This is a genomic window from Enterococcus sp. DIV0774 (assembly GCF_050539095.1).
In the GTDB taxonomy this organism is placed as follows: Bacteria; Bacillota; Bacilli; order Lactobacillales; family Enterococcaceae; genus Enterococcus; species Enterococcus faecalis.
The window spans coordinates 387,809-445,479 of record NZ_CP172923.1 but is presented as its reverse complement, the minus strand read 5'-3'; the positions used below and the strand labels follow the sequence as shown (position 1 = coordinate 445,479).

Annotated in this window: 54 protein-coding genes and 2 CRISPR repeat arrays (2 of these 56 running past the window's edge); of the genes, 12 read left to right on the top strand and 42 right to left on the bottom strand. The window is 37.6% G+C overall.

Going from position 1 to position 57,671, the window contains the following annotated elements:
* The 4 genes from IGL86_RS02260 to IGL86_RS02245 all read right to left on the bottom strand — a co-directional run.
* On the bottom strand, window positions 1–411 hold the 5' portion of the coding sequence (locus IGL86_RS02260) for a DUF3290 domain-containing protein (RefSeq protein ID WP_002355544.1). Its footprint begins 33 nt before the window's first position; only the first 411 of its 444 coding nucleotides appear in the window; it begins with the start codon at window positions 409–411; the stop codon falls past the left edge of the window.
* Between the two features lie 175 nt (window positions 412–586).
* Complete coding sequence (locus IGL86_RS02255) at window positions 587–2,161, bottom strand: peptide chain release factor 3 (RefSeq protein ID WP_002375932.1); 1,575 nt, start codon at window positions 2,159–2,161, stop codon at window positions 587–589.
* A gap of 173 nt (window positions 2,162–2,334) precedes the next feature.
* Window positions 2,335–3,714 carry a hemolysin family protein gene (locus IGL86_RS02250; protein WP_002363168.1) on the bottom strand — a complete coding sequence of 460 codons (1,380 nt, stop codon included), beginning with the start codon at window positions 3,712–3,714 and terminating at the stop codon, window positions 2,335–2,337.
* Between the two features lie 174 nt (window positions 3,715–3,888).
* Complete coding sequence (locus IGL86_RS02245; protein WP_002384914.1) at window positions 3,889–5,103, bottom strand: AI-2E family transporter; 1,215 nt, start codon at window positions 5,101–5,103, stop codon at window positions 3,889–3,891.
* Window positions 5,104–5,178: 75 nt separating this feature from the next.
* Here IGL86_RS02245 and IGL86_RS02240 point away from each other — a divergent pair, with 75 nt between their 5' ends.
* Complete coding sequence (locus IGL86_RS02240; protein ID WP_002373345.1) at window positions 5,179–5,610, top strand: GNAT family N-acetyltransferase; 432 nt, start codon at window positions 5,179–5,181, stop codon at window positions 5,608–5,610.
* Between the two features lie 87 nt (window positions 5,611–5,697).
* Here IGL86_RS02240 and bph read toward each other — a convergent pair whose 3' ends face one another.
* From bph to pfkB, 5 genes are all read right to left on the bottom strand, one after another.
* On the bottom strand, window positions 5,698–6,231 hold the full coding sequence (gene bph, locus IGL86_RS02235; protein WP_002355538.1) for a biofilm phosphatase Bph: 534 nt from the start codon (window positions 6,229–6,231) through the stop codon (window positions 5,698–5,700).
* Window positions 6,232–6,419: 188 nt separating this feature from the next.
* The gene (gene lacD / locus IGL86_RS02230) at window positions 6,420–7,397 is read right to left on the bottom strand and encodes a tagatose-bisphosphate aldolase (RefSeq protein WP_002375930.1); all 978 of its coding nucleotides are present in this window, start codon (window positions 7,395–7,397) and stop codon (window positions 6,420–6,422) included.
* Window positions 7,394–7,855: a fructose PTS transporter subunit IIA gene (locus IGL86_RS02225; RefSeq protein WP_010775587.1), complete on the bottom strand. Its 462-nt coding sequence runs from the start codon at window positions 7,853–7,855 to the stop codon at window positions 7,394–7,396. Before IGL86_RS02225 ends, lacD begins: the two co-directional genes overlap by 4 nt.
* A 26-nt stretch (window positions 7,856–7,881) precedes the next feature.
* Window positions 7,882–9,300 carry a PTS fructose transporter subunit IIC gene (locus tag IGL86_RS02220; protein WP_002355535.1) on the bottom strand — a complete coding sequence of 473 codons (1,419 nt, stop codon included), beginning with the start codon at window positions 9,298–9,300 and terminating at the stop codon, window positions 7,882–7,884.
* Between the two features lie 4 nt (window positions 9,301–9,304).
* Complete coding sequence (gene pfkB, locus IGL86_RS02215) at window positions 9,305–10,231, bottom strand: 1-phosphofructokinase (protein ID WP_002355534.1); 927 nt, start codon at window positions 10,229–10,231, stop codon at window positions 9,305–9,307.
* A 178-nt stretch (window positions 10,232–10,409) separates the two neighbouring features.
* Between pfkB and IGL86_RS02210 the strand changes: the two genes are divergently transcribed.
* A complete protein-coding gene (locus tag IGL86_RS02210) occupies window positions 10,410–11,156 on the top strand; it encodes a MurR/RpiR family transcriptional regulator (protein ID WP_002363162.1) in 747 nt (248 codons plus the stop codon).
* Between the two features lie 59 nt (window positions 11,157–11,215).
* Here IGL86_RS02210 and trmB read toward each other — a convergent pair whose 3' ends face one another.
* The 4 genes from trmB to IGL86_RS02190 all read right to left on the bottom strand — a co-directional run bounded on the left by trmB (window position 11,216) and on the right by IGL86_RS02190 (window position 14,791).
* On the bottom strand, window positions 11,216–11,860 hold the full coding sequence (trmB, locus tag IGL86_RS02205) for a tRNA (guanosine(46)-N7)-methyltransferase TrmB (RefSeq protein WP_002355532.1): 645 nt from the start codon (window positions 11,858–11,860) through the stop codon (window positions 11,216–11,218).
* Window positions 11,861–11,932: 72 nt separating this feature from the next.
* The gene (locus IGL86_RS02200; RefSeq protein WP_002355531.1) at window positions 11,933–12,712 is read right to left on the bottom strand and encodes a phosphotransferase family protein; all 780 of its coding nucleotides are present in this window, start codon (window positions 12,710–12,712) and stop codon (window positions 11,933–11,935) included.
* Between the two features lie 128 nt (window positions 12,713–12,840).
* Window positions 12,841–14,052, bottom strand: a complete 1,212-nt coding sequence (locus IGL86_RS02195) for an ABC transporter permease (RefSeq protein ID WP_010828555.1) — start codon at window positions 14,050–14,052, stop codon at window positions 12,841–12,843.
* 1 nt (window position 14,053) lies between these two features.
* Window positions 14,054–14,791 carry an ABC transporter ATP-binding protein gene (locus IGL86_RS02190; protein WP_002363160.1) on the bottom strand — a complete coding sequence of 246 codons (738 nt, stop codon included), beginning with the start codon at window positions 14,789–14,791 and terminating at the stop codon, window positions 14,054–14,056.
* A gap of 215 nt (window positions 14,792–15,006) precedes the next feature.
* On the opposite strand from IGL86_RS02190, the gene IGL86_RS02185 reads away from it, so the two are divergent.
* The 3 genes from IGL86_RS02185 (at window position 15,007) to IGL86_RS02175 (ending at window position 16,969) form a co-directional block, all read left to right on the top strand.
* Window positions 15,007–15,432, top strand: a complete 426-nt coding sequence (locus IGL86_RS02185; RefSeq protein ID WP_002355527.1) for an HIT family protein — start codon at window positions 15,007–15,009, stop codon at window positions 15,430–15,432.
* Window positions 15,433–15,777, top strand: a complete 345-nt coding sequence (locus IGL86_RS02180) for a YtxH domain-containing protein (protein ID WP_002355526.1) — start codon at window positions 15,433–15,435, stop codon at window positions 15,775–15,777.
* 163 nt (window positions 15,778–15,940) lie between these two features.
* On the top strand, window positions 15,941–16,969 hold the full coding sequence (locus IGL86_RS02175) for a peptidylprolyl isomerase (RefSeq protein ID WP_010713893.1): 1,029 nt from the start codon (window positions 15,941–15,943) through the stop codon (window positions 16,967–16,969).
* Window positions 16,970–17,008: 39 nt separating this feature from the next.
* Here IGL86_RS02175 and IGL86_RS02170 read toward each other — a convergent pair whose 3' ends face one another.
* The 5 genes from IGL86_RS02170 to IGL86_RS02150 form a co-directional block, all read right to left on the bottom strand.
* A complete protein-coding gene (locus tag IGL86_RS02170; protein ID WP_002355522.1) occupies window positions 17,009–17,953 on the bottom strand; it encodes a 3'-5' exoribonuclease YhaM family protein in 945 nt (314 codons plus the stop codon).
* Complete coding sequence (locus IGL86_RS02165) at window positions 17,950–20,661, bottom strand: ATP-binding protein (RefSeq protein WP_033625962.1); 2,712 nt, start codon at window positions 20,659–20,661, stop codon at window positions 17,950–17,952. Before IGL86_RS02165 ends, IGL86_RS02170 begins: the two co-directional genes overlap by 4 nt.
* Window positions 20,658–21,893, bottom strand: coding sequence for a DNA repair exonuclease (locus IGL86_RS02160; RefSeq protein ID WP_002355519.1), 1,236 nt, complete (start codon window positions 21,891–21,893; stop codon window positions 20,658–20,660). The genes IGL86_RS02165 and IGL86_RS02160 overlap by 4 nt, the downstream gene beginning before the upstream one ends.
* A gap of 155 nt (window positions 21,894–22,048) precedes the next feature.
* Window positions 22,049–22,390 carry a YlbF family regulator gene (locus IGL86_RS02155; protein ID WP_002355518.1) on the bottom strand — a complete coding sequence of 114 codons (342 nt, stop codon included), beginning with the start codon at window positions 22,388–22,390 and terminating at the stop codon, window positions 22,049–22,051.
* A gap of 62 nt (window positions 22,391–22,452) precedes the next feature.
* Entirely contained in the window at window positions 22,453–24,639 is a 2,187-nt protein-coding gene (locus tag IGL86_RS02150) for a PBP1A family penicillin-binding protein (RefSeq protein WP_002355517.1), read from the bottom strand.
* A 342-nt stretch (window positions 24,640–24,981) separates the two neighbouring features.
* On the opposite strand from IGL86_RS02150, the gene IGL86_RS02145 reads away from it, so the two are divergent.
* The gene (locus tag IGL86_RS02145) at window positions 24,982–25,845 is read left to right on the top strand and encodes an RluA family pseudouridine synthase (RefSeq protein ID WP_010710803.1); all 864 of its coding nucleotides are present in this window, start codon (window positions 24,982–24,984) and stop codon (window positions 25,843–25,845) included.
* Window positions 25,846–25,969: 124 nt separating this feature from the next.
* Here the strand turns inward: IGL86_RS02145 and IGL86_RS02140 are convergent, their stop codons facing one another.
* The 5 genes from IGL86_RS02140 to IGL86_RS02120 form a co-directional block, all read right to left on the bottom strand.
* Window positions 25,970–26,524, bottom strand: a complete 555-nt coding sequence (locus IGL86_RS02140) for a GNAT family N-acetyltransferase (RefSeq protein ID WP_002367997.1) — start codon at window positions 26,522–26,524, stop codon at window positions 25,970–25,972.
* A gap of 23 nt (window positions 26,525–26,547) precedes the next feature.
* On the bottom strand, window positions 26,548–28,056 hold the full coding sequence (locus IGL86_RS02135; protein ID WP_002375919.1) for a phosphoglucomutase: 1,509 nt from the start codon (window positions 28,054–28,056) through the stop codon (window positions 26,548–26,550).
* Between the two features lie 33 nt (window positions 28,057–28,089).
* Complete coding sequence (gene argR / locus IGL86_RS02130; RefSeq protein WP_002355509.1) at window positions 28,090–28,545, bottom strand: arginine repressor; 456 nt, start codon at window positions 28,543–28,545, stop codon at window positions 28,090–28,092.
* Window positions 28,546–28,686: 141 nt separating this feature from the next.
* Window positions 28,687–30,204, bottom strand: coding sequence for an ABC transporter permease/substrate-binding protein (locus tag IGL86_RS02125; protein WP_033625968.1), 1,518 nt, complete (start codon window positions 30,202–30,204; stop codon window positions 28,687–28,689).
* Window positions 30,205–31,158 (bottom strand): ABC transporter ATP-binding protein, encoded by a 954-nt coding sequence (locus IGL86_RS02120; RefSeq protein ID WP_033625969.1) that lies wholly within the window; start codon window positions 31,156–31,158, stop codon window positions 30,205–30,207.
* A 236-nt stretch (window positions 31,159–31,394) separates the two neighbouring features.
* Between IGL86_RS02120 and IGL86_RS02115 the strand changes: the two genes are divergently transcribed.
* Complete coding sequence (locus tag IGL86_RS02115; RefSeq protein ID WP_033625971.1) at window positions 31,395–32,408, top strand: acyltransferase family protein; 1,014 nt, start codon at window positions 31,395–31,397, stop codon at window positions 32,406–32,408.
* Between the two features lie 447 nt (window positions 32,409–32,855).
* Window positions 32,856–33,221: direct repeats of the CRISPR family, unit length 36 nt; unit sequence GTTTTGGTACCATTCTAAACAACATGACTCTAAAAC.
* A 59-nt stretch (window positions 33,222–33,280) separates the two neighbouring features.
* Here the strand turns inward: IGL86_RS02115 and IGL86_RS02110 are convergent.
* The 14 genes from IGL86_RS02110 to IGL86_RS02045 all read right to left on the bottom strand — a co-directional run bounded on the left by IGL86_RS02110 (window position 33,281) and on the right by IGL86_RS02045 (window position 48,538).
* Entirely contained in the window at window positions 33,281–33,535 is a 255-nt protein-coding gene (locus IGL86_RS02110) for a hypothetical protein (RefSeq protein WP_016630708.1), read from the bottom strand.
* A 21-nt stretch (window positions 33,536–33,556) separates the two neighbouring features.
* Complete coding sequence (locus tag IGL86_RS02105; protein WP_016630709.1) at window positions 33,557–34,036, bottom strand: hypothetical protein; 480 nt, start codon at window positions 34,034–34,036, stop codon at window positions 33,557–33,559.
* A gap of 21 nt (window positions 34,037–34,057) precedes the next feature.
* Entirely contained in the window at window positions 34,058–34,537 is a 480-nt protein-coding gene (locus tag IGL86_RS02100) for a hypothetical protein (RefSeq protein WP_010824405.1), read from the bottom strand.
* A 17-nt stretch (window positions 34,538–34,554) separates the two neighbouring features.
* Window positions 34,555–36,225, bottom strand: coding sequence for a DNA/RNA non-specific endonuclease (locus IGL86_RS02095; RefSeq protein WP_430605631.1), 1,671 nt, complete (start codon window positions 36,223–36,225; stop codon window positions 34,555–34,557).
* Window positions 36,219–36,581: a hypothetical protein gene (locus IGL86_RS02090; RefSeq protein WP_430605629.1), complete on the bottom strand. Its 363-nt coding sequence runs from the start codon at window positions 36,579–36,581 to the stop codon at window positions 36,219–36,221. The genes IGL86_RS02095 and IGL86_RS02090 overlap by 7 nt, the downstream gene beginning before the upstream one ends.
* Before the next feature lie 2 nt (window positions 36,582–36,583).
* Window positions 36,584–36,865, bottom strand: a complete 282-nt coding sequence (locus IGL86_RS02085) for a hypothetical protein (RefSeq protein ID WP_430605628.1) — start codon at window positions 36,863–36,865, stop codon at window positions 36,584–36,586.
* A 191-nt stretch (window positions 36,866–37,056) separates the two neighbouring features.
* Window positions 37,057–37,686: direct repeats of the CRISPR family, unit length 36 nt; unit sequence GTTTTGGTACCATTCTAAACAACATGACTCTAAAAC.
* Between the two features lie 93 nt (window positions 37,687–37,779).
* Window positions 37,780–38,439, bottom strand: a complete 660-nt coding sequence (gene csn2, locus IGL86_RS02080) for a type II-A CRISPR-associated protein Csn2 (protein WP_002364832.1) — start codon at window positions 38,437–38,439, stop codon at window positions 37,780–37,782.
* Window positions 38,440–38,769: a CRISPR-associated endonuclease Cas2 gene (cas2, locus tag IGL86_RS02075; RefSeq protein WP_002364833.1), complete on the bottom strand. Its 330-nt coding sequence runs from the start codon at window positions 38,767–38,769 to the stop codon at window positions 38,440–38,442.
* Entirely contained in the window at window positions 38,766–39,632 is an 867-nt protein-coding gene (gene cas1 / locus IGL86_RS02070) for a type II CRISPR-associated endonuclease Cas1 (RefSeq protein ID WP_010713907.1), read from the bottom strand. Before cas1 ends, cas2 begins: the two co-directional genes overlap by 4 nt.
* The gene (gene cas9 / locus IGL86_RS02065; protein ID WP_033625576.1) at window positions 39,633–43,646 is read right to left on the bottom strand and encodes a type II CRISPR RNA-guided endonuclease Cas9; all 4,014 of its coding nucleotides are present in this window, start codon (window positions 43,644–43,646) and stop codon (window positions 39,633–39,635) included. It lies immediately after the preceding gene.
* Window positions 43,647–44,118: 472 nt separating this feature from the next.
* Window positions 44,119–44,352, bottom strand: coding sequence for a hypothetical protein (locus IGL86_RS02060; protein WP_002355504.1), 234 nt, complete (start codon window positions 44,350–44,352; stop codon window positions 44,119–44,121).
* A 144-nt stretch (window positions 44,353–44,496) separates the two neighbouring features.
* A complete protein-coding gene (pepV, locus tag IGL86_RS02055; RefSeq protein ID WP_002371462.1) occupies window positions 44,497–45,912 on the bottom strand; it encodes a dipeptidase PepV in 1,416 nt (471 codons plus the stop codon).
* A gap of 133 nt (window positions 45,913–46,045) precedes the next feature.
* Window positions 46,046–46,780 carry a pseudouridine synthase gene (locus tag IGL86_RS02050; RefSeq protein ID WP_002355501.1) on the bottom strand — a complete coding sequence of 245 codons (735 nt, stop codon included), beginning with the start codon at window positions 46,778–46,780 and terminating at the stop codon, window positions 46,046–46,048.
* 108 nt (window positions 46,781–46,888) lie between these two features.
* Window positions 46,889–48,538, bottom strand: coding sequence for a putative polysaccharide biosynthesis protein (locus tag IGL86_RS02045; protein WP_002364837.1), 1,650 nt, complete (start codon window positions 48,536–48,538; stop codon window positions 46,889–46,891).
* Window positions 48,539–48,741: 203 nt separating this feature from the next.
* Here IGL86_RS02045 and IGL86_RS02040 point away from each other — a divergent pair, with 203 nt between their 5' ends.
* Both IGL86_RS02040 and IGL86_RS02035 read left to right on the top strand, forming a co-directional pair.
* On the top strand, window positions 48,742–50,262 hold the full coding sequence (locus IGL86_RS02040; RefSeq protein WP_080280108.1) for a UDP-N-acetylmuramoyl-L-alanyl-D-glutamate--L-lysine ligase: 1,521 nt from the start codon (window positions 48,742–48,744) through the stop codon (window positions 50,260–50,262).
* A gap of 128 nt (window positions 50,263–50,390) precedes the next feature.
* Window positions 50,391–50,813: a cytidine deaminase family protein gene (locus IGL86_RS02035; protein ID WP_002364839.1), complete on the top strand. Its 423-nt coding sequence runs from the start codon at window positions 50,391–50,393 to the stop codon at window positions 50,811–50,813.
* 140 nt (window positions 50,814–50,953) lie between these two features.
* On the opposite strand, the gene IGL86_RS02030 is transcribed toward IGL86_RS02035, so the two are convergent.
* Window positions 50,954–51,526: an alpha/beta hydrolase gene (locus IGL86_RS02030; protein ID WP_002358653.1), complete on the bottom strand. Its 573-nt coding sequence runs from the start codon at window positions 51,524–51,526 to the stop codon at window positions 50,954–50,956.
* 30 nt (window positions 51,527–51,556) lie between these two features.
* On the opposite strand from IGL86_RS02030, the gene IGL86_RS02025 reads away from it, so the two are divergent.
* A complete protein-coding gene (locus tag IGL86_RS02025; protein ID WP_025194067.1) occupies window positions 51,557–52,531 on the top strand; it encodes a ring-cleaving dioxygenase in 975 nt (324 codons plus the stop codon).
* Between the two features lie 112 nt (window positions 52,532–52,643).
* On the top strand, window positions 52,644–52,817 hold the full coding sequence (locus tag IGL86_RS02020; protein WP_002355495.1) for a hypothetical protein: 174 nt from the start codon (window positions 52,644–52,646) through the stop codon (window positions 52,815–52,817).
* A gap of 75 nt (window positions 52,818–52,892) precedes the next feature.
* Here the strand turns inward: IGL86_RS02020 and IGL86_RS02015 are convergent, their stop codons facing one another.
* From IGL86_RS02015 to IGL86_RS02005, 3 genes are all read right to left on the bottom strand, one after another.
* Window positions 52,893–53,363: a C-GCAxxG-C-C family protein gene (locus tag IGL86_RS02015; RefSeq protein ID WP_002384891.1), complete on the bottom strand. Its 471-nt coding sequence runs from the start codon at window positions 53,361–53,363 to the stop codon at window positions 52,893–52,895.
* Between the two features lie 52 nt (window positions 53,364–53,415).
* Window positions 53,416–54,144 carry a YebC/PmpR family DNA-binding transcriptional regulator gene (locus IGL86_RS02010; protein ID WP_002361233.1) on the bottom strand — a complete coding sequence of 243 codons (729 nt, stop codon included), beginning with the start codon at window positions 54,142–54,144 and terminating at the stop codon, window positions 53,416–53,418.
* A gap of 130 nt (window positions 54,145–54,274) precedes the next feature.
* Entirely contained in the window at window positions 54,275–54,784 is a 510-nt protein-coding gene (locus IGL86_RS02005; RefSeq protein WP_002366143.1) for a VanZ family protein, read from the bottom strand.
* A gap of 127 nt (window positions 54,785–54,911) precedes the next feature.
* Here IGL86_RS02005 and IGL86_RS02000 point away from each other — a divergent pair, with 127 nt between their 5' ends.
* Complete coding sequence (locus IGL86_RS02000; protein WP_161633949.1) at window positions 54,912–56,738, top strand: M3 family oligoendopeptidase; 1,827 nt, start codon at window positions 54,912–54,914, stop codon at window positions 56,736–56,738.
* Window positions 56,739–56,762: 24 nt separating this feature from the next.
* Here the strand turns inward: IGL86_RS02000 and IGL86_RS01995 are convergent, their stop codons facing one another.
* A protein-coding gene (locus IGL86_RS01995) for an MATE family efflux transporter (protein ID WP_033625571.1) crosses the window boundary here: on the bottom strand, window positions 56,763–57,671 show its 3' portion. 432 nt of this gene lie beyond the right edge of the window; only the last 909 of its 1,341 coding nucleotides appear in the window; its start codon lies beyond the right edge, outside the window — the gene reads right to left on this strand; the stop codon is at window positions 56,763–56,765.

The window sequence follows — 57,671 nt, the reverse complement described above, 5'->3', positions numbered from 1 at the left end:
ATACGTTTCTTGTAACGTATAAGACTGCTGATCCGTACTTAAACTCATTTTATAAAACACTTCGTCAATTTTAACTATGGTTCCGTCAGCCAATTGTGTACCATTGACATAAACTTTTTCTGGAGAAACCTTTTTTTCCTGTGCCACTTGTTCGACAAAATGTACCATTTGCGAAGATTGTGAATGCTGATTTTGGTTCAGTTGATAATTGGAATATTGAACCCCTAAAACAAATAATAATGATAAAAAAATAATAATACTTAATTCACGATATTTCGTTTGAATTTGATGTCGCACATAAAAACTAAACACAATGACTAGCCCGATTAACAAAGCAAAAATAAAAAAATACTTTAAGTAATCATTTAAATTAGATTGGCTTTTTAAATACTCGATGCCATAAAAATTCATGTTCTTGTCCACTCCTTGATAGGTTCGTTATAGTAAGTATTCTATCTCAAAAAAAACAATCACGCCTGCTTTAATACCTTATAAGAAGAAAAAGCTCAGCGCAATCATCTTGAGAATGATTGCGCCGAGCTTCAATCTTCTAAAGATTCAGCTACTGATTGATTACAAATTAATTTTACATCAAACTTTTCAGTTCAACATCTGGATATTTATCCGCAAACCAGCGTTCCGCAAATTGGTTTTCAAATAAGAACAATGGTTGGTCGAAACGGTCCCGTGCCAAAATGTTTCGGCTAGAGCTCATGCGTTCATCTAAATCTTCTGGATTAATCCAGCGGGCAATTTTAGAACCCATTGGCGTCATTACTACTTCAGCATTGTATTCATTAGACATTCGGTATTGGAAAACTTCAAACTGCAATTGACCTACTGCGCCAATGATATATTCTTCTGTTAAATATGTTTTGTATAATTGAATGGCTCCTTCTTGAACCAGTTGGTAAATTCCTTTATGGAAAGATTTTTGTTTCATCACGTTTTTGGCAGTCACTTTCATGAATAATTCAGGGGTAAATGACGGCAACTCTTCATATTGAACATTCATTTTCCCTTCATATAAAGTATCGCCAATTTGGTAATTTCCTGTGTCATACACGCCGATAATATCGCCTGCAACAGCTTCTGTGACGTTTTCGCGGGCATCCGCCATAAATTGTGTCACGTTACTTAATTTGACTTTTTTGCCTGTTCTACCTAAAGTCACGTCCATGCCTCTTTCAAAAACACCTGAACAAATTCGAACAAAGGCAATTCGATCACGATGGGCTGGGTTCATATTCGCTTGAATTTTAAAGACAAAGCCTGAAAATTCTTTTTCATAAGGACTTACTTCGCCACCCTCTTCTGTTTTATGCGCATGTGGCGCAGGCGCAAATTGTAAGAAGGTTTCTAAAAATGTTTGAACCCCAAAGTTTGTCAAAGCAGAACCGAAGAATACTGGCGTTTGATCACCACGAGCGATTTTTTCCTCGCTAAATTCATCGCCTGCTTCTACCAATAACTCAACATCTTCCAACACTTGTTGATAAACGCTGTTATTGCGCAATGGTAAATCGCTTGGGATATCGCCATCTTTTAAAGGAATAAAACGCTCCCCGCCATTATTTTCTGGACGATATAATTCCACACGTTCATTATAAATATCGTATAGACCTTCTAGGCCTTTTCCCATACCAATTGGCCAGTTCATTGGATAAGATTCAATATCCAATAGTTCTTCCAATTCTTCTAAAAGTTCCAATGGTTCCCGTCCGTCACGGTCCAATTTGTTAATAAAAGTAAAAATTGGAATACCACGTTTTTTAACAACTTGGAAAAGTTTTTTCGTTTGTGCTTCAATCCCTTTGGCACTGTCAATAACCATCACAGCACTATCTACGGCCATCAATGTCCGATACGTATCCTCTGAGAAATCCTCATGCCCTGGGGTGTCCAAGATATTAATCCGTTTATCTTGATAGTCAAATTGCATCACAGAACTCGTTACCGAAATTCCCCGTTGTTTTTCAATTTCCATCCAGTCAGATTTGGCAAAGTTCCCTGTTTTTTTCCCTTTGACGGTTCCAGCTTGGCGGATGGCGCCCCCAAATAATAGTAATTGTTCAGTAATCGTTGTTTTCCCAGCATCCGGATGGGAAATAATCGCAAACGTACGGCGACTATCGACTGCTTCTTTTTGATTGATCGTCATAAAATTCTCCTTATCACTTGTGATGTTTATTTATTTATTTTCTTCAGCATAATTTTTGATTAACCTTTGCTAGTATATCATGTCAAGCCTTGAGAATAAAGAGCTGCTGTTGGCTGTTTTTTAAAAGGAAAACCTGCGACATTAGTCAAAACGACTGATGTCACAGGTTATTTTTAACGTCTTGGTTCGTCATCTTCCATTTCTTTACGGAAAAAACGACGATTTTCTTCTGGTTCTTCATCGACAGTTTCTTCATCGTAGAAATGAACGCGTAAGACTAGCAAACGTGTGCCTTCCATTTCTTCAGCAGTTAACTTAATATTGCCCACTTCAAAAGAAGGTTTTTCCCCTTCATCAGGAATGGTTCCTAATGCTGTAATTAAGTAACCTGCCATTGTATCAACATCGCTCATGTGTAAATCTGTTTCAAATACTTCATTAAATTCGTCAATTAACATGCGTCCTTGAACCAAATATTCATTGTCGGCCACTTGTGTATATAAATTTTCTACTTCATCTGTTTCATCGTCAATTTCACCAACGATTTCTTCTAGTAAATCTTCCAGTGTTGCTAAACCGACAACACCGCCATATTCATCTAGTAAAATCGCCATTTGGTTTTGTGTTCGTTTTAACTCATAAAGTAAATCATCAATAAAAATGGTTTCTGGGACAAATAATGGTTCTTGGATGATCGCGCCTAATTCAATGTTTTCAAAGCCTAAATTACGTGCAGCTTTTAGTAACGTTTTGGTATGTAAAATACCAACAATTTTATCTTTGTCTTCACTATAAACAGGAATCCGAGAATAATTTTCTCCTAAAATTAAATTGATGTTTTCTTGGACATCATCTTGGATGTCAACCATGAATGCGTCTGTCCGAGGAACCATTACTTCTCGTGCCACTTTTGTATCTAATGAAAAGACACCTTGTAGCATTTCTAGTTCTTCGTTTTCCAAAACACCTTCTGTTTCAAGCATATAGCGCATTTCATCTCGTGTCATCTTCGAATCGGCATCATCGAAAGTCATTGGTGTGATTTTGGATAATAAATCGGTCGAAGCCGATAGCAACCAAACGAAGGGACGCGCGATAACTCCTAAAAAGCGGACTGCACCAGAAGTCAATTGAGCGACTTCTTCTGATTTATTCATAGCAATTCGTTTAGGGTATAATTCACCAAATACAATAGAAACGTACGTTAACAATGCTAAGATAATGATACTGGCAAGACTCTTAGCTGCGGCGCCGCCACCTAATACAGGGGCCAAACGACTAGATAAAGTCTCTGCTAATGAAGCACCAGATAGGATATTAACCAAAGTAATCCCTACTTGGATTGTGGATAAAAAGTTATTGGGGTCTTGCAATACCTTAAGCAATTTTTGAGCTTTTGCGTCGCCGTCTTCCGCTTTTTGTTCCACACGATTCTTGTTAACAGATACGACTGCAATTTCCGCCGCTGCCAAAAAGGCATTGATAAACGTCAACACGACTAATAATAGAAGTTGCGCAATTAGCGACTGACTCTCAGGGTCAGCATTATTCATAATGTTCTCTCTCTCCTTAATTGTTGATAATTCCGAGGCTGTACTTTCGTACTCTTTTAACGTTCTTCCTCTTTTTATGGTTAGGCTTAGAAACAGACACAATCAGTATTATGACAGGTTATTTTCTATCCTAATCCATAAAATCATAGCACGAAAGATTAGCGGATTCAATCATTAACCGTTATTTTCTTTCGTATTTGTTTCATTCCCTAAAAGAACGGCATTGGTAACTTTTTCACTACGACCCGCTTTGACCATATCAATAACATAGTAGATAATGGTCCGGCAGATTGCGTAAAATGGGACGCCGAGGAAAATACCTAGCAAACCTGCTAAATTTCCTGCTACCAATAAAATTAAAATAATCGTTAACGGATGGATTTTTAGAGATTTTCCGATAACGTTTGGATAAATAATATTTCCGTCCAATTGCTGAACCACTAGCACCACTAAACAACATAAGGCTGCTTTGACGGGTTCATTAAAGATGGTCACTAAGACAGCGGGCGCTAATCCTAGATAAGGGCCTAGATAGGGAATCAAATTCGTAAAGCCGGCAATGACACCAAATAAAAAGGCATAACGAACGCCAAGCAATGAATACCCAATAATCGTAAATGTACCGACAAATAAACATTCAATCGCTTGTCCGCTAATATAACTGGATAAGGTTTGGTTCAATTGTCCTAAAAGATCCACAATATCATCTTTTCTTTTCTCAGGTAAAAAGCGTTGGATCGCTGGTACTAGCTTATCTCCATCTTTTAACATATAAAATAAAATAAATGGCGCAGTGACCAAAACAATGGTGGTTGACGCCACCGTTGATACGATTGAACCTAAGCTACTTGATAAACTACTTAAAAATTGTTGGATAATATTTGCATAAGAAATATCCATTTTTTCAATATAGCTTGTTAAATCAATTTGTTTAAAAATAGGTAACTCCGCAATCTCATAAATCCAGGTCTCCACTTGTTTAAAGAAATCCGGCATACTTGATGCTAAACTAGCTAGCTGATCTGCCAACTTAGGGATAATTGTTAATAAGATCAGAACTAATGCGATGATTAGTAATAAAAATACCAGTAAGACGGCATAAATTCGTTTCATTTTCGTCTTCATTAGTAGATTGACCACAGGATTTAGTAAATAATACAAAAAGCCTGCTACTAAGACTGGGGCAAACAACGTTGAAAAGAATGTCCCAATCGGTGCAAATAAGAAATTAATTTTCGAAGCAATAAATAATAGCATGGCCACGACAAGTAATTCAACTGACCAGAAAAATAATTTCGATTCTTTAAATCGATTAATCACAGCGGCTCCTCCTTTATTTTTATTCAATTGTTGCTGTTTTATTTTATCACACCTTCCCCCCTCAGTCATTGAGAATACTTCATTGCTAGAACTTTTTCGTGGTATAATAAAATAGAAACAGATTCTGAACTTGGGGGTTTTTCTATGCATGTAGCTCAAACAAAAGATACCATGAGTGATCTTTATTTAGATGCTGTCCGGCTTCGTCAACGCGTATTCGTAGCGGAACAAGGGGTACCAGAAGAGATGGAAATCGATGAATATGAAGCACATTGTATTCACTTTGTTTTGTACACGGATCATGTAGCTGTCGCAACTTGTCGCTTGCTTCCACTAGAAAATGGCGTTATGAAATTACAACGAATGGCCGTTGAAAAAGCTTACCGTGGCGCCGACTATGGACGAGTGATTATGGAAGCGGCGGAAAATTTTGCCAAAGAACAAGGCTACCACAAGATTACTCTAGGAGCACAAGTCACCGCTGTAGGCTTCTATGAACGTTTAGGTTATCAAAAAACAGGAGCACCTTTTATGGATGCTGGCATTGAACACTACGAAATGAATAAAGAACTATAACACCAATTAAATCGGAAAATTTAGAGCTTGGAGCATTAGCCATTTTGGCTAATGCTCCAAGCTCCTTTTGTGGGCTGTTTACATCGGCTATTTTTTTGATAGCTGTTGATAACGTTGATACCAGATATCTACATATTCGGGCGAGAAGGGGCCTTTTTCGTTATTAATCCAATCCACTAAAGTCTTGACATTTTCTTTTAAAATGAAGTCAATATCTTCTGGATAATCCATTAGTTTGCTATGAAATTCATATTCATCAACGTCTAGTAAACGTTTTTCACCATCTGGAAAAACCTTGATATCTAAATCATAATCAATATACTTCAACGCTTCGTCATCTAAAACATATGGCGAAGCCAGATTGCAGTAATACGAAACCCCCTTTTCTCTAATCATTGCTATTATATTGAACCAATATTTCTTGTGAAAATAAACAATGGCTGGTTCACGAGTCACCCACCGACGTCCGTCGGATTCCGTTACTAACGTGTGATCGTTCACACCAATTAAAGAATACTCGCTCGTTTTTAGTACCATCGTATCACGCCACGTTCGATGTAAATGTCCGTCATGTTTATAACTCTGAATGGTTACAAACTCGCCTTCTTTAGGAATTCCCATAATACCCCAACTTTCCCCAAATAAAGTAAAGCACTGTTACTTTTTGGGTGTTCATACATCGATATCGAAATAATTATATCATATCTTTTGAGTTTGCGTACATTGAGTTCACTTAAAGAAGACGATTTCTGAAAAAATTTAATTCAGATGACCAATTAGTTCAAATTCAGTAAGTATTTTCAGCTTAATTACTGGATTTTTTCAAAGACTGATACTGCGCTCTCTCTTAAAACCTGATTTAATTCGTCAACATTTGTTTTACCAGTTGTTTCAAGCCACGCAACGGCTGCTTCAGCACCTTGTTGAACAAATGGAAGCACGCCGTCTGCCCAAGTTGCGCGACCACATAAGACTCCATTAAACGAGGAACCTGCTTTTTTTGCAAATTTCAATGTTTCCTGAAACATCGTAGCACTAACCCCTGCACTCAAGAAAATAAATGGAAGTTGTGTTGCTTCACTTTGCATGTTGAAAAAAGCCTGCGCTTCATCTTGGCTATAAAGACTTTCAGTGCCAAAACCTTCTACAAAATTCATATTCACAGGGACTTCTACTTTTAAAACATCAACATTATAGCGATCCTTTGAAAATTCTTTCATCGCTTCAATTACTTTGTGCGGTTTTACTTTAGCGTATTCTTTTGAAGCACTATCCGAATTGTTTGCATCATAAGAGACAATTTCTAAAAAGAATGGAATTTCTTCGGCTAAACACTCTGAACCAATCCGTTCTATATAAGCTTTCTTTCGTTCATTGATTGCTTCACTTTCGTCAACATCGTAGTAAAGTAAAAATTTACACGCGTCTGCGCCCGCTTCTTTTAAACGCTTAACCGACCAAACATCAAGACTATCGGGTAACCGTCCTGGTGTCGAAGCATCGTAGCCCGTTTTTTCATACGCAAGTAACAAACCTGAAGTCTGTGCTCGATTTTCAGCAGCAGCTAGGCCATATTCTGGATCCAACAAAATTGCTGAAGTCTCTGGTGTTAAGCAACGAGATACTAATACTTTAAAGTCACTGATTTCTTGCGCAGTCACCTCTTTGTATTTTCCCATCATGCGTTTTAAGGCCCCACGTTGATCAATGGCTAGTGCGCCAATAATCCCTTGATCATCTACCAGATTTTCTAAATGTTTACGTTTTTGTTCACTAATTTTTTTCATTCTGTTCCCTCTCCTAATTGATTATTTAGTAACGTAGCAATTTCAGCTGGCGAACTTGCTTGTTTCAGTCCAGAAGTAACTTCTTCTCTTAATAGGAGGCGCGCAACAGAAGAGAGTAATTTCAAATGTGTCGTGCCAGCTTCGGCATCTGGAATAAACAGCGCAATCACAAACTCCGTTAATTGGTTGTCAAGGCTCTGCCACTCAACACCTTGGTCCAAGGTAACGATGATAATGGCCGCTTGTTGAATCGTTACTGCTTTTGCATGAGGTATCGCAAACCCATTCATCATCCCCGTTGTTCCTTCTTGTTCTCGCTCGTTCAGCTTATTGAAAACTTCCTGTGCGTCCTGAGCAACTTCCAATTCTGTTGATTTTTTTGCTAAAAAGTGAAAAACATCCTCTTGCGTTTGTAACTGTTGATTTAAAAAAATATGATTTTCTTTAATAAAAGCCATTCCATCCACTCCTAATTCCTGTTATTTCATTTTTTTGATAACGATTGCTCTTGTTTGGCGATTCTACTTTTTTGTACAAAACCTAGCAATAAACCGCCTACCAATGAACCAGCTAAAATTGCCAGAACCCATTGAACAGCGTGAGTAACAACTGGTAAAACAAGAAATCCTCCATGAGGTGCTGGCACTTGTACCCCAAACATATACGTTAGGACTGCCGCAATTGAAGATCCGAGCATCATAATTGGTAAAACCTTTAATGGGTCTTTTGCCGCAAACGGAATAGCGCCTTCTGTAATATGTGTGGAGCCTAAAATAAAGTTCACTAGCCCCGCATTGCGTTCATTTGTGTCAAAGTATTTTCCAAAGAATAATGTAGCAAAGCCTGTAATTAAAGGTGGCGCTATGCAGGCAGCAGAAACTCCTGCCATAAAAGAAGTATTTCCTTGAGCTAAGAGTGCCGTCCCAGTAACATAGGCCGCTTTATTAACTGGACCTCCCATATCAAAGGCACACATACAACCCACAATTATTCCTAAAACCAACGGACTGGAGTTTTGGAAACTAGCTAAAAAGCTCATCATTCCTTCATTAACAGCTTTCATCGGATCTGCTAATAAAGACATAGTGATACCAATAACTGCAACGCCAATGACTGGATAAAGGAAAATTGCTTTTAAACCATCTAATGATTTAGGCAAACCTTTAAATACTCTTTGTAATAAAAGAATGAAATACCCAGCAAGGAAACCAGATAATATCCCTCCTAAAAAGCCAGTACCACCCGTGTTAGCAATCAAACCACCGACAAAGCCCACAACCAAACCAGGTCGTTTCGCAATCCCCTCTGCGATATACGCAGATAAGATTGGCACCATCATTCCCATTGAGGCATCACCAATACTTTTTAACATAGCAGCGGTAGCATTATACTGACTACTTTCTGGATCAAATGAATAAATGCCCCAAATAGCAAAAGAAAGAGCAATTAAAACGCCGCCTGCTACTACAAACGGCAACATGTGAGAGACGCCATTCATTAAGTTTTTATAAATACTATGTCCAACATTTCCTGAAGAAATTTGTGTCTCCTGTTCAAGTTCGTCCACTGCTTGGTTTTCGGCTGCAATCGATCCTTTGCCTGCGAGTGCTTCTTCAATTAAGCGATCTGCTTCTTTAATCCCCACACTGACAGGGACATCAATGATTCGTTTCCCAGCAAAACGTTCTGCTTGAACGTCTTTGTCGGCGGCAATAATGACTGCCTCCGCTCCTTGGATTTCTGCAGGTGTTAACTCATTTTCTATGCCAATCTGACCATGTGTTTCAACCTTAATCGTAATACCTTTACGTTTCGCCGCTTGTTCCAATGCCTCCTGTGCCATATACGTGTGCGCTATTCCCGTCGGACAACCTGTAGCAGCTATTAATTGATACGTAGCCATCTGTTTATTCCTCCTCTTGAATCTTTATTTGTTGCTCTAACTCCTGAACATCTGAAAAATCTGTCAATCCTTTGCGAAATGCTGTTGAACTACCTGCTGCAATACTTCTTTTTAAATTTTTTTCCAATGAAAGTCCTTGATGCCAACCAGCTAAAAAGGTACCTAACATTGCATCCCCTGAACAAGCTGTATTCACAACCATTCCAGTTGGTGAATTACCTGAAAGAACCTTTTCATTGTTCATAAATAAAGCCCCTTCACTACCTAAAGAAAGTAAAATATTTTTGGCTCCCCGCTTCAGTAATTCTTGTCCGTAAAAAATGTAATCATCCTTAGTCTGCACTTCTGTATGAAACCACTCTTGAAGTTCTTCTTCATTTGGTTTCAATAAAAATGGTTGATAAGGCAAACAATCTAAAATTTCTTCATAACTACTGTCTAAAATTAAGAACACCTGCTTTTCAAAACAAATTCGGCTAATTTCAATCAAAATACTTGGCGAAACCCCTTGTGGTAAACTTCCTGATACGCACAAATAATCCCCTTTACGTAACTCTGAAATTTTTTTCAAAAAACGTTGTACATGTTCTTCAGATAATTTTGGTCCTTTATTGACTAATTTGTATTCCTTTTGATCTTGGGTAACTTTTGTAAACACATTGATTCTCGTTGTGCCAGCGACTTCGATAAAATCAGTGGTTATTTCTTTTTCTTTTAAATAATCCTCGACATAGTTCCCAGTGAAACCAGCTTTGACTCCCAAAGCGGTATTATCAATCCCTAACATCTTTAAAATTAGGGAAACATTGACTCCTTTCCCGTTTGCTTGAATATCATCTTCCTTCGTGCGATTCACGACAAAAGGAACTAGCTCTTCTGTTTCGATAAATAAATCAATGGCTAAATTTAATGTACATGTATAAATAGTCACTGTAGTTCCTCCTTTCTCCTCTTTATTATGTCTCAAAATACCATGTAAAGGTTTTCATTCTTTCGAAAAAATATAGAAAACATTTACAATTTCATAATTTCTCTAGCTTTTTTATTTTTTTTCATTAAAAATAGGCTTATAAATGTTTTTTTAGTGAAAGAAAGAAGGGCTGGTCATTATGGAACAAAAATTGAGTGAGTCAGAGCAATATCTCTGGCATTTTATCGAAACACATATTTTAGAAATCCCTGATTATTCCATTGTAAAATTAAGCGAACGAGCCAACGTATCAACTGCGACGATTGTAAGAACCATGAAAAAGAAAGGCTATGAAGGTTTCACATCCTTCAAGCATCACTTGAAAGATAAAGAAAACCAAAATATAAATTTTTCAGCATTAGAAAAAGTAGACCGAGGAATTCGGACGGCCATTTTAAAGAATGAAGAAGAAGTAACTCGCACGATTAACATGATTGAAATTGGTAATATCGAAGATGCGATCCAAAAAATCAAAGCTTCTCGACGGATTATTATCTTTGCTAGAGGTTTTTCAGAATTAATTGCTCAGGAAATGATGGTTAAGTTTCAATTGGCTGGCAAATACTGTGAACTGCATACGGACCCAGAAATTATTAAAAATATTAGTAAAAAGTTATCAAAAAAGGATGTGGCTCTTTTTGTTTCCTTAAATGGAGAAACCCAAGAATTAGTTGTCGCTGGTAAAAACTGTTACGACTCAGAAATTGGGACTATCCTTTTAACTGCAAGCAAACACTCTAGTTTAATGAAATACATTGAAATTCCGTTCGTAGGCTTCAAATCAGAAGGCTCCTTTTTCCCCGATTATGAAGTGCGTTCACGGTTACCGTTATCCATTCTGGCAAGAATTTTATTGGATGCCTATGCTTTAAGAACGACAACTTAAGCTTTCTTAAATAATAAAAAACAAGCATTCCTTCACTTAAAATAAAGGAATGCTTGTTTTTATTTTGCAACAAAACGTGCTTCTACTCGATAAATTCGTTGACCACGACTAGAAAATTTTTCTTCGTATTCTGTCATAATGTTGCCTTCAAACTCGCTATTATGCAAATCTAGCCACACACGTTCAATAATCATGCCATATTTAGAAAAGCTACTTAATGAGTATTCGAAGAGACCTTGATTATCCGTTTTAAAATGAATTTCTCCATTCGGTTTTAAAATAATCTCATCTGTCGCTAAAAAGTTTTTATACGTTAAACGACGTTTTTCATGTTTTTTCTTTGGCCAAGGATCTGAAAAATTTAAATAGATTAAATCTACTTCATTTTCAGCAAAATATTCTGTTAATGCTTCGCCGTCTACGCGCAATAATTGTAGATTAGGTAACGGCTCGGCAACTAGCTTATCTAATGCAATCGATAAAATACTTAATTGCATATCGATACCAATATAATTAATTTCAGGATGTGCTTTAGCCATTTCATAAATAAAACGACCTTTACCTGAACCAATTTCAATGTGGATGGGATGATTATTGCCAAAACGTTCTTGCCATTTCCCTTGCCATTTTTCAGGGCCTTCTACCACATATTGTGGATATTTTGCCATATATTCTGCTGCTCCGGGTCTATTTCTTACACGCATATTTAAAATTCCTTTCTTTTAAAAACAGACTGGTGAAATTCGCCAGCCTGTGTGGATGTTAAATGAATTAGTTTAACTACTAAACATTCGTTTTAATTGTAAAATTTCTGCAGTCATTGCTCTTCTTTCGCCCTCTTGGTGATGACGAACAATCTCTTGTAAAAAGCTAAATAAACCATACCAATAAATTCGTTGAACCGTACTTTCATTCGGGATTAAACCATAAGATAGTAACCATTGATTCCAACCGGAACGAGGGACATAATGACTCAAAATCATTCCTAAATCTACCGCTGGGTCCGCGACCATCACAGAATCCCAATCTACTAAATAGAGATAATTATTCGAGACTAACCAATTCCGATGATTCACATCGCCGTGGACAGCTACATAACTAGTCTCTGGATATTCTGGTAAATGATTATATAAATAAGTGATTACTTCTTTTAAATAACTGTTTCGTTTTAATTCTTTAGGTAGTTGACGCTTATACTCTTTCAACATTGTTAGCGGGGTACAAACTTCGCCACCAATTTTTTTCAACATGTCTTTCAGCAAATTGGAATGATGCAATTGGTATAACACGTCAATCACGTCATTGCGTTTGCCAATTTCGTCCGCATGTAACAAACGTCCTTCCAGCCATTCTTGGGCTGTTAGTACGTCGCCATTCGCTGTCCGCTTTGTCCAAATCATCTTCGGGGCTAACCCTTCTTTAGACAATGCTGCAAGAAGTGGAGAAGTGTTTCGTTTAATGAACACTTTCTCTGTTTCTTTTATTCCCATGTATGTTTGACCAGTTGCGCCCTTTATCGGCTGCAGACGCCAGTCTTTATCCAACTGAAATTCCATGGAAATTATCTCCTATCTCAACACAATTTTATTGCAATTTTTACAGCAATTACCATTTTAGTCGCCAAACCTTGCTTCGTCAAGCTTCTATGTGGTTCTTTTGTAAATTTTGCTGGGTTTTCTCATCTTTATAACTTATTCAAGCGCATTGGAACATACATTTTAGTGAAAATCACAACTTCTACAATTAAGGCACCCAGAATGAGCAAGCTATTTTGCAAACTGCCTAAACGAAGGCAGACAATCCCACCAAAAATAATGGCCGCAACAGACAATGCGCCGCCAATTAACCGGCGAATTGCTGCTTGTTTTTTTTCTATTGAAATTGGATATAGCTGTGTCATCACCATATAATCAAATTGCGTGTACATGGGAATCAACTGGAACCCGATTAAATAAACAAACAATAAAGCAACTACCAACGCAATCCAGAATTCTTGTAAAAAGAAGAGTAGCACGCCACCAACCAAAATCAAACGAAACAATAAGCCGCTATATTCGCTACCTCGTAAAAAGCTCCGAATGAATAAGTAAGCATACGTGTTCTCAGATGTTTTTTTGACTACTCCGAGGAGAGGATCTAAGTATTTACGACGTTTTACTGTACTACTCACTTCAGGAATATCTGTAAACAGCTGAATGAATTTATAAATTCTATGCATTCTGTTTTGTTCTTTTTGGATCATTTTTTCCCAATCCAAGAAACTCTGTTTCATCTTATTTTGCCAAATACTCGATAAACAAACGGCCAGAATGATACCACCAATCACACCAACCCAAGGCGTCCAGTAAATGGCCCCCGTCATAATCAAGAGACTACTGATCAACCAAACGAACCACCAACTACGGTAAGTGGTTGACGAAAGATGATAGAGCCCATAGCTTTGTAAACTAAGATGTGTATAAATCATACAAACTAGCATGACCAAAAATAAAAAGAAGGTTTGAAACGACCAACCTGTTGTGACTACAATCAACGGCATCAATAGGCCACTTCCTAGAAAGCTGACCACAATCGGTAAAATTAAAGAGTAGCGCAGCGCCCGTTTCAGATAAGCAGCGAATTGTTTTTCTTTTGGTAATAAAAAAACCTTGTCTGGCTCTTCTGTCAAAGTAGCCAACTTACCAACTTGAATGAGTAGCAGCCAGCCCAATAGAATTAACGGTCTGCCCCAAACAAAATCACGAGGTAATTCTTTTAACAACTGGGAATAGTACAGACCTAATCCGCCTAATAAAAACATACAGACTAAAACAAAATGATCATTTAAAATATAGCGCAAGTACTTGGACATTTTTTTGAAATGCCGTGACAAACGTTGACTAAAAAATTCGCCCATGTTACCCCACCTTTTCTTCCTTCGTCAAGGCAAGATAAATATCATCTAAAGAAGACTCTGGTAAATTAAATTCTGCACGTAATTCAGCCATTGTACCGTTTGCCCGTAATTTCCCTTCGTGTAGTACCACAAAACGATCACAATATTTTTCAGCTGTTGCTAAAATATGCGTGGACATTAAAATCGCTGCCCCTTGCTTACGCATCGTATCCATTAATTCTAATAAAGCATGAATTGCTAAAGGATCTAAGCCTAGAAAAGGTTCATCAATAATATATAAACTCGGTTCAATTAAGAATGCACAAAGTACCATGACTTTTTGTTTCATGCCTTTTGAAAAATTAGCAGGAAACCATTCCAATTTATTGTCTAAACGGAACGTTTTTAGTAATGGTTCTGCTCGTTTGAACGCTTCTTCTAATGGAATATCATAAGCCAAGGCCGTTACTTCGATATGCTCTTTCAATGTTAATTCTTCATATAAAGAAGGTGTTTCCGGAATATACCCGATTTTTTTACGATATTCTTCAGGGGCTTGTTGCAATGTTTCCCCGTCAATCATAATTTTGCCTTTTTGCGGCGTAAGTAACCCAATAATATTTTTGATGGTGGTACTTTTCCCCGCACCATTCAAGCCGATTAAACCAACCATTTCACCAGACTTGACGTCAAAATTAATATCTTTTAAGACAGGAATATGGCCGTAACCTCCTGTTAAATGTTCAATTGTTAAGCTCATTTCTTTTGCCTCCAACCTTTTCTCTCTACCATTATTAAACCCTAAGCGAACCAAGAATTCAAAAATTACTCCCTTAATTAAATGGATTTTTTTCTTTCTCTTATTATACACGAAATGAAACGAACTTTTTAGCGAACTCACGTACTTTTTCATCCACAGAGAAATCAACTTGTGGTAAAGTAAAGGAAAGAACCTAGAGAAAAGAGGAATTTTTCATGAATGATTGTATTTTTTGTAAAATTATCAACGGCGAAATCCCAAGTTATAAAGTCTATGAAGACGAGAAAGTCTATGCGTTTTTAGACATCACACAAGTGACCAAAGGACATACCTTAATGATTCCAAAACAACACGTTGCTGATATTTTTGAATATAATGACGTTTTAGCAAGCGACGTCTTTGCTCGTATTCCTAAAGTAGCACGAGCATTAGAAAAAGCTTTTCCAGAAATGGAAGGATTAAACATTTTAAATAACAATAAGGAAGTGGCTTATCAATCCGTTTTCCATTCCCACGTCCATTTGATTCCCCGTTATTCAAAAGAAGATGATTTCTCTATTCATTTTGGCAACCATCAAGAGGACTATTCCGCCGAAGCGATGCAAGAAATTGCTGAGACCATTGCAAAGCAGGTGAACTAAATGAAAAAATTTATTAAAGGCCTCTTTTTTGGCGCAGCTGCCGGTACCATTGGCGGCTTGTTGGCTGCTCCAAGAAGCGGGAAAGAAACACGACAACATTTAATCAATGAGCTAGAGGACTATCGTTCACTGAAAAATCAAGTCACGAATGACTGGGATCAGGTGCAACGAAATTTGGCAGTTGTCGAAGAAAACGTTCCACTGGCAACTGAATTTTCAAAAGACCTGCAACAAGAAATCACTGATTTCAAATTCCAAGCGGAACCTCGGATTGCTCAAATTAAAGAACAAATTGCTAAAATCACGGCTGAATTACCTGACACACAAACTAACAAGCAAAAGTAAAGTCTTTGATGTTAATTATTTCTTTTGTTATTAAAAAAATAAAAAGTGTGACGTAAATACGAATTTTGTTTGAAACTATGCCTGAGACTCTTTCTTTTTCAAAATGAGGTATGGTATAGTTATAACAGAAATAAAACTAAAAAAAACAGGAGTGCATAAGAGAATGAAGAAAAAACTAATCTTAGCTGCAGCGGGCGCAATGGCCGTTTTTAGTTTAGCAGCGTGTTCAAGCGGTTCAAAAGATATCGCAACAATGAAAGGTTCAACAATTACTGTTGATGATTTTTATAACCAAATTAAAGAACAAAGCACGAGCCAACAAGCGTTTAGCCAAATGGTTATTTATAAAGTCTTTGAAGAAAAATATGGCGACAAAGTAACTGACAAAGCCATTCAAAAGAAATTTGATGACGCTAAAAAACAAGTGGAAGCGCAAGGCGGAAAATTCTCTGATGCACTAACACAAGCTGGTTTGACTGAAAAATCATTCAAGAAACAATTAAAACAAGCCGAAGCAATGCAAGTAGGTTTGAAAGATCATTTGAAAATTACAGATGAAGACTTAAAAACAGCTTGGGCAAGCTTCCATCCAGAAGTAGAAGCACAAATTATCCAAGTTGCTTCAGAAGATGATGCAAAAGCTGTCAAGAAAGAAATTACTGACGGCGGCGATTTCGCAAAAATTGCTAAAGACAAATCAACCGATGCTGCAACGAAAAAAGACGGCGGTAAAATCAAATTTGATTCACAATCAACAACTGTTCCTGCCGAAGTTAAAGAAGCAGCCTTCAAACTAAAAGATGGCGAAGTATCAGAACCAATTGCTGCAACAAACGCACAAACGTACCAAACAACTTACTATGTAGTGAAAATGACGAAAAACAAAGCAAAAGGCAATGACATGAAACCTTATGAAAAAGAGATCAAGAAAATTGCTGAAGATACAAAATTAGCCGACCCAACATTCCAATCAAAAGTTATTAGTGACGAATTAAAAGCGGCCAATGTGAAAATTAAAGATGATGCCTTCAAGAACGCTTTAGCAGGCTACATGCAAACTGAATCTTCAAGCTCTTCTTCAGAGAAAAAAGAATCAAAATCAAGTGATTCTAAAACAAGTGATACCAAAACAAGCGACTCTGAAAAAGCAACAGATTCTTCAAGCAAAACAACAGAATCTTCTTCTAAATAAGCATAAAAAAGAGAGTGGTCGATTGACCACTCCCTTTTTTTATTTATCTTTTGGAACATAGAAACTGCGGTTATCTAAACCAAAGATTCGTTCCGTATACTCCCCAGGCTGTGTTTGACGAATGGCCCCTAGCATCATTTGAATGGACGCATCCATGGTATCAATTTGATGTAAGATTTCCGCTTCCATAATTCTTGGTCGCACAGGTGAGCCATATTCCAACAGTCCATGGTGGGCTAAGACCATGTGCCGAAGAACGACAACGTCTTCTTCTCGATCATCAATTTTCAAAGCCAGACACGCCTTGGTAATTTCCTCATCCACCAAAACTAAATGACCAATTAAGTTCCCTGCCACCGTATATTCTGTCGTAATAGCACCAGATAACTCTAAAACTTTTCCTAAGTCATGTAAAATAATCCCCGCGTATAATAGTGACGTGTTAATTTCAGGATATTCCTTAGCAATTGCTTTGCCTAGGCGCAACATTGAGACAGTGTGGTAAGCTAAGCCATTCGCAAAAGCATGATGGTTCCGTTTGGCTGCAGGAAATTCATAAAATTCTTGTTGGTATTTCGTCATGAGATAGCGCACAATACGATTCCAATGAGCATTGGTAATTTCAAAAATCACTTGATTGATTTCCTCGACCATCTCTTCTTTTTTCAAAGGCGCTCGTTCCATATATAAACTTGGCTGGCTTGGTTCCTCTGCTGTCGCTAAACGCATGTGTAAAATTTTTACTTGGGGTTTGTTTTGATAAACTTCTCGTTTCCCATTCAGTAAAACAACGTTTCCCGCAGTAAATCGTGTAATTTCATCCTCAGAGGCGTCCCAATATTTTCCGTCAATCGTGCCAGATGTGTCTTGAAAGGTAAAGGCAATAAACTTTTTCCCATTTTTAGCTACACGCACATCGGCATTTTTAATTAGAACAAATGATTCAAAAAGTTCTTCTACTGTTAATTCACGTAATTTTTTCACTTGACGCTTCCTCCTTCTAACGCAATTACTCTTTGTTGTAAGTCCTGATAATAGCTTACCATTTCTTGGTCAGAAGAAAAACAAATGACTTGCTGTTTTTGACCAAACTTAGTAAATAATTCAGCTAATTGGGCTTTTCTTTGATGATCATAGTGTAACCAGCCATCATCAATGATAATTGGACAAACCAGTTGCTCGCCTTGGACTGCTAAAAAGGCAAAACGAACAGCCATCATCAATTGATCTTTAGTGCCAGTTGATAATTCATGTAAATAAAACATTTCTTGTTCTTTCGTCACCGCAACTAGTTGACCTTCGGCTACTTGGATTGATTGATAACGCTGATTTGTTAAAAGTGCAAAGTAGCTTGATGCATACTGTAATAAGCTGGGCAATTGTTGTTCCGAAAGCTCTGTTAATAGGTCCATTAACAGTTGCCCCGCCAGTTGATACCCAGACCAACGTTGAGCTAGTTCTTTGATTTCCGCTTTTAAAATCGCTTGGCGTTGATACAACTCATCTAAGGTACCATCCGTCATTAATTGTTGTTTTTCATAAATCAGCGCTTGATACTGTTCTTGTATTTTATTTAACTGGCTTTCTACCAGTGCTTGTTGCTGCGCCAGTTGTAAAGAACGGTCTTTTAACGTTGCCTCTGTTACCGCTTCTGGAAACAGATTGCCTAATTGTGTCGCTAATTCTTGCCCACGACCAACTTGAGCTTGCTGAGTGGTCAGCTGTTGAATCCTCATTGGAACATCAGCGATTGATAGAATCCGATAACGAATTAGTAAAGGCTGAATTCGTGTTAATGCTTCTTGCTGTTTAGTTTTCAACTCTCGTAACTGCTGTTTGAGATAGCCATCTGCTTGATACTCTTGAGCAAAGCGAACTTTCTCCATTTCTTCAGCAAACCCTTCTAAAAAGTGTAGCTTTTCGGAAAGGCTCTTTCCTTGCAAGGGTAAATGCGTCATCAATGGGAAGACTTGTTCTTCAAATACTTGGCGTTTTTGTTGATTTTCCTTCAATTGACTCATGAGTTCTTCATTTGTTTGAACAAGCAATAAATAGCGCGTAATCAATTCCCGCTGATTCATTAAAGTATCAATTTGATTCATTTTTCCTAATTGATGAAGTTGGGCTTGCTCCGCTACTGCTTGTTCAAGTTGTTCCACTTGCAGTTGTGCCTCACGTTCTTGATTCAACGCTTGTTGGAACTGTTCATTTAAATAATCTAGTTGCGAAAGTTTCGTCTGCCATTCTTCTTTCACTTCATCTGAGGACGCTTCTTTTCTAGTGGCGTAGCCAATCACTTCTTTTGCGATAAGACTAACTCCCACGAGAACTAGGCCCCATTTTAAAGGGCTCGGCAAAAAGAAACCCAGTAATGTAAGGAGACTTCCTGACAATAACCATAGTGGCTGACTTGTTTTCTGCGCTTTTTGGGCACGCGTCGCTTCACCAAAAAATGCGGCATGCTCTTTTTCAAAATCCGTTAACTGGTCTTCCAGATTTTCAATTTGAGAAGCCAAGAATGCTTTCTGTTCTTGGCCTTTTTGAAGAGCTTGCGTATACGCAACTTGTTGTTGGCGCCACTTTTGAACGGTTTCGTTGTCATAAAAAAGCTGTGGTGGTCGTTCAGGCGACCATGACCATTCGTTCTCTAAAAGGACCATTTCTTGACGATTTTGCTCAAAGGTTTGGGTCATCCATTCCGATTCCGTCATCAATTGTTGCATATCATAGCGTTGATTCAACAATTGTTGAATCAATGCTTCTTGTTCTAGGTAAAAAGCATAGCCTTCTGGAACATCAAGCGCTTCTGACTGAAGAGATAACTCTTTGGTCAAACGTTGTCGTTCTTTGTCTAGGTACATATATTCTTGAAAGGTTTCTTCTAATTGAACTTGGTCTTCTTTTACTAAAACAACGTTCTCTGTTTCTTCAGGTAGCGACTGCCATTCTTCGTACAAGGGAAAGTGACGTTGCTGTTCCGCAACCTGTAACAAGTCCTGTTGCGTTTCTTTTAATTGCTGTTGCAGTGTCACTCGCTGTTGTTCTGTTTCGCGAATCGTTTCTTCTAATTGTTGAAAAGTTTGTTGCTGCGCTTCTTTCTCTTGAATTTGCTCTTTTAGTTCTTGATAAGCCGCCAACTTCTGATTGAGTAATGGCTGCTGCCCTTTGCCTTTAAAGATTTTTTGTGCTTCTTTAAAGTACGCATTTCGGTAAGTCAAAAGTTGTTGACTACCAGAAACACCAATGGCTAACAAGGATGTTTGCAGTTCCTCTTCTGTCAACTTGTCACTCGTAATTAATTGTTCTTGTTGGAAAGTAAAAACCTCTTGAAATAACTTTTTCGTTAGCGGATGTAACATTTGCTGTAAGGTTTTTTCATCCCCCATTTGTTGTTGATAATAAATGATTGCTTGCCCTTTATTTTTTTCTTTAAAACGCTCGACTTGAACTTCCCCAAACACAGGATGTGCCAACCACAAACGACCACCATACGAGCCACCATTTTTAGGTGCGTAATCGCGTTTTCTTTTACCCTTTGTGGGAAAACCAAACAGCATTGCTTGAATGAATTGATACAATGTGGACTTGCCAACTTCATTTGCGCCGTACAGCAATTGATTACCAGATTCAAATGTAATTTTCTGTTGTTGCCATTTTCCAAAGCCCACAATCTCTACTGCAAGTAATTTCATAGTGGGTCCTCCTGAATAGTAAAGTCTTCATTAATTTGCTCATGTGCTAGGCGCAAGCTCTCTAATCGCCACTGCTCATCCATTGAAAAAATTCCAGCAAATTCTGGATAACGTAACAATTCCTTGGTGGTATCTTCAAAAATAACTGGATCTAAGTATGTTTTTTCTAATGCCGTTAATAAGTTGGGACTAGCGGCTAAATAGATCGGTTCTTTCGTTGGTTCCTCTGCTTGCAATATTAGGCGATAAACAAAAAAATCACCTTGCGTTTTTTGTAAAAGCTGCTGCTGTAAGTAGCTTAATAGTTCACCATTGACAATGGCTTGCACCACGGTCACATCCAAATGTTGCGTTTCTTTCAGTGTCAACGCCATCAATTGCTGTTGCTGATGCGCATGCCACTTCGTCAGCAAACTGGTTTCAAGATAAGACAAAACGCTTTGGGTGTCACGGCATTGCGCCAGAGATACTTCTTCATTCGTCCAATCTATTTCTGCGACTTTTTCAAATTGAACAGTCGCTTGATTTTGGGAAAGTGTGACCACTGCAACCCCTTGTAAAGACTGTTCTTTTTTCGTGTGCCCTTGAGGTGTTCCAGGATAAACAATTAGCGGTTGTTCACTAACAATTTGCGGCTGATGAATGTGGCCCAATGCCCAATAATTATAGCCAGTGGCTTTTAAATCCTTCCATGTAAACGGAGCATAATTTTGTTGCGCTTTCCGACTGGTGTCTCCATGATAAATCCCAATATGAATGTCAGATTCTGCTTGTTTGATAGGAAATTCTAGTGCTTTATTTTCATCAATCCAGGGATGCTCATAACTAAACCCTGAAACAGCCACTTGTTCGCCCGCTTTCGTTTCAAAATACAGTGTCTCAACCATTTCTTTTTCAAATAAAAAGACATTGTCTGGAAAAGAAAACCAATAGCGGTCTTTTTTATAGTAATCATGATTCCCAAATGTTAGAATCACAGGGATTTCTGCTTGTTTCAACTGTTCTAATGCGGCCATCAATTGGGCTTGCATTGAAATAGAGGTCTGACTTTGATGAAACGTATCTCCTGCAAAAATAACCAAGTCCACCGCTTCTCGAATGGCAACTGTTACGATATTCATTAACAATTGTTGATTAGCTTCTCTTAAGCGCTTCGCTAAGGCTGTCGGGATCCCAGTTAACCCTTCAAAAGACCGATCCATGTGTAAATCAGCTGTATGCAATAGTTTCATCGTTTCCCCTCCTTTTCTCCTTCCTTTATCATATCATTTTCTGCCAGCTTGGTCAGTAAAAACATACGAAAATTTGTTCGTTTTTTTATTTTCAGTAAAAGAAAAACTCTGACAAATTGTCTTATAGACAACTTGTCAGAGTTCAATTACGTAAATTAATCGTTATACATATCACGCACAGGAGTCATGATAATTCGGTTTAAATCATTGACAACTAAGCTAAACGCTTGTTCTTTTTGCATTAATTCGTTGATAACTGCTGTTTCTTGCACTTTCGTTGCAATGCTTTGTGCTTTTTCAGCATCTTCATCCGTGAATTCTTCGCCGCGCATTTGTTTTTCTTGAAGTCCTTGTTGGAATCCTTGGAATTCTTTAAACAATGTGTAAGCTGCTTCGTCTGCTTTTACTTCTTCATACGCTGCTTGTAATGCTTTAAATTCGTCTAACTCACGTAGTTCACGTTCAATCTGATTGGCTGTATCATAAATGTTACTCAATGGAATCCCTCTTTTCTCAATAGTTTCATCTTTATTGTACCATTTCTCTTAGGTTTTCCCAACTAATTTCCTAATAAGCCTCCGAAAATTCCTTCAATCTTGTCTTTGACTTTTTTCGCGCCGTCTTTAATTTGTCCCCCAACTTCATTCAATGTATCTCCGAAATTGCTAGCGCCATCTTGAACAGAGTTTCCAAAGTCTTTTAAGTTATCCCGCCAATTAGAATTGGCACCACCGGTTAAACTATCGTTGCTATCAACAACTTTCCCACCTGTGGCATAAGCATCCGCGACAGGAAATTGTGCTTGTTTGACTTGTGGCAAGATGCCACTGGCTTGACTGTTGAACACCTGAGAGGCATATGTGGCGCTACTACCTTCCAGATAATGGGTTTTACTGGTTTCTTGGAAGCCTAACCAAGTAGCAATGACAACTTCTGGTGTATAACCAATCACCCACTGATCGTTCGTTTTACTACTATCGAAGTTGGTTTCTGTCGTACCTGTTTTACCAGCCATTACGTAGCCTGCTGGTTGTGCGTTGACCCCGCTCCCAGAACTAAAGACCCCTAGTAGCATACTTGTAATCCCATCTGCAACATCTTTGGTAATGACTTGTTCTTTCTTGACTTTCGTATTATCAACTACAATTGCGCCAGTTGAGTCGACGATTTTTGTAATTAAATGCGTTTCAGTTTTATAGCCTTCATTGGCAAAGGCACTATAAGCTCCCGCCATAGTTAGTGGCGAAACACCCGTTTGTAATCCCCCAAGGGCTAAACCATAGTACCGATCTTTTTCTGATAATGGAATGCCAAATTTCTCTGTTTTTTCATAGCCTTTATCTAAACCAATTTGATGTAATAACCATACCGCTGGTAAATTTAAGCTTTCTCCTAAGGCTTGGTACATAGGAACTTCTCCACTGTACGTGCGGCTATAGTTTTGCGCTGGATAATAATCTTGTGGTTTATCTTCTAAAACAGAGTCTGGTTTATAGCCAGCCTCTAAAGCTGGCGTATAGACTGAAATTGGTTTTAAGGACGAGCCTGGTGAACGTTTTGTTTGCGTTGCAAAGTTAAAGCCTCGATAAACGTGTTCCCCTCGACCGCCCACCAGTGCTTGCACGCCGCCGGTTTTCGGATCAATGGCTACAGAACCACTCTGAACCATGGCACCATCTTCTGCATTGGGTGGAAATAGTGCATCATTTTTATAAGTTGCATCCATCGCATCTTGATATTTTTGATTTAAAGAAGTATAAATCTTGTAGCCCTTATTTAAAATATCTTCTTCTTTAAATTTATAACGATTGACTGCTTCATCAATTACCGCATCAAAATAATATGGATATTTGTAACTATTTTCGTCGCCAACATAGGTGTCATTTAATAGACTCGCTAAGTTAACACTCGCTTCTTGATTGGCTTCTTCTTGAGACAGTTTTTTATTGTCGACCATAAGTTGTAAAACGGTATTCCGTCGCGCTGTGGCATTGTCAATGTAATCAATTGGGTTATAGATTCCTGGCCCTTTTAACATGCCCGCTAGCGTTGCGGCTTCCCCCACTGTAACTTGGGACGCATCCACGCCAAAATATTTACGAGCTGCATCTTGCACGCCCCAGACACCATTACCAAAATAAGAATTATTTAAATACATTGCTAAGATATCTTTTTTCGAATATTTCTTTTCGATTTCAATCGCTAAAAATAATTCTCTGGCTTTCCTATCTAACGTTTGCTCTTGCGTTAAGTAAGCATTTTTGGCTAATTGTTGCGTAATTGTACTTCCGCCACCACCGCCACCGATTTTCCCGAAGGTCAATTTTCCAACAACCGCACGAGCAATCCCTTTAATGGAATACCCTTTATGTTGATAAAACCCGCGATCTTCAGTTGAAATAACCGCATCTTGAATATAAGGAGAAATATTATCCAGTTCCACAAAAGTCCCTTTTTGTCCGAATAATTTTCCGACTTCCTCTCCTGACTCATCATAAACGCGCGTTGATTCACTTAGCCCCGATTTTAGGGTCTCAACGTTTGCGGACTTGGCTAAGTAAAATAAATAAATACTGGCACCTAAAGCGACTACCAAACCAATTAACAAGAAAATTTTATTGATTTGATACTTTTTCCAAATCCGCTTTCTGGCTTGATGGAATTGTATTAAATAAGGCTTTATCCACGTCCAAAAATGACGTAATCCGACACCGACTTTACTAAAAAATTGTTTAAGATTGTCCATAGTACTCCCTCTGTTTACGTTTCTTGGCTAAGTCTACCATATTCTTGTGGGTACGACCTAGGTCTAAAGCATGAAAAATTCTTGAAAAACAATTTCAATGATCTTTTCGCTGTAGCAAAGGAAATATGGCCTTCACTAGAGGTAAATAATTGCTTACGCTTAGAAACGAGTCTTTATTTAGCCTCTATTCTATCATGCTTTTCTTCGTTTTTTATGTAAATTTGTTTAAGAATCTCTCAAGGAACTGCCTTTCTAACAAATTTCAGCTTTTTTTCCGTTCTGACTTGACCTTTTGAGCAGCTTTGTTACACTAAATAGCGAATCAGTGAAAGGTGGGATTTGGTGGAATATTCAATGAGATTACCTGAAAATTTTTCAACAATGACTGTAAAAGAACTATTAGAAAATGAGTGGCTAGTCCCTCGAAAAGTGCGCCATTTTTTACGCACGCGAAAAAATGTCAAAATCAACGGAGAAACAGCTGCTTTTCATTTTCCAGTCCAAGCTGGCGATTGTGTCACCTTAACGTTTGAAGAAACCGATTATGTACGTCCCACTATTCATTTGGGGGAAGCAACGCGTGTGAAGGTTCTATATGAAGATGAACATTTAATGATTGTAAATAAACCTTATGGCATTAAAACCCATCCAAATCAGCCACAGGAAACAGACACCTTGTTAAATCATGTTGCTGCCTATTTAGCCGAGAAAAATCAGGTCCCTTATGTCGTTCATCGATTAGATAAAGAAACCAGTGGTGCGATTGTCTTTGCTAAAAATCCTTTTGTCTTACCTATTTTAGGGCGTTTATTAGAAACAAAACAAATTTACCGCCAATATCAAGCGATTGTAGCTGGTCACTTTAACCAAAAAGAACAGACAATCAATCAGCCGATTGGTCGTGATCGGCATGATCGCCGGAAACGACGGATTGATCCTCAAAAAGGGGATTCAGCGATTACACATGTCCAAGTGGTCAAAGCTCTTTCTAATAATCAAACCGCAGTTACCTGTGTTTTAGAAACAGGTCGGACGCACCAAATTCGGGTCCATTTAGCTAGCGAAGGGCATCCAATTATTGGTGATCCGTTATACAACCCAAAATCGCAGGCAGCTCGTTTAATGCTCCATGCTTCACAACTTCATTTACTCCATCCGTTTACAAAAAAACAAATCGTTGTGACTGCAGCGCCTGGCCTATGGTAAAAAAAACAGAAGAAATCGGACGGTAACCGCCGATTTCTTCTGTTTTTTTATTTTACCGCACATTCACTGCTGAGAACGGTATATCTGCGTTTGCTCAGTGTCTTGGTGTTAAACAGTTCCTGAGCTAACTCTCAGCCTTAATCATTTGTAGCCACTCTTTTTGTAAAATTCCGTAATTGTAGATATCCAGCCATTGGCCATCTTGAAATAACGCTTCTCTATCAATTCCTTCTTTTTTGAAGCCTACTTTTTCATAAACATGAATCGCTTTTTGATTGTTACTATTGACAGCTAATCTGATTTTGTGCAAGCCCAATTCATAAAAAGCAAATTTACAAATTAAAGACACCGCCTCAAAGCCATATCCTTGACCACGTTGCTCTTTTTGTAAAATAGCAATCCCTAAATTGGCCCCTCTATTTTTCAACTGTACATCAGACAACGAAACCCAACCAATAAATTCCTCTGTCGTATTTTCTAAAATAGCAAATAGAAATCGATCATCTTCTCCTTTATTAATCGTGAAATCTTTCCATTCTTCAAGCCCCCACGGATGTAAAGCATCCCAGCTCAAATGCCGAAGCAATTCATTATCCCATTGCTGTTTTGCAATATGTTCGATATATTCTTCTCTAAAATGAGAAAAGCCAATGTGTTTTCCTTTTAAGACATTTTCCATAAGAACACCTTTAATTTCCTAGATTATTTTTCTATTTGCTGACTATCTATTTCCTCGTATTTTTGTAAAAAAGTGGCAATTTTTTCGATGACACACGCATTTTTATCGCTTTGGTCATTCTCTACCTGAAGAACAAGCAACGGTTCATGCAGACTTAAGCGTAGCAAAAACCACCCACTGCCATATTGACCAGACACGTTTCCTCGAACACCTTCTTGGTTTTCACGGTCCACAGCAAAGTCTGCTTGATTTTCTACAAACAATTCAAAGTCTCGCAAGACTTGTTGCCCATAACAAGTAACATCCTCCGCAGTAATTTTAAAGCGAAATTCGTTGGTTTCTGCCGGTTGCTTCAATGTAGCAATTAGATCACCTAACGTTTGATTGTTTTGTTTCAATTCTGGTAACAACATTAAAATTTTCGCCACGACATATGCACCATCATCCAGATTGTAGTTTTCTTGAAACGCTGCATGACCACTGGTTTCAATGGCTAACGGTGTCTGAAAGCCCCCATGATTCAATTCAATCATTTTATTAATGACATTTCGGTAACCAGAAATATAACGAATCTGTTGGCCGCCTTTTTCCTCAATAAATGTTTTTAAATGACTTGAGGTTGGCGAATTTGTCACAATATAACTACCAGGCGCTTCTTTTAAAACGATTGCCGCTAAAACAGCAATTAAATTATTTCGGTTTAGTACCTCACCTGATTGGTCCACCACAGCCGAACGATCTACATCTGTATCAAAAATAATGCCCAAATCTGCTTGATTAGCTAAAACAGCCGTTTGAATACTTTTCATTGCTTCAGAATTATCTGGATTAGGTACATGATTAGGAAAATGCCCATCTGGTTCTAAAAACTGTGATCCCGTCGTATCAGCGCCCAAAACTTGAAGAACCTGCTCCGCAAAGAAGCCCCCAGCCCCATTACCCGCATCAACGATAATTCGAAAGCCCTGTAAAGGTTTCTCTTCTAGCGAATGAATTCCTTGGCGGATTTTTTCCACCAAATGCTCCGCATAAATTGGCAGTAACTCTTGCTTCATCAGTGTGCCATTTTCATTGGCTGTCAGCGGATCAGTATGAGATAAAATATACCGAATATCTTCTTTTTCTGCTCCACCTTCTGCTGTGAAGAACTTCAAGCCATTAAAATAGTAAGGCAAATGGCTAGCTGTAATCATAATCGCTGCATCACATTGAAGCGTTGGAAATTGAGTAGCCATAAACATAGCAGGCGTCGTAGCTAAACCAACGTCAATCACCTGAATACCTAATGAAAGAAACGTATCTACTAATGCTTGCTTAATCGGCTCCGCCGTTAGACGACTATCATGTCCGATTGCAATTGTCAGGCGCTGTTGTGCCTTTCGTGGCAGCTGTTTTTTATCCTGTAACCAACGAACCACGCCCACCGCAATCTCGGCTACTGCTGTTGCGGTTAATGTTGCAGTTTGCTCTTCCGTATCCAAAGCAATTCCCCGAATATCCGAACCATTTTGTAGCGCTTTCAATTCTACCAAGAAAAAAACTCCCTTCTATTGATGCTTTCAATTTTAAAAAATCATATTTTCGATGCGTTCGATAAAGTGTTCCGCATCCTCTTCTGAACGTGTAATCACAATAATCGTATCCGCACCAGCCACTGTACCCGCCACTTCCGGATAAGCTACTTCATCTAAAAAGTTACTCACCACATCGGCATTTCCCATCTCTGTATGCAAGATGACAATAAATTGTACTCGCTCCATTCGAACAACTGAATCTTTCACTGATTCTCGTAATTTCTCTTCACTGCTTGTGCCTTGTGCTTGAGAAAAAATTGCATATTTGACACGACCATCTGCACCATGTGTTTTAACAATACTCATTTCACGGATATCTCTTGAAACAGTCGCTTGAGTGGCTCGGACGCCAAGTTCTTCCAAACGAGTGATTAATTCATCTTGTGTTTCAATTTCTTGTTGCATAATTAATTGTTTAATCAAACGTTGACGTTCTGCTTTTTTCATATAGACCACTCCTCTCCATTCATTTCTTTTATTATATCCAAAAATGAGTAAAAATACAGGTACTTTTCACATTAAACTCTTTATTTATCTGAAAAAGACTGGATAAATGTTTATATACCAGTCTTTTTCAGTAAAAAATACTTATTTAAGAAGATTCTTTTCTTTTAAATAGTCTTTCGCCACTATGCTAGGATCTTGCCCTTCCACATTGACTTGATAATTCATTTCACTCATTTCTTCTTCGCTAATTTTTCCTGCCAATTTATTCAATATTTCTGCTAATTCTGGATATTTTTCCAACGTTGCTGTTTTAATAAGTGGTGCTCCTTGATAAGGCGGAAATAGCGCTTGATCATCTTCTAACGTTACTAAATCGTATTGTCTCAATTCACTATCCGTTGAATAGGCATCAATCACATTTACCTCACCATTATTAATCGCTTGATAGCGTAGCGCCGGTTCCATCGATTGAACATTCAGATTTAAATGATATTTTTCTTGTAATCCCTTATAACCATCTTGCCGATCAATAAATTCTAACGTAAAACCTGCTTTCAACTGATTGCTAATTTTCTGTAAATCACTAATCGTTTTTAATTGATGCTCTTTTGCAAATGAGCGCTTAACTGCGACGGCATACGTATTTTCATAGCGCATCGGTTTCAGCAAAGTAAGGTTTTCTTGTTTTTTCAAGCCAGCGCGTGCCGCTTCATAGACTACTTGAGGTTGATTGTCTAGCTGAGGAGGATTTTTTAAAAAGGTCTCGATCACTGTTCCTGTAAATTCTGGATAAAGATCGATTTCATCTGATTTCAAGGCATTATATAAAAAAGTAGTCTTGCCAAAGTTTGGCTTTAACGTCACCTGAATGTCGCTATTTTCTTCAATTAAGGCTTTATACATATTAATAATAATATCTGGTTCCGCTCCTAATTTGCCAGCAATTGTCAGCTGTTTTTCCTTTGAAGAAGTTTGTTGATTCCAGAAAAATGAACCACCTAACAAAAGGCCTAAAATAGTACCGCCAATGATTAGTCGCCGCCCATTCGCTTTTTCCAACCAATGAATTCCATAATTAAATAAGACTGCTAGTGCAGCTGATGAAAGAGCTCCAATAAAAATCAACGATAAATTATTTCGATCAATTCCTAATAAAATGAAGGTCCCTAAACCGCCTGCTCCAATTAACGCTGCCAATGTGGCCGTACCAATAATTAAAACGGTAGCCGTTCGAATCCCAGAAATAATAAATGGTAACGCCATTTGTATCTCAAACTTAAACAATTTTTCTTTTTTACTCATACCAAATGCTTCTGCGGCTTCTTCTAACGAAGGATCAATTTCCGTCAAACCAGTATAGGTGTTTTGTAAAATTGGGAATAAGGCATAAATCACTAGCGCAACAATTGCCGGTGGTCGACCAATACCAATTAACGGAATCAGTAAGCCTAGCAAGGCTAAAGAAGGGATGGTTTGGAAAATCCCAGTCACTTGTAACAGACTTTCCGCTAACTTGCGATGACTCGTTAAATAAATGGCTAAAGGAATGGCAATCAATGCAGCGAATAATAACGAAATAAAGGACAATTGCATATGCTCGATTAACGCTTGCAGATATTCTTCTTTTCGAGCGAAAAAAGTTTCAATCAGTGCTTGCATCTACTGTCCCTCGCTTTCCAACAGTTGTTCCATAAAACGAGTAATCGTTTTTGAGGTGATACACCCTAAAACTTGTTGTTTTTCTACTAAATTTGCTTTCTCTTGCGCATTAATGAGTTGGACAATCTCTTTTAAATTGGTTTCCATGAAAACAGTCGGCACTGGCTCAATCGTCTCATCTGCGGCTTCTAAAAATGCAGTCAAGTCAGCGCCACAATAGTTCGCTAGTTCTGGCGAAGATTGTTTGAAAAATTGACCGACAAAATTATTTTTCGGATGTTTTTGAATGGCTTCTGGCGTATCGACTTGAATAATTTTGCCAGCGTCCATAATACAGATGCGCTCACCTAACAATAAAGCTTCATTCATATCATGGGTTACAAAAACAATGGTACTCGCTAATTCCTGATGAAGTTCTTTCACCAAACGTTGAAGATGATGTCTTGAAATTGGATCTAGCGCGCTAAAAGGTTCATCCATTAAAATCACTTCTGGTTCAGCTGCAATGGCGCGTAAAATTCCGATACGTTGTTGTTCGCCTCCTGAAAGCGCTGCTGGCTTACGATGCAGATATTCCTCAGGATCCAGCTGAACTTTTTTCAATAGTTCAATGGTTCGCTCTCTGCGTTGCTCTTTGGGCCATTTTTTCATTTCAGGAATCAACTCAATATTTTCCGCCACGGTTAAGTTAGGAAATAAGGCAATTTGCTGAAGAACATAGCCAATTTTTAGTCGTAATTCACGTAAAGGATAATTGGTTACCGCTTGTTCATTGAGAGCCACTTCACCTGTCGTTGGCTCAATGAGCCGATTAATCATTTTCAAAGTCGTCGTTTTTCCACTACCACTCGGCCCTACTAATACAAAAAATTCGCCTTGTTGGATTGTTAAATTCACATCGGACAAAACAGCATTTTCTTGATATACTTTTGAAACATTTCGAAATTTTATCATTTATTTTCACCGCATCTTTCACTTCTTAATAAACAAAATCTTTGGAGGATCGTCACTCTTTCAGTATAATTTAAGACTAACATCCTGCCTAATTTTTTGTTTTAAGCGCAAGTATGTGGGGGCTCATTTAACGGCTGCCGGTTCGTATCTACAATTATCTACTCAATGAATGGAAAAATTGTCCTCTTCTGCCTTAAACAAAAGTGACCTGTTTTCTACTAAAAGGAGTGATCGTTATGGAAAACGACAAGCGAATTTATAAATGGGACAACGTGAAACTTTTTTTAATTTTCTTAGTGATTTTTGGGCATATTTTAGATCGTGAAGCTTCTCCTTCACGACTCATGGAAACGATCAACTTTTGGATCTATTCATTCCATATGCCAGCCTTTATTTTTGTCTCTGGACTCTTCAGTAAACATGCCATTAAACAACGAAAATATCTCCGTTTACTTTCCTTTGTTTGGCTTTATCTCTTAGCGAAGTTGTTGATTACGCTTGCTAATTTCGCCTTTGCAAATAAAATGAATTTTGATTTACTGAACGAAACGGGCGTTCCTTGGTACTTACTTTCCTTAGCAAGTTTCTACTTAATTACCATCTTTCTTCAGCGCATTCAGCCGAAAATCATGTTGCCAATTATCGTTGTTATCGGCTGCGCCTCAGGCTATTTACCTGTGGAAGGTTTCTTGTCTTTAGGACGGACTCTGGGCTTCTTCCCTTTCTTCTATTGTGGCTACTTAATGGATATTCAAAAGCTGCAAACCTTTTTAGATCATCGCAAAGTCAAATGGGCAGCGATAGGCGTAATTTTAAGCTCCTTTTTATTTGTAAATAGTCAATGGTCATTGGCAACGAAATTTTGGGGCTTCTTAACTGGTTGGGCTTCCTACGCTGAAATTAGTCCGGCCTTTGAATACAGTAGTTTCATTCAGCTGTTCTTTTACGTTGCTGCAGCATTGGTGTCTCTTTCTTGGTTTGCATTATTGCCGAAACGAAAGTTACCTTTAAGCGCCCTAGGAAAAGATACCCTTTACCCTTATCTCTTGCATATGCCCTTAATTATTCTGTTGGAAAGTGGTTTACAATTAGACACACTCTTTAAAGAATGGTTTACTTTCCGAATCCTGGCACTTTTCTTCTTAGCCCTCTTCATTTTAGCTATTACGAATATGCCTGTGGTGAAACGGGGAGCGGATTATCTTTTTAATCCACAATCAATAATGATTCCCAAGAAAATATACAAATAAAGAGCATAGGAAATTAATCCGCTCTCTATGTTTCATGAATCTCATTAAGCATCTTTAACCACATTGAAAGGTTTATCTTTCAATGTGGTTAACTTGACTTTAATTGGGTCCTCAGTTTTACTTTTTTGTATCATCAAATAGTACAACAAAAGCATGAAATATTAATAAAACAGGGAGTGTCATTTTCAATAAATTGGGGATTAGTTCTTGATTTATAGATAATCGTATTCTCTATTCGCAAAGTAATAAATAACGTGACTCTAAAATTAAATAATTTCGTAATCGCATCACTTGCTCTAGCAAAGCTTCAATTTATTACTTATATTTTTTATATAACAATCACATTTATACATATTAACGATATTTTTACATCAATCAAATCGTATCTGCGAAAACTAAACAACATGACTCTAAAACAAATCAACTGAAGGTAATACTTCAGCAAATGTTTTGGTACCATTCTAAACAACATGACTCTAAAACGTGGATGGAGTGGGATCAGGATCATGGTTAGTTTTGGTACCATTCTAAACAACATGACTCTAAAACAAATATATACTTATGGGAGGTAGTGAAGGAGTTTTGGTACCATTCTAAACAACATGACTCTAAAACAAGACATACACATGCAACTTTTCTAATTGAGTTTTGGTACCATTCTAAACAACATGACTCTAAAACCCGTTTTTGCGCTATCCCCCTTGAAATCATGTTTTGGTACCATTCTAAACAACATGACTCTAAAACGCTTGCGAGATTTTGCTGCATGTGGTCTTTGTTTTGGTACCATTCTAAACAACATGACTCTAAAACCTCGGAGAATTATTTTTTTCCAAAGTTCCGTACTCGCATCACTTATCCATAGCTAGATTTCAGTTTATTAGGACTGTTTCTTGTCTATCTTGTGAAATATCAAATTGCTTCTCACTTTCACTCAATACAGAATTAACTTGGTGCATAAAAAGAATCTTACCCTTTATCTTAAAAAATAAATTAAAGAAATAACCACCATCTTCTATTGAACCATATAAATAAATGTTTTCTGCTCGTCCTTCTATATACTCATCTGCAATATCCACCATATCTGCTTGCCAGTCCATAAATTCATCTTCAAATATTTTAGTCATATAAGTTTCTCCAACAAGTGACTAAAATCCAAATTCTTGGGGATTTTCTACAGCATTTTTTACTTCTTCGTACCAAGATATGAAAATATCATAGTTAGTTAAATCATCAGAATCTAAATACTGAAAATCATATTTATACTTTGCTTCAAGGCTGTTTTGTTTAACATCATAAAACAGTTTAAACTGTGTAGGTACAGGTTTAGAATACTTTTTGCATACTTCAGCTATTTCTTGTAAATCCTTCGTACCCAGCTTTAATGCCTCCCAACACCTATCGTCAGAGTTATCATACTTTTTTTCTTCAGGTTTTAATGCCGTATTTACTTCGTCCATCGTGACAATTTTATTATTAATTTTAAAAAATAGGTTAAATGAGTAACTACCGCCTTCTATTGAACCATACAAATAAATTTTTTCTGCGCGCTCTTCAATAAATTCTTCTGCGATGGCAACCATATCTACTTGCCATTCCATAAACTCATCTTCAAATACTTTTGTCATCTAACTTTCTCCAACAAGTTATTAAAATCCAAATTCTTGGGGATTTTCTACAGCACTTTTTACTTCTTCGTACCAAGCCATGAAAATATCATCGGTATATAAGTCTTCTGTGTTAGAATATTGTAAATCATACTGGTACTTTGCCTTTAGATTATTCTTTTGAACATCATAATACAGCTTAAACTGAGTGGGAATTGGTTTATCATATTTCTTACATACTTCGGCTATTTCTTTTAAGTCCTGTACACCGATCTCCAATACTTTCCGCCGTCTATCACTTGATACATCATATTTTTCTTCAAAATTTTTTAACGCATCATTTACCTTACTCATAAAAACAATTTTGTTATTAATTTGATAAAATAAATTAAAGGCGTACGTACCTCCTTCTATAGATCCATACAAATAAATTTTTTCTGCTCGATCGTCAATATATTCTTTTGCAATATCTACCATATCTGCTTGCCAGTCCATAAATTCATCTTCAAATATTTTTGTCATATAAGTTTCTCCTAAGTTTAATTTATATTTTCAATCAATGCAGAGTAGTCTACCCCGTCAATAGTATAATTAACATCAAAAGACTTTGGACGAAGAGAATTCCCTTTATAATGAATTTTTATTTTCACAGAGACTTCCTTTCCAGCTTCGATTGCTTTTTTCCAAGTTCTCTCTAAACGACCGTAATCTTTCAAATTTACGTTTTTAGCTTGCGACAATAGATTGTTTAATTCTGGAGAACCGCCAAACATATCTGCAAAAATATGTCCCGCATGGTCATCAGGTTGTTTATCTAGTGTATTCGGATTGTGTCGTTTTCTACCTTGATGTGTCTTGAGTTTCAAGTTAGCATCTGCATTTGAAACCCTTCCCAACTCATCTGTCTTATACCCATAATCATGTTCTCCAGATTGATATTCATTATTTGGTTTCAAATCTTTATGCTGGTGTCCATAATTCCGTGCAAAGCTGTAATTCACCGAAGAGGTCGTCACGCCCATTTTCCGAATGGCATCTGTTACAGCGACAGCTCCTACGCCCATCGTTGTGGCACCAGCCACCATGCCTGCTTGGCTCACACCAACAGCTACCAATGTTCCACCAGAGAAATAGGTACCCGCAAAGTCCAAACCGATAATCCCTAAGCCAGTTAAAGCAGTCACCACACCTGTTGCCAATTGCAACAATGAGTCATTCAAGGCTTCCCATTGTTTTTTGTCTAGTTCTTTGTTGGCTTGCTCGGTTAGTTCCTTGTCATTCTTCCCATTTTTCAGGATAATCACGCCATTACCTGCACCAAAATCAACTGGCATCACTCGTAAAATGTTGCCTTTATCATCAAAAAGTAAGAGCTGATTCAGTTCTTGAATGGCTTTGTCCCATTGCTTCACAGGAACGTTTTTTAACGTTTCCTGCATAATCTCTTGATAATATTTCTGGGCTTCTACAGGCAAATTCAGCTGGACCATGCCTTTGGTTAACGCAATTTGTTTCTTTTCATCAGTAACACTTTGTTTTTTCACGGAAGTAAACCAAGAATGATCAAAACCAACTGGTAATGTATACTTTCCTGTGGCTGAATCCACTTTGGTACCATTGAGTACTTGAATGGATTGTGTCACGATTTTCAATTGTTGTAAACTATTTTCAAAAAGCAAAGCAGTTTGATGGTCAAATTGTTTGAGTCCATTTAGCTTTTGTTCGGCTTCTCTCAACTTGTCCAGTAAGGCAACTTTGGCATTATGGAGACGTTGTGTGTCCATGTGAATGGCGTGAAGAAGCGGTTTCACCAGTTCGCCAATCAAAGAAGATTCCAATTGTCTCGCCATGTCAATTTGATAATCAATGGTTCGAAGCTGACGTTGTAGCGAACGAATCAATTCTTGTTGCAGTTCTGAGTCAATCAGCGACCAGCGTTCCACCGCCATTTCAGCATGACGGTATCTTGCTAAATCCTGTTCTAACGATTGAATGGCTTGATCAGCTCGTTTGATTGTGGGAATAATGACTTGTTCAAAAAGTCCTTTGCCAGCGGTATAAGCAGCTCCTGAAAGTTGTTTGCCATCCACTGACTGAACCAAATGTTGACTGCCTTGATTTAACTTGCTGGTCAATTCCCGTGCTTGTTGAATCGTGGTTTTCATACTTGAAACCAGCGCTTGCGAATCTGCTCGGACATATCTTACCATAGAATTTGCCCTCGCTCTCTGAACAACGCTTCACGGTCATCAGCTAATTTCAGTTTTAGTGAGCGATAGTGTTGAGCAAGTGTCTGTTGCTGACTCTGACAGGAATTTCTAACATCGCAAGTAATCGCTTGCAAAAAATCACTCATTTTCTGAGCATCTTCATCACCTAACGAATATAGCTTGTGTAAAATATCCGTGTATCTAGCTTCTTCTCTTTTTAATTCTTGAACCGTGTGCTCTAATTGTTCCATTTGCTTCCGTTCTTCTCTACATAAGATATCTTCCTGTTCTTCTACTTGGGCAATTTTTCTTGTCAGCGTAGCGCGAAGTTCGTTATTTTCCTCTTTTTCACTCATGCTTAGCGCCCACCTCCTGAGAAATGTTCCGCAGATTGTTGGTCACGATAAGCAATTTTTTCTGCAATTTGAGGGAATTTCTCGGCTTGTTTCCAGACACAATTGGCTAAATCCGTTAAGTTTGTTAAAACTTGAGCATTCACTTGTTTGCCTTTGGTCATTCCTGAAACTGTACTTCCTGAAAAGGTTACCTTTGGGGCTTCTAAACGCTCGTTGATACCAATCAACTTTGAGACAGCAGTTTGGGCTGAACTCGTACTTGAAACAATCTTTCCTTCCATCATTGTTCTCCTTTATTAAATTTATTTCACTTAAAATTTAAGATACTTTCATTTTACTAAACTTTGGTAATGAAAGAAATAAAAATAACAAAAAAGGCTACTGGAAACAGTAACCTTTTAGCACTCCTCTTCTTCATTCGAAGATAACAACATGACTCTAAAACCAATAATTATAACATAAATTCAAAATATCCGTTTTGGTACCATTCTAAACAACATGACTCTAAAACAGCAAATTGCTAAAGCAGTTGAAGAAACAAGTTTTGGTACCATTCTAAACAACATGACTCTAAAACGAACACAACGGTTGTGATACGTACCACGATGTTTTGGTACCATTCTAAACAACATGACTCTAAAACGAAAACGAAGGTGCATTAGCTAAAAAAGCTGTTTTGGTACCATTCTAAACAACATGACTCTAAAACTGTGATATCAAACTTTATTCTGATATTAACGTTTTGGTACCATTCTAAACAACATGACTCTAAAACCGATGGTTGCCATAGCTAACAAGATAAGTGGTTTTGGTACCATTCTAAACAACATGACTCTAAAACATTTGAAAGGGAGATTCGGAAAATAATTTAGTTTTGGTACCATTCTAAACAACATGACTCTAAAACAAGCACCAATTAACGCCATGATTACTCTAAGTTTTGGTACCATTCTAAACAACATGACTCTAAAACTGTACGTCCGTTGGATTATCTCGATTGGCTGTTTTGGTACCATTCTAAACAACATGACTCTAAAACTACGGTAATGAGTCGTGGAATTTTCTATTTGTTTTGGTACCATTCTAAACAACATGACTCTAAAACCTCGGAGAATTATTTTTTCTCCAAAGTTCCGTACTCGCATCACTTATCCATAGCTAGATTTCAGTTTAGAATGAACCACTAATCAATAACAATTTAAGCTTTTTCATAACTCAAATAAAAGTTTTCGTCCAAAATATATTGGAATCTGTTCTGGACCACCCTTTGTTCTAAAAACAGGACATCCACATTATTTAAAGAGATATATTCTACCACTTGTTGCACTTCATCCTCTGTCAAATACGTACACGCATTAATAAAAATCAATAATTTTTTCTTTGATAAATAACGATGTACTTGTGTAATTTCCATAACTTTTTCAAAAATCGTATCACTCGTTGTTTCGATTTTGATTCCAAGAGCTTTGAAAAGTTCCTGCACAGTGATGCCATCTTCTTCCAAATCCATTTCATGTTCCAACAATTCATAGCCAATTAATTGACTAATTGTTCCAGTTAACTTCTCAATCATTGATTTGACTTCTGGTTTATCATTTAATTGTGCTTCTAAATCCCCATAGATTAATTTCAGCGTAGCAGCCGAATTAACGTCATAGCCTAAAATATCCGTAACAACAAATAATTCCGTTGGTTTCAGCCCTTTTTGTTGCGCATCAAATAGTTTTAACTCATTTTCCCCATCATATTGATAAATTAACTTCACTAGATGGGCAAAGGTTTGAACGTCTTTAATCGTTAAAAAGGTGGCTTTTTCAATTTCAATGGGTTCTTCCAATAAAGAAAAATTAACTCTCATCTATTCTTCTCCTAAAAAGACAATCCGTTCATCTGAATTAGCAACTCGATTGTCTTGTTCTCCATGCAAATAAATCATTCGAGAAAATTGTTTTTCTGTTACATTTAATAGTGTAATTAGTCCTCTTTGCGGATTATTCTGCTTTAAGCGAGCCAACATTGCTTTATTAGCAGTATCATTCAACAAAATTTTGCTGTAAACCGAAAATTGATGCATAATAAATCCTTCATTAATCAAAAATTTCCGGAACTTCCGATACGCTTTCCGGTCACTGGCTGTGTCCGTTGGCATATCAAACATTAATAATAGACGCATATATCGATAACTCATATCCCAAACTCTGGAACTCCTTCCTCCTCTTGATTCAGAACTTTTACTACATGTTTTGTATAATCGGTAGCAATATTGGTTAAAAACATTTGTTTTTTCTTGTACATATACGTATTCATAAACAAAGCAAATAACTTACGTTTCATTATCGGAAAGGCTTCTTTTCTATTCTCATAAATGATTTGATCTACCAATGGACGAAAAGGCTCCATAAGATCACTTGCTAAGTTAAAGTCATTAAATTGGTTGGCATGTTTTAGTCCTAGTTGTGTAAAACAACCTGTCTGGACTAACTCTCGAGCAAAAATACTTAATAACAACGTATAACCATAGTTTAAACCAGCATTAATGTCATTTTCTTGTTCACGTGTAAAATCATTGCCGAAGAGAGTATTAAAGTAACTTCGAGCTGCATGACCTTCTCGATTGGCTGGATCAAACAGACGTAATTCAGCGCGCATAGCTAACAAAGCAGCAGCCTTTTGGCTATAGTCTCGTTGCGCTAAGTGTAAACTCTGATTGGTGATTTTTTGTGCAATAATCGCTGTCCAAACTTGACCTTTTCGTTCTTCCGTCCAAGCCAACTGGCGTGTCAATTGCAAGCTACTATCATGCCGTCCATAAAAGGGCAAAATTTTACCAATTGGCAAACGCTTATCATCGCAAAATAACACTAATATTTTTTCATCAATTAATCGTTTTAATAGCATCGTGGTTAACGAAATGTCCGTTGTTTCCAACAACAAAACATCAATCTCAGACAAATGAATTAATTCTTGGTGATCAATGGCTTTAAAAACAAGATGATTGTTTTTATAGGATAATTTTGAATGCTTGTTAACCACTACCGTTCGCCAGCCCATCTAGTCGACAACCTTTCTGCGTGTTTCATACAGGCCCGTAGTCGATTGGTAAATGATAGTGGCATCAAAAATTTCTTTGATTGACGTGTAGCGTGCTCGCTCAATGTCTTTTTGGAAAAATTTAAACGTACTTGGTGCGCCCATCGCATTAAACTGCATAAGTTGGATAAAGGATGCCGCAATCTCTTTCACATCTGCTGTTTGATTTGTTTCAAAAAGTTTCACAATTTGCTGGACTTTTGACTTGGCTAATGTATGCACTTCAGCAAAGTCAACCACTCTCTCTAAAATCTCTTGAAATTCTGGTTGATGTTGTTCTACATAAGCCAAACTTTCTGATTGATTTGGTAACAAACATTGTTTCGCATGGTACAGTAATGTAAGTAAATGTTCGGGTAAAACCATCTGGTTCCCTTTTTGCGCTTCTTTAGCGCTAGCTAATAAGCGCCGGCGCCCCTCTGGAAATTCATACAGTGTATACTTAGGCAATTTCATTAATACACGAGGCCGCAGGAAGCCTTTCTCCTCTAAAAAAAGAATAGGATTTTGTTCAAACTTTGTTTTTTCCATAATCGTAATGCCCAGTATCTCCTGTTTAATAAGAGGTTTTTTACCTTTTTCATGCGTGAATAGCACTGTATAAGCAACTACAGGACTATCAAAACCGCCATATTTTTGGGGATCCAAACCATTTTTGACAGGAATCAATTTATTCGATGGTCCTTTGGGTTTAATCGACTCTTTTGAAAAACCGCCTTTTTGTACTTCTACTTTTTTGACAATATTCATTTGATGGTAATTTAATTCTTTTTTGATAGTTTTTAAATAACTGTTACTCCAAAGAATTTCGCCATCCTTCGTGAACCGTGGTTCAACTTCCGTGAAAAAGCGCATCAAATTTGTATAAATTATAGCCTTCGCCGTGGCTTTATTTTCTTTAAAGGCCTGGAATTTAGGATATTCTCCATAAACAAATTCTGGTGCTAAATTAGGATAAACTTTTAATAACGTGGTTGCGACCACACAGTTTAAATAAGCATCTTGTCCATGGTGATAATCATTCACTTCACGAACTTTATACAAGCCAAAAATCGAACGAAATTGGCTCGTTAAACTAGCTTTCAAGGTGATTATTTGGACTTTTTTCTCTTTTGACTTGGCATTGTAGCGTTGATCTAAGATCCCTGCAACATTTTTAGTAATTTGACGAGTTTCTACTAATTGCCGTTGGATAAAATGCGCTTTGTCTTCGAGAGTCAAGCCACCTTGCTCCCCCTTGGTCAGACGTTGGAATTTCCGTTGACTAATTAAGCCAGCAGCATATAATTTCTCCCAATAAGCTTTCATCTTCTTAACAACTTCCTTGCTAGGTACATCATCGGATTTCCCTCGATTTTCAGTAGAGCCCACTAAAACTAGGTTATCCAATGAATCGTCTTTCATAAAACTTTGTGGGATAATATGATCAATATCATAGTGAGATAAACGATGAAGCGATAATTCATCTCCCGTGTACATATCTTTACCATTTTGCATATAGTAAAGGAAAAGACGGGTATCTCGTAACTGTTCATTAGTCGTTGGTTGTTCTTTTAATAAATTGCTGCCGATTTCGGCCATTGCTTTTTCAACTATTTTCAAGCGTTGGATGGATCTTCTCTTGCCAGTGCTAGTCGTTTGATTTTCACGTGCCATTTCGACAACAATCCGCTTAGGCGCATAACCCATAATCGCGACTAGTTCATCGACAATTTTTAAACTTTGATAAATTCCTTTTTTTATTGCTGGGCTACCAGCTAATTCATTGACAGTTTCACTTAATGTTTCTTCATGTTCACTGGACTGTGCTTTTTGAATCGCATTTTTAAAAGATAATTGTGAATCATTAATCAGTTGCATAAAATTGCGATTATAGTGTTTTGAGACCCCGTCATCTTTAATTAAATAGTCCAAAATTGTTTTACCCGATTCTTTATCGTAGATACCATTGATTAATTTCTTCGACAATCTTCCCCAGCCAGTGTAGTGCTTGCGTTCTAATTTTTTTAGTACTTCTGCTGAGAACTGCCCTTTGAATGTGGAAAGTTGCGTCCGAATTCGTTGCCGATCTTCAAAAATAGTTAAAATTTTTATGATATCTTCCAATTTTTCGGCATTATCTGGGTGGTCTAATTCTGCTCTTGTCAAACCACATTTCAGTAAATCCTGATACGTGCTAAAACTAGCATTAAATTGGTCTTCTTCAAGACCACTAAGCGTGACAATCTCCGTATTATATTCGTTTCGATAGAATTGAATGATATCCTTTTTCTTAACTTTTCGGCGCGTCTTAAACAGATAATCAAAGATTTTTTCTTTTTCCTTACCTGAAAAATTGGCTTTGATGCCTCGATCATCCGTATAAGAAATCTTGGTCAATTCATTAAATACCATAAACTTTTCATATAATAAACTATGTTTCGGTAAAACTTTTTCAGAAGGTAAATACGTATCAAAATTGGTCATTCGTTCAATAAAGGCTGTCGCTGATTGGTCCAAATCAACGGTTTCTTGAAGGTTCCAAGGTCGAATTGGTTTCTCATTTTGACGTTTTAACCAAGCGAAGGTACTTGCATCTCCTTTTGATAATGGTCCGACATAATAAGGAATTCGAAATGTAACCAGTTGTTCAATTTTTTCTTGATTTTCTTTTAAAAATGGATAATAGGCCGCTTGACGATGAATGATTGCTTGTAACTCAGCCAAATGAATTTGATGAGGAATCACCCCATTATCAAAGGTCCGTTGCTTTCTTAAAAAGTTTTCTTGAGCAATTTTTTCTAAAAAATATTCTGCTCCAGCAATATCTTGAATGATTTTCTTAACATACTGGTAAAATTTAAGCTGTGAAACCTTACCTGCGTGTGCAATGTAGCCTGCATAGCCGTCTTTCTGTTCATTTTTAAAGAGATTATCATATTCGTCTGGACAATTTTCACGAATAAACCGTTTGAATTTTTTTAAATCTTCTTGATGTTCTGTAAAACGGACAATCATGCTAGAAGATAATTTCGCGTGACTTTTTTTATCCGAATCTGCTAAAATCGTTGATAATTCAACTGCATCGTACACATTTTTAGCAGCTAAAAACACGTCACTATATTCATCCCCAACCTTTGCTAAAATGCCTTCTAAATCTTCTTCATAGCTTTCACTAGCGTAGGTTATTTTGGCTTCTTCTTCCAAACCAAAAACTTTTTTAAAGTCAGCTTTATTCCCTACCATTAGCTTTAAGAACTGACCAAATAAGCCATTAGCTTTTTCTTGAGGAAATTGTTGTAAGACTTTTTCAGATTTTTTAGTACGAGAAGCTTTTTCAGTCAACTCTTCCTCAATCAAGACAGATTCAGGTAATGGCGCACTAACTAAGCGACTCTCTCCATTCACAAAGGTTTGGTTATAAATGATCATAAATTGTTGAAATTGTTCTTTAACAGAAATATTTTCTGTACTTAATTTTCCTTCAATTAAAAAATGTCCACGATATTTGACAATATGTGCCAACGCCAAATAAATTAGTCGTAAATCTGCTTGCTCAGATGAATCTGCTAATTTTTTGCGTAAATGGTAGATTGTCGGATACGTTTCATGGTAAGCTACTTCATCTTCCAACTTAGCAAAAATCGGATGTCTGTGCCACTTCTTATCTTCAGGCACTAAAAAACTCTCTTGTAAACGAGCAAAAAAGTTTTCATCCAAAGCTGTCATCGCTTCTTCAAAAAAAGCTTGTAAGTAGCGTAAACGATTCCGTCGACGACTAATTCTTCGTCGTGCTGTTCTTTTTAATCGGCGATCTTCGGCTGTATGCCCTTCTTCAAATAAACGCACACCCCAAAAATTTTTCTTGATTTTCTTTTTTTCAGTGTTTCCATAAATAGGCATTTTTTTCTTCACCAACTGATAGTCTTCTGTCATAACTGCCCAGCCGACAGAATTAGTCCCTATATCCAGACCAATAACGTAGTCTTTCTTCATTTTATTTCCACTCCTTTTTTTAAATTACTACTTGAATGATTTTTATTCTATGCTATAATTTAGTTAAGTTCTTTTGGGACTATTCTAAACAACATAGCAAGTTAAAATAAGGTTTTAACCGTAATCAACTGTAAAGTGGCGCTGTTTCGGCGCTTTTTTTGTTTACAACCAGAAAGTAATCGCTTTCAAATTAATCAAACTGAATACCGCTACTTAAAGTTTACCATTCTTATTTTCTTAAAAAAAGGGGTATTTATAGTTTTTGTAAACTAATAGAATTATATACATAACAAAAATAACATTATCTATTTAAGAATCTCTTACCTTAATTTCTTTACTTTCCTTAAAATAACGAATCTATATTTATTGTATGGTAATATCTTTTACTATTTGTTGATGTTGTCAAACTTTACATGGCAAAAAAGGCAAAACACAGTGCGTGGTTAACTGTGTTTTGCCTTTTTAATTACGATTATTGAAACAATCCTTTAATTTTATCAAACAAACCATCGGTCGTTGTATCAGCTAACATCGCTGTAATTTTATGATAGTGTTCGCCTAATTCATCTTTATGTTCTTCAATGAATTGTTGCGCATGTTCCACGTTGCCTTCTCCAATTAAATCTTTTGCTTTTTGAACTAATTCTTCTACGTTCATCTTCACACGTCCTTTGATTAAATAGTTAACAATAAGTGTTTCACTCATTGCCTTTTCTCCTATTTATCGTATCGTGGGATCCTTTGATTTGCAAGAAATTTTCAGTAAATTGACGGTTCTGATTTTGGGTTTTTAAAAGGCAAAAATTGCAAAAAAAAGCTGTTTTCGAAAATCGAAAACAGCTTTTTTACTTTACTTCGCTAAACGATAAATCGCATCTGCATAAATAGCAGCTGCTCGGAATAAGTCATCTAATTCCATAAATTCGTTGGCTTGGTGCATTGTGTCTGTGTAGCCAGGGAACATTGCGCCATAGGCAACACCACGTTTCAATAAGCGGCCATAAGTACCGCCACCAATGATTTGTTCTTGGCCTTTTTCGCCTGTATGGTCTTCGTAAACTTGTAGTAACGTTGCCACCAATGGATCATCAACTGGTACATAATGCGGTTCTTGGTTGCGATCTCCTTGTGTTGCAGTGACCGTTTCACCGACTGTTGTTTGAACTTTTGCTTGTAATTCTTCTGCTGAAGTTCCTTTTGGATAGCGGAAGTTTAATGTTACTAAGCTATTTTCAGGGTTTTCTGGATCAAAGTTAACAATCCCAGCGTTCATTGTCAATTTACCCATTTTTTCGTCTTCAAAAGCCACGCCTAATTTTTCACCATAAAAATCTTCATGGATAAATTCAGCAATGGTATTAATAAAGCTATATGCGCCTTCTGCAAAGCTGTAATCATTTAAGAAAGTTGCCAAGAAAGTCGCTGCGTTAATTCCAGATTGTGGGCTAGCCCCGTGAGCACCTTTACCAACTACATGGAAAGTCACTGTTTTATCTGAAAGTTCTGCGTTACCTGAAATTTTTGCTTCTTGTTTGATGAATGTTTCAAAGCTAGCAGCTAGTGAAGCCGCTTCGTCTGCTGAAGCAGCCGTTACAACAGCATCTGCTGTTCCCGGAACCATGTTTTCACGTAAGCCAGATTTGAAGCTTTCTAATTTATAATCAGCGCCGTTACCGCCTCGGAAAGTTAAACGAATAGTCACATTTCCTTTTTCCCCATTGATAATTGGGAACTCAGCATCTGGTGAGAAACCAAAGTCTGGCGCTTCTTCATGTTGGAAATAGTAATCCATATCGCCCCAGCCGCTTTCTTCGTCACTTCCTACTACGAAACGAATTTTTTTAGACACGGGTAAGCCTAATTCTTTGATAATTTTCATTGCGTAATAAGCAGCCATACTTGGGCCTTTATCATCGCTCGCGCCACGTGCATAAATTTTGCCATCTTTAATGACTGGTTCATAAGGATCTGTTTCCCAACCATCACCAGCAGGAACAACGTCCATATGACCAAAAATCCCTAACGTTTCGTCGCCTTCGCCATATTCAATGTGTCCAGCGTAATTGTCGACATTTTTCACCGTAAAGCCATCACGTTCACCATACGCTAACATGTGTTTTAAGCCAGCAACTGGCCCAGGTCCAAAGGGCGCTTCAGGTGTTGCTTGTGCATCATCACGTTCACTGTTGATCCGTAATAAGTTTTGTAAATCTTCTAATAAGTCGTCTTTACGTGCTTCGACTTCTTTTGTCCAATCAATTGTCATTTGTTGTCACTCCTATTCATAAAGTTCTACATAGTCAATCATACCATTTTATGCAGAAAAAGAAAGAAACCCGACACTATTTTTCGAGAAAATTTTTATCTTTTCCGCAGAAAGTGCTGGGTTTTTGTTTATTTTAATTGAGGTATGATTGTTTAGGTTGTAGTTGTTGCAATTCGGCTTCTGTTAAGGGCCGATATTCCCCTAGTTCTAACGTTTCATCTAACCATAGTTCGCCCATTCGTAATCGTTTTAAATACGTCACAGGTTTGCCTACAGTGGCTAACATCCGTTTGACTTGATGGAATTTTCCCTCTTGAATCACTAAACGGACTACGGAAGTCCCTTCTTCCTCATTGATCGTCTCAATGACTAAACGACTTGGTTTAACCATTTCTCCATCTTTCAAGGCAAATCCTTGCGCAAACAGTTGACAATCTTCCGCTGTCACAAGTCCCTCAACTTCAGCTAAATATTCTTTATCCACATGCTTTTTGGGTGATAATAATTGATGCGCTAACTGACCATCATTTGTTAACAGAAGCAAGCCTTCAGTATCTTTATCCAAGCGACCAACTGGGAACAAGTCGGCACGGTAATCCTGATCAGTTAACAAGTCAATTACCGTTTCATCTCGCTGATCTTCTGTCGCAGAAATGACACCTTGTGGTTTATGCAACATGTAATAAAAGAATTTCTGATACGTAAGAATTTCTCCCATCAAGGCAATTTGATCTGTTTCTTCATTTACTTGTGTTTTGGCTTCTTTTACGACGTCACCATTCACCGTAACAACTTTTTTCTTTAACAATTGTTTGATTTCTTTACGACTACCGATACCAACATCGGCTAAAAATTTATCTAAACGCATCGTCATTCCTCTTTCCTTTAAAAAAATAGCTTGGGACATAAATCGAATCGATCGATGTCTCAAGCCTTGTCTCTTAAGAGAATCTGCTGAAAGGAGTTCAATCAGCTATTATTTAATATTGAATTTTGCACGTAATTTTGCGGCATTTTTCCCTAATAAACGATCAGCTAAGCGAATCTTCAAGACCGAATAGCCATAAAAAGCGCCTCCTGCAGCAGCCACAATTACAACGATAATGAAGGCTTGGAAACGTCTAGTTGGATCTAAAAATAGATACAAGAACTGACGGAAAATCAAAGCGATAATCATCATGATGACTGTAATACAGAACATTAACAATGTTCGCCGTAAGGTTAATTTGTAATTAAAACGTGTCACTTGACGAATTCTTCTTAGAATCAATACGCAAGAAACCGTAAAGCCAATCATCGTTGCTAATAACGGACCGTAAACTTCAAATAAACGGATTGCGGGGAATTGCACGATTAATTTCACTGCTAAACCAATTCCTAAATAACGCATTGCGTCACGATTTTCATACATCCCCATCAACATATTTGACACTAACATATACAAGCCCAAGAATAAACTAGCGTAACAAGCTTGCACTAATAAAGAAGTGCCTAAAGCATCTGGCATGTAAAAAACAGTGTATAGTGGTTGCGCTAAAACAATCATGCCGAACGTTGCTGGCAACATTACAAACACAAAAAGTTGTAAATTATTACTAATCAAACGCGCTAACTCACGGTGATTTTTTAAGGTGACCGCTTCTGTAATTAACGGTAATCCAGTAGCCGAAATCGAGGTCGCTAAAGCCACGACAATCATGGTTAATTTGTCCGGATTGGCATTAAAAATACCGAAAAGCTCTCGTAATTGGGTATCTGAATAATCCGTAAACAAACGCATAAAGTTTGAGAAAGTAAACTGATCGACAAGTTTAAAGACCGTCACACCTGAGCCAACTACGATAAAAGGAATCGCCTCTTTAAAAGTTTCAATCAATAACTCTTTTGGGGCAATCTCATGTTCATTGGCGCTGTGTTCTTCTAAATAATCAAATAATGGTTTTTGTTTGTACATGTAATAACCTAAAACCGCAAAACTTGCGAGCATCCCAATAAATGCCGCAAAAGTGGCTTGAGTCACCGCTGTAACGTAATTACCTTCAAAGACTTTCATGATAATAAAAGCAGTTAATAACATGTAAAAAACTCGTGCTACTTGTTCAACAATTTGTGATAAAGCAAAGGGCATCATTTCTTGATTTCCTTGGAAATAACCGCGAATGACACTCATGCTTGGGAAAACTAAAACGGCTAAACTTAATGAACGCATCGTTGGAACTAATTCAGGTCCTCCGCCAGACAAAGCTGCTAATGCCGGAGATGCCAAATACATCACAATAGCAAAAACCACACCTAAGCCACCCATTAGTTGTAAGGCACGATAAAAAAGCTGTCGACTAATTTTATATTCGTTCAATGAATTATAATGCGAGGTCTGCTTGGCAATCGCACCTGGAATTCCGGCGGTAGAGATCATTAGGAATAAGGCATAAATCGTATACCCCATTGAAAACAAACTGTTCGCTTCGTTTCCGTGCTCGCCCATCCAAGCGTACCAGGGGATGATGTAAATCGCCCCTAACATGCGGGAGATAATATTACTAGCTGTCATCCAAGCTGAGCCTTTGACCATTTTTTCTTGGTTCGTCAGGATTGGTTGATCAACTGAATTTGGTTGATTGATCATTTTGTCCTCCAATATTCTTTGAGTATGCTTTCTTTATTTTAATTGTTCATCTTGGGATATGCAACGACTTTCTCGAAGAATTATCCTATTTTAACATTTCTCATGGATTTTCTCACGCTAACGAGATGGTTTTTTTAAAAGAAAAATAATGCTATAATGACATCAGTTTTGAAATTTCGTTGAAACGTTTGGAGGCAAAAAAAGTGACGATTTCATTATTCGCAATTCGCGATTGCTTAGAAAAAGAAGATTTATTAAAAGAATTTATTTCACCAGAAGGCTGGCACTTGACCCTTTCCGACACGTTAGGTCAACGAGAAGTAACGGCTCTTTCTTACGATTCGAGAGACGTAACAGCAGAAACACTCTTTTTTTGTAAAGGATTAAACTTTAAAGAAATCTATTTAGAAAATGCTGTAAAAGACGGCCTAGAAATCTATGTTTCTGAGGTGCCTTATGAGGTTCCTGCACAACTAGGAATTATCGTGACTGACATTAAAAAAGCAATGGCTGTGTTAAGCATGGCTTTTTATGATTATCCACAAAATAAATTAAAACTGATTGGCTTTACTGGAACCAAAGGTAAAACAACAGCGGCTTATTTCACCAAATATATTTTAGATGTTGCTACACAACAAAAAACAGCCTTGCTTTCTACCATGAATTCGACATTAGATGGCAAAACATTCTTTAAATCTGCCTTGACTACACCCGAATCTTTGGACTTGTATCGAATGATGGCAACCGCTGTTGCTAACGGGATGACTCATTTTATTATGGAAGTTTCTTCCCAAGCCTACAAAACTAATCGTGTCTACAAGCTATTTTTTGATGTCGGCATTTTTTTAAACATTACCCCCGACCATATCAGTCCAATTGAACATCCAACCTTTGACGATTACTTTTATTGCAAACGTCAATTGATTACACATTCTAAAGTCATTGTGTTGAATCACGAAGCTGATTATTTTCCATTACTTAAAGAAACTGCACAACAGCAAAAAGTCCCAGCCATTGTCTATGGCAGTCAGCCGGCTCCAGAAGTTGACTATTCATTCGCTGTTTCTTCAGAGGATTCCTTACGTTTTATCGTTGAAAGTCCTGCAGATGCGTTAGGATTGGCTGGCTCTTATCACCTTCGTTTAGGTGGTGATTTTAACAAAGGTAATGCGTTAAGTGCGGCGATTGCTAGTGTCCTTGTGGGAGCTTCAAAAGAAGAGTGCCAACAAGGGATCGCAGCAACCACCGTCCCTGGCCGGATGGAATCTTTAACGAATACCAACGGTGCAACCGTCTATGTTGATTACGCTCATAACTATGACAGTTTGAAGAATCTTTTAACCTTTGTCCGTGAAGAACATCCTGACGGCCGCTTAATTGTTCTTGTCGGTAGCACGGGAGACAAAGCGATTTCTCGCCGCAAAGACTTTGGTAGGGTTCTTTCTGAATTGGCTGATGTTGCAGTCCTAACAACCGATGACCCAGCCAGTGAAGATCCAGCAAAAATTTGCCAAGAAATTCAAGCCCATATTACCAAAGAAATGCCTGTTTACACCGTTTTAGATCGTGGCGAAGCAATTGCTCACGCATTATCTTTAAGCACAACGGCTGATGATGCGATTGTCTTAGCTGGTAAAGGTGCCGACCTTTATCAAAAAGTAAACGGCGTAGATGAACCTTACGCAGGAGACTTTGCCCTTGCGGAAATGATTATTGACAAATAATTTTTTAGAAGCATAAGGATTATCACTTACTATCTCAGTATGATCCATTCTTATGCTTCTATTTTTTATTCTTTGTGTGTGAACATTTGCTATAATAATTCTAACTAAAAATAAAGGAGAATTTATTCATGGATATTTGGAAAAAAATGTATGAATACGCAAAGAAAGAATACCATCCTCAAGAAGTAACACCATTTATTTACACACACCATGTCGTCTGTGCCCTAGAGGCAGAAGATGGACAATTATTTACCGGCTTTTGTTTTGAAAGCTGTTGTGGTGTTCTAGATTTATGTGCAGAACGAGTTGCCGCTTTGAATATGTATGCCGATAGTGGACAGACAGTGATTAAACGAATTATTACTTTTCGGGACGATGTTCCTAATGGAATTTCTGGTATGCCTTGTGGTGCTTGTAGAGAATTATTGCTCCAGCTTTCTCCTAAAAATGCTGATACAGAAATCTTAGTTGATTATCAAAAACGAGAAATAGTTCGGTTAAAAGAGTTAATGCCTAAGTGGTGGGGTTGGTCACGTTATACTAATGACTAAAGAATAAAATTAGCTATTTCAAGATAATAAGATGTTAATTTTGTAGTCCTCTCTATTATCAATTACTGGCATTCATTTTTAGTTACACACATGAAAAAAACAAGCTGCAACCACTTATCAACAGAGGTTGCAGCTTGTTTTTAAAGAACTTCTTTTATTTTCGTTACTTCTTCTTCTGATAAGCCATGACCGCCATCAACGAGCAAAAAGTCGACTGGGAAATGTTTCTTTAATTGATTAGCTAAAGAAAGAACTTGTCCCGGAATACTCAACTCATCCTGAGCCCCTGTTGTGACAATCACTTTTGTCGCAAACTCACCAGATACATATTGATAGCCTAAATTGCTTGGATGCAGTAAAATAACAGTGTTAGCAATAGTCGGGTTCTTTTCTAACAGGCCTAAAATAAAATTGGCACCGTTAGAGTACCCTATAAAAATAACTTCATCGTATAACTTTTGCGGTTGCCAAACTTCTTCTAGAAACGCCGTCACTCGCTCATCAAAGTTAGCACGAGGTAATGCTCCATTGACTAATGGCGCAAAAAAGCGTCGCTGTTCGCCTACACCTTCTGTCCCTAAGTAACTTAGAACACTCGCTTCTGGATAAAGGGTTGCGATGGTCGTTAATAATTGATATTCATTGCCACCAGTACCATGGAAAGCGACAACTAATTGATTAGGTTTCGACCCTTTTTGAAAAAATTGTTTCATTTAATAAACCTCCAAGAAAGGAATTTTACTATGTATGCACAAATTCATCACATCTCTATTTTAAATCGATTGATAAAGCCTACATTTGACTTCTATCATAATACACTGGGATTAAAATTACTAATGAAAACGATCAACCAAGACGATCACACCATGTATCACTTGTTTTTCTCAGATAATGAGCAACGAACAGGTACCGAATTAACTTTTTTTGAATTGAATGATGGCCAAGATCAATCCTTTGGAACAAATACGATTGAACGAACTATTTTAAAAGTACCAACGCGCACCTCTTTGGATTTTTGGGCAGAACGTCTTGAGCAAGCGGGTATCTGCCACTATGGTGTGGAAACATTTAACCAACACCCAATTTTGCGTTTTGAAGCGCCCGATAATACGCAAATGGCGCTTGTTCCGTTACGTGAATTTGAAAATGCGGAAGATTATTTTCCAGCTGAGCATGCTGAAATTCCAGTAGAACATGCAATTTTAGGCATTGATGCAATTCAATTACGCGTCCAATATGCCGCAGCTACCAAACAACCTTTAGTGGATTATTTACATTGGCATGAAAAAGAAACAGTACCTTTTTTTGAAACTGCGCATGAAGTAACCGTTCTGGAAAATCATCATCCACAGTTTTATCAAGAGGTGCACATCATTGATGACCGTACCAATCCGCTTGCCATTGAAGGAATTGGTGGCGTTCATCACGTCGCCTTTGGGGTGGAAGATACGCAAGAATTAACGCAAGTTGATAGCCTGTTAGAGGAAAAGAATTTTACAAACTCAGGAATTAAAGACCGCGAATTTTTCAAATCATTGTATTTTAGAGAACCGAACCACTTGTTATTTGAAGTAGCCACACAAAAAGGCCTGCTAGATGCCGAAGCCTATGAAAATCAAAGTTCAAACTTTGATGAAATCCCCCTTTATTTGCCTCACTTTTTGGCAGATCAAAGAGAACGAATCGAAGCGATTTTAGCACAACAACGCCATGAGTAAACAAAAATAGCGGTTCTAACCGCTATTTTTGTTTTTTAATATCCTATTATTGCCCTTTTTTGAAAAAAAGGAGTACACTAATAGTAGATGAACTGCGCAAGGAGGTGAGTACATGTTATCTAAGGAAGAAGTTCTACACTTATTGAACGAAGCAAAAAAAGAAGTCGATCGTTTAGAAACAAACCGCCAAGAAGATTTAGGTAATTCAATCAACTATATTGAAAATGAATTACAGCTCCAACGTGTCTTATCTCAAGTGGAAGCTTATGAAAAAGTACTTGGTTAATTGATTACGCATTAAATGAGAGAGGAGCAACCAGATTCAGGTGAATGAATCTGGTTGCTCCTCTCTCATTTTTTACTAGACTAATTCGTAAGCAAGTTCTCGTGCAATAATTTTTGCGGTTGTTTCAGCGATTTCCCCAGTAAAGCCAATGCATTGTTCCATATGCTCAGGTGAGCCCATCGTCATTTTACTTGTCAAAATACTGCAGCAAACCACTCGATGCTTTTGTCGAAAACTTTGATGCAATTCGTTGGCTAAAGCCATCGTTTTATTTACTTGTTCTCCTTTGGCTTCTGTCCGACCAAAAAAGTAGCCCAGACACATAACCCCGCCTGAAAGAGCACCACAAATACACTTCGCTCCTCCAACACCTACAGGAAACCCAGAAGCCATGGCCACAGCTTCAATGGGAATCTCCGCATCGAAGTGTTGCCGAATGGTCGCCACAATCGCTTCCGAGCAATAAAAATCACCGTTACGATAATAGGCTTCCGCTTCTTCCCTGATTGCTTGTAAACAAATTCTCTTTTTCAAAATGCCCTCCATTCTGTATCCGCTTTCATTTTATGAATAAAAGGACGCCAAGCATCCCTTTATTTTATAGATTTTCTGCAGAGGTAAATACTTCTGACACATCATCATCGTCTTCTAACTTGTCAACCAAGCGCTCTAATTGCGCTTTTTGTTCATCGTTCAAGGTTAGTAAGGTTTGCGGAACCATTGTTAATTCAGCTTGTGCTAATGAATAACCTGCTTGTTCTAAAGCATCGCGAACCGCTGTAAAATCTTCTGGTGCTGTGTAAATTTCAAATACTTCTGGTGATGTTTCTAAATCCTCGCCGCCTGCTTCCAAAACGACTTCTAGCATGTCGTCTTCCTCAATTGCATGATCTTCTCTCTTAATGACAATATAGCCTTTACGATCAAACATATAATTCACCGAACCCGTTTCACCTAAAGAGCCACCATTTCGAGTAAACGCGACGCGAACATTGGTGGCCGTTCGGTTGCGGTTATCTGTTAGTGCATGAACTAAAACTGCCACGCCACCTGGCCCGTATCCTTCATAAGTTACCTCGTCATAATGTTCCCCTTCACCAGCACTACTGGCTTTTTTTATGGCGCGCGCAATATTATCATTGGGCATATTGGCTGACTTAGCTTTATCGACTGCTAAACGTAAAGCAGGATTCATTGCGGGGTCAGGGCCACCTGCTTTTGCCGCCATATAGATTTCCCTTGAAACTTTTTGGAAAATTTTCCCACGTTTGGCATCTTGTGCATTTTTACGCCCTTGAATGTTGCTCCATTTGCTGTGTCCTGACATCCTTGATTCCTCCTGACTTTTCGTTACTATTCTCCTATATTCTACTCTTCTTTTCAGTTAGGAACAAGCGCTACCAAAAAAAGACCCTCGCTTACCCACCGTTCTGACGAATAAACGAAGCTCTTCTAAATTAGCGTCTTCTTTTTTTATTTTTCTTCAAACCATGAACCACCAAACAAATAACGATGGCTGTCAAAGCACCCATGGCATCCAACATAACATCTTGAAAAAGAGGGGTCCTTCCGCCTGTGATCATTTGATGAAATTCATCTAAACCTGCATAGCCAGTAGCAGCTAGCCAGGAAACAACAGCTGTTAAAAACAGACCTTTGATTCTTGGCACTAATCCAATAAACCAACTACCACCTAATAGAAAATACGTACCAAAATGGGCTCCCTTACGAATAAAAAATTCAACAAATTTACTATAACCACTAGCTTGAATGCTCACTTCACTACCAGCATATTGAAAAGAAATATTTTTTAATTGTTCTTCAAAAGGATGACTGCTCAGAAGTTTATCTAAAAGACCAACTTGTGATTGCTGTTCATACGTCTGTGATGAACTGAAAAATAAAATGGCCATAATTACAAACGCAATGACTAAATATAAATTACTATCTTTCAAATAATTTTTCATATAATCCTCTTTTCTTGGTTTCAAGTTGCCCCGTGCCTGCCACGGAAAATTCTTTTTTATTATAGTCGGTTTCGAGGGAAAAAGAAACAACTTCTCTTAGGTCTTATGATATACTGAAAAGAAAAAAATGAAAGAAGGATTGGATATGACCTATTCTATTACATGGGATTTAGACAGTATTTTCCCCAATGGGAGCGAGTCCAAAGAACTTAGCCAACGAATGACTCAATTAACCGAACAAACAAAAGAGTACCATCAATTAATCACAGAATGGACACCAGAAAGTGCCCAAGGCAAAGAACAATTTGCTGAAATCTTAACGTTACAAGGGAAAATCTCAAATGGCTTTTCACAATGTAATAGTTTTTTAACTGCTTTAATTTCTGCTAATACTAATGATACCAAGGCCAAAATTTTATCAGGCGATTTATACAATCTATTGCCAGCGATTCAATTAGCTGAAACCATTTTTACTAAAAAAATCACCAAGATTTCAGCAGAACATTGGCAAGCCCTGTTAGCCGAAGAACCGTTTAAAACAATGGCTTTTCGCTTAAATGAATTACGCCGTGATGGAAAAAAACTGCTTTCCGAACAAGAAGAAAATATCATCAATACGCTTTCTCTAGATGGGTTAAATGCTTGGAGTACACATTACGATACGATTGTTGCTTCCATCGTGATTCCTTTTGAAGAAAAAGATGGCTCTGTGACAGAACTATCTGCAGGCCAAGCCTTTAACCGCATGATGGGAGATCCTGACAAAGAGGTTCGTCAACGTTTGTTTACAGCCTGGGAGAAAGCTTGGAGTAGCAAAGCTTCAATTTTAGCAGACACCCTAAATCACTTAGATGGGTTCCGTTTATCTGATTACAAATTGCATGGCACTACAGATTATTTAGAAAATCCCTTAAACTATAATCGAATGAGTCAAGAAACATTAACGGTTATGTGGGAAACCATCCAAAAAAATAAACAACCATTCGTCGACTTTCTAACGCGCAAAGCGCAATTATTCGGCAAAGAAAAAATGGATTGGCAAGACCAAGATGCGCCAATTATTTTAGGTGATTTAGAAGAAAAAACGTATTCCTTTGATCAAGCCGCTGCCTTTATTTTAGAAAATTTCCGTAAATTCAGTCCGAAAATGGCCGATTTTGCCCAAATGGCTTTTGAAAAAAGTTGGATTGAAGCTGAAGATCGTCCAGGCAAACGTCCTGGGGGTTATTGTACAGAATTACCTGAAACACAAGAGTCGCGGATTTTCATGACCTTTGGCAATTCAATCAACGAAGTAGCTACTTTAGCCCATGAATTAGGTCACGCTTTCCATAGTAGCGTGATGTGGGATTTACCTTCATTGAATCGAGAGTATGCCATGAACGTAGCAGAAACAGCTAGTACCTTTGCAGAATTGATTGTTGCTGACGCTACCTTAAAAGAGGCCAAATCAGACGTTGAAAAGATTAACCTTTTAGACACAAAAATGCAAAATGCCATTGCCATGTTTATGAACATTCATGCACGTTTTATCTTTGAAAATAATTTTTATCAAGCGCGCCAAAAAGGTTTAGTAGCGGAAGAAGATATTACTGAATTAATGTTAGCGGCGCAAAAAGAAAGCTACAAAGATAGTCTTGGCAGTTATCATCCTCATTTCTGGGCGAGCAAATTGCACTTCTTTATTGATGATGTGCCTTTCTATAATTTCCCATATACTTTTGGCTATCTATTCAGCATGGGTATCTATGCGTATGCCAATCAACAAGGCAGCTCTTTTGAAGACCAATACATTGCGTTATTAAGAGACACTGCTTCGATGACAAGCGAAGAATTAGCGAAAAAACATTTAAATGTTGACTTAACAAAACCTGATTTCTGGCAAGCCGGCATTGATCAAGTCCTAAAAGATGTGGAACAATTCATGACTTTAACTGAAAACTATGTAAACTAAGCAAAAAAGAAGCAGTAACCAACATCAGGTTACTGTTTCTCTTTTTTTCAAATAGTTTCGATACGCAAGGTAGCCCACAAGCATTAGTCCAAACGTAACAAATTCAACCACAGGCATGGCTAACCAAACACCGGTTAATCCTAGTAATTTCACCAAAATAAATAAAACTGGCACAATTAAAAAGAACCCACGCAAAGAGGAAATCATTAGCGCCATTTTCGGTTTACGAACTGCCGAAAAGTAATAAATCCCCATAAAATTCAATCCTGTAAACAAGAAGGAAATCGCATATAAGCGGATGGCTGTCCTAGCAATTTGCGCCAACTGGTCGTTCCCTTCGCTATTAAAGACCTCAATAATTTGTCCCGTAAACACTTGACTGATTAAAAAGAACAGGAAGCCGGCGACCAAGTACGTAATAAAGCTAAGTTTAACAAATTTACGCAACACCTTCGTTTCCCCTAAACCATAGTATCGGCTGAGTAATGGTTGCGCCCCTTGCCCAATCCCTGTAAAAATGGCAATCACAATAATATTGAGATTGGCAACAATCGCATAAGCTGAAATCGCCACATGACCAACTAAGTTTAACAAAACAATATTAAATAAAAACATGACAAAGGCCGAAGAAAATTCATTTAAAAAGGAAGAAAAACCAATCGACATAATTTCTCGAACATCCTGAAATTTCACTTTAAACTTTTCAAAACGCAAAACTCGTTGCGGCGACCACTTATGCAACGTAATCAGGATTAAGCTTGTTAACGGTGACATCACCGTTGCAATGGCCGCACCTGACATGCCCCACCCAAATTGATAGATAAAGACATAGTCCAAAATAATATTAACAATTCCCCCACTGACAAAAGCAATCGTTGCCAAACGAGGATTATGGTCATTTCTTAAAAAAGTAATCAGGCAATTGTTTAAAAT

What these genes read in the sequence shown, in the direction of transcription:
- IGL86_RS02000 (WP_161633949.1), top strand. Translation starts at nt 54,912, where the DNA reads ATGAAAGAAGGATTGGATATGACCTATTCTATTACATGGGATTTAGAC.
- IGL86_RS02210 (WP_002363162.1), top strand. Translation starts at nt 10,410, where the DNA reads ATGGAACAAAAATTGAGTGAGTCAGAGCAATATCTCTGGCATTTTATC.
- IGL86_RS02175 (WP_010713893.1), top strand. Translation starts at nt 15,941, where the DNA reads ATGAAGAAAAAACTAATCTTAGCTGCAGCGGGCGCAATGGCCGTTTTT.
- IGL86_RS02125 (WP_033625968.1), bottom strand. Translation starts at nt 30,204, where the DNA reads ATGCAAGCACTGATTGAAACTTTTTTCGCTCGAAAAGAAGAATATCTG.
- IGL86_RS02010 (WP_002361233.1), bottom strand. Translation starts at nt 54,144, where the DNA reads ATGTCAGGACACAGCAAATGGAGCAACATTCAAGGGCGTAAAAATGCA.
- IGL86_RS02195 (WP_010828555.1), bottom strand. Translation starts at nt 14,052, where the DNA reads ATGGGCGAATTTTTTAGTCAACGTTTGTCACGGCATTTCAAAAAAATG.
- cas1 (WP_010713907.1), bottom strand. Translation starts at nt 39,632, where the DNA reads ATGGGCTGGCGAACGGTAGTGGTTAACAAGCATTCAAAATTATCCTAT.
- IGL86_RS02050 (WP_002355501.1), bottom strand. Translation starts at nt 46,780, where the DNA reads ATGCGTTTAGATAAATTTTTAGCCGATGTTGGTATCGGTAGTCGTAAA.
- cas2 (WP_002364833.1), bottom strand. Translation starts at nt 38,769, where the DNA reads ATGAGTTATCGATATATGCGTCTATTATTAATGTTTGATATGCCAACG.
- IGL86_RS02025 (WP_025194067.1), top strand. Translation starts at nt 51,557, where the DNA reads ATGTATGCACAAATTCATCACATCTCTATTTTAAATCGATTGATAAAG.
- IGL86_RS02225 (WP_010775587.1), bottom strand. Translation starts at nt 7,855, where the DNA reads ATGGCTTTTATTAAAGAAAATCATATTTTTTTAAATCAACAGTTACAA.
- IGL86_RS02140 (WP_002367997.1), bottom strand. Translation starts at nt 26,524, where the DNA reads ATGGAAAATGTCTTAAAAGGAAAACACATTGGCTTTTCTCATTTTAGA.
- IGL86_RS02085 (WP_430605628.1), bottom strand. Translation starts at nt 36,865, where the DNA reads ATGATGGAAGGAAAGATTGTTTCAAGTACGAGTTCAGCCCAAACTGCT.
- IGL86_RS02110 (WP_016630708.1), bottom strand. Translation starts at nt 33,535, where the DNA reads ATGACTAAAATATTTGAAGATGAATTTATGGACTGGCAAGCAGATATG.
- IGL86_RS02185 (WP_002355527.1), top strand. Translation starts at nt 15,007, where the DNA reads ATGAATGATTGTATTTTTTGTAAAATTATCAACGGCGAAATCCCAAGT.
- IGL86_RS02120 (WP_033625969.1), bottom strand. Translation starts at nt 31,158, where the DNA reads ATGATAAAATTTCGAAATGTTTCAAAAGTATATCAAGAAAATGCTGTT.
- IGL86_RS02160 (WP_002355519.1), bottom strand. Translation starts at nt 21,893, where the DNA reads ATGAAACTATTGCATACAGCTGATTTACACATGGATCGGTCTTTTGAA.
- trmB (WP_002355532.1), bottom strand. Translation starts at nt 11,860, where the DNA reads ATGCGTGTAAGAAATAGACCCGGAGCAGCAGAATATATGGCAAAATAT.
- IGL86_RS02220 (WP_002355535.1), bottom strand. Translation starts at nt 9,300, where the DNA reads ATGGCTACGTATCAATTAATAGCTGCTACAGGTTGTCCGACGGGAATA.
- IGL86_RS02030 (WP_002358653.1), bottom strand. Translation starts at nt 51,526, where the DNA reads ATGAAACAATTTTTTCAAAAAGGGTCGAAACCTAATCAATTAGTTGTC.
- IGL86_RS02060 (WP_002355504.1), bottom strand. Translation starts at nt 44,352, where the DNA reads ATGAGTGAAACACTTATTGTTAACTATTTAATCAAAGGACGTGTGAAG.
- IGL86_RS02180 (WP_002355526.1), top strand. Translation starts at nt 15,433, where the DNA reads ATGAAAAAATTTATTAAAGGCCTCTTTTTTGGCGCAGCTGCCGGTACC.
- IGL86_RS02090 (WP_430605629.1), bottom strand. Translation starts at nt 36,581, where the DNA reads ATGAGTGAAAAAGAGGAAAATAACGAACTTCGCGCTACGCTGACAAGA.
- IGL86_RS02035 (WP_002364839.1), top strand. Translation starts at nt 50,391, where the DNA reads ATGGATATTTGGAAAAAAATGTATGAATACGCAAAGAAAGAATACCAT.
- IGL86_RS02095 (WP_430605631.1), bottom strand. Translation starts at nt 36,225, where the DNA reads ATGGTAAGATATGTCCGAGCAGATTCGCAAGCGCTGGTTTCAAGTATG.
- IGL86_RS02020 (WP_002355495.1), top strand. Translation starts at nt 52,644, where the DNA reads ATGTTATCTAAGGAAGAAGTTCTACACTTATTGAACGAAGCAAAAAAA.
- IGL86_RS02150 (WP_002355517.1), bottom strand. Translation starts at nt 24,639, where the DNA reads ATGGACAATCTTAAACAATTTTTTAGTAAAGTCGGTGTCGGATTACGT.
- IGL86_RS02190 (WP_002363160.1), bottom strand. Translation starts at nt 14,791, where the DNA reads ATGAGCTTAACAATTGAACATTTAACAGGAGGTTACGGCCATATTCCT.
- lacD (WP_002375930.1), bottom strand. Translation starts at nt 7,397, where the DNA reads ATGAAAAAAATTAGTGAACAAAAACGTAAACATTTAGAAAATCTGGTA.
- IGL86_RS02045 (WP_002364837.1), bottom strand. Translation starts at nt 48,538, where the DNA reads ATGATCAATCAACCAAATTCAGTTGATCAACCAATCCTGACGAACCAA.
- IGL86_RS02165 (WP_033625962.1), bottom strand. Translation starts at nt 20,661, where the DNA reads ATGAAATTACTTGCAGTAGAGATTGTGGGCTTTGGAAAATGGCAACAA.
- bph (WP_002355538.1), bottom strand. Translation starts at nt 6,231, where the DNA reads ATGGGAATTCCTAAAGAAGGCGAGTTTGTAACCATTCAGAGTTATAAA.
- csn2 (WP_002364832.1), bottom strand. Translation starts at nt 38,439, where the DNA reads ATGAGAGTTAATTTTTCTTTATTGGAAGAACCCATTGAAATTGAAAAA.
- argR (WP_002355509.1), bottom strand. Translation starts at nt 28,545, where the DNA reads ATGAAAAAAGCAGAACGTCAACGTTTGATTAAACAATTAATTATGCAA.
- IGL86_RS02005 (WP_002366143.1), bottom strand. Translation starts at nt 54,784, where the DNA reads ATGAAAAATTATTTGAAAGATAGTAATTTATATTTAGTCATTGCGTTT.
- pepV (WP_002371462.1), bottom strand. Translation starts at nt 45,912, where the DNA reads ATGACAATTGATTGGACAAAAGAAGTCGAAGCACGTAAAGACGACTTA.
- IGL86_RS02255 (WP_002375932.1), bottom strand. Translation starts at nt 2,161, where the DNA reads ATGACGATCAATCAAAAAGAAGCAGTCGATAGTCGCCGTACGTTTGCG.
- IGL86_RS02105 (WP_016630709.1), bottom strand. Translation starts at nt 34,036, where the DNA reads ATGACAAAAGTATTTGAAGATGAGTTTATGGAATGGCAAGTAGATATG.
- IGL86_RS02240 (WP_002373345.1), top strand. Translation starts at nt 5,179, where the DNA reads ATGCATGTAGCTCAAACAAAAGATACCATGAGTGATCTTTATTTAGAT.
- IGL86_RS02115 (WP_033625971.1), top strand. Translation starts at nt 31,395, where the DNA reads ATGGAAAACGACAAGCGAATTTATAAATGGGACAACGTGAAACTTTTT.
- IGL86_RS02100 (WP_010824405.1), bottom strand. Translation starts at nt 34,537, where the DNA reads ATGACAAAAATATTTGAAGATGAATTTATGGACTGGCAAGCAGATATG.
- cas9 (WP_033625576.1), bottom strand. Translation starts at nt 43,646, where the DNA reads ATGAAGAAAGACTACGTTATTGGTCTGGATATAGGGACTAATTCTGTC.
- IGL86_RS02200 (WP_002355531.1), bottom strand. Translation starts at nt 12,712, where the DNA reads ATGGAATTTCAGTTGGATAAAGACTGGCGTCTGCAGCCGATAAAGGGC.
- IGL86_RS02015 (WP_002384891.1), bottom strand. Translation starts at nt 53,363, where the DNA reads ATGGAGGGCATTTTGAAAAAGAGAATTTGTTTACAAGCAATCAGGGAA.
- IGL86_RS02250 (WP_002363168.1), bottom strand. Translation starts at nt 3,714, where the DNA reads ATGAATAATGCTGACCCTGAGAGTCAGTCGCTAATTGCGCAACTTCTA.
- IGL86_RS02245 (WP_002384914.1), bottom strand. Translation starts at nt 5,103, where the DNA reads ATGACTGAGGGGGGAAGGTGTGATAAAATAAAACAGCAACAATTGAAT.